The 56,945-nt window shown below is 70.2% G+C and carries 47 protein-coding genes, 2 tRNA genes and 2 rRNA genes (1 of these 51 running past the window's edge); 20 read left to right on the forward strand and 31 right to left on the reverse strand.

The genetic code is table 11. The features are described 5' to 3' along the window. A 23S ribosomal RNA gene (locus ACFU8V_RS00005) occupies positions 1-2,100 on the reverse strand; the annotation flags it as partial. Between the two features lie 408 nt (positions 2,101-2,508). Next, positions 2,509-4,033: ribosomal RNA gene (locus tag ACFU8V_RS00010) — 16S ribosomal RNA — on the reverse strand. Between the two features lie 530 nt (positions 4,034-4,563). Here ACFU8V_RS00010 and ACFU8V_RS00015 point away from each other — a divergent pair. After that, the gene (locus ACFU8V_RS00015) at positions 4,564-4,932 is read left to right on the forward strand and encodes a hypothetical protein (RefSeq protein ID WP_378868036.1); all 369 of its coding nucleotides are present in this window, start codon (positions 4,564-4,566) and stop codon (positions 4,930-4,932) included. 256 nt (positions 4,933-5,188) lie between these two features. Further along, the gene (locus ACFU8V_RS00020) at positions 5,189-6,505 is read left to right on the forward strand and encodes a hypothetical protein (RefSeq protein WP_378868039.1); all 1,317 of its coding nucleotides are present in this window, start codon (positions 5,189-5,191) and stop codon (positions 6,503-6,505) included. A 21-nt stretch (positions 6,506-6,526) separates the two neighbouring features. Here the strand turns inward: ACFU8V_RS00020 and ACFU8V_RS00025 are convergent. The 3 genes from ACFU8V_RS00025 to ACFU8V_RS00035 all read right to left on the reverse strand — a co-directional run bounded on the left by ACFU8V_RS00025 (position 6,527) and on the right by ACFU8V_RS00035 (position 7,873). Continuing rightward, positions 6,527-6,599, reverse strand: a tRNA-Ala gene (locus ACFU8V_RS00025). A gap of 91 nt (positions 6,600-6,690) precedes the next feature. Beyond that, positions 6,691-6,781: transfer RNA gene (locus ACFU8V_RS00030), tRNA-Ser, on the reverse strand. Between the two features lie 45 nt (positions 6,782-6,826). Beyond that, positions 6,827-7,873, reverse strand: coding sequence for a hypothetical protein (locus tag ACFU8V_RS00035; RefSeq protein ID WP_126894389.1), 1,047 nt, complete (start codon positions 7,871-7,873; stop codon positions 6,827-6,829). A 176-nt stretch (positions 7,874-8,049) separates the two neighbouring features. On the opposite strand from ACFU8V_RS00035, the gene ACFU8V_RS00040 reads away from it, so the two are divergent. Beyond that, a complete protein-coding gene (locus tag ACFU8V_RS00040) occupies positions 8,050-8,832 on the forward strand; it encodes a hypothetical protein (RefSeq protein WP_025105489.1) in 783 nt (260 codons plus the stop codon). A 3-nt stretch (positions 8,833-8,835) separates the two neighbouring features. Here the strand turns inward: ACFU8V_RS00040 and cydC are convergent, their stop codons facing one another. Genes cydC through ACFU8V_RS00065 form a run of 5 tightly spaced genes read right to left on the reverse strand, consistent with a single transcriptional unit; the run spans position 8,836 to position 15,274 of the window. Further along, complete coding sequence (gene cydC / locus ACFU8V_RS00045; RefSeq protein ID WP_025105488.1) at positions 8,836-10,503, reverse strand: thiol reductant ABC exporter subunit CydC; 1,668 nt, start codon at positions 10,501-10,503, stop codon at positions 8,836-8,838. Then, on the reverse strand, positions 10,500-12,158 hold the full coding sequence (cydD, locus tag ACFU8V_RS00050; protein WP_378868044.1) for a thiol reductant ABC exporter subunit CydD: 1,659 nt from the start codon (positions 12,156-12,158) through the stop codon (positions 10,500-10,502). Before cydD ends, cydC begins: the two co-directional genes overlap by 4 nt. After that, positions 12,155-13,183, reverse strand: a complete 1,029-nt coding sequence (gene cydB / locus ACFU8V_RS00055) for a cytochrome d ubiquinol oxidase subunit II (protein ID WP_025105486.1) — start codon at positions 13,181-13,183, stop codon at positions 12,155-12,157. Before cydB ends, cydD begins: the two co-directional genes overlap by 4 nt. A gap of 14 nt (positions 13,184-13,197) precedes the next feature. Next, positions 13,198-14,613, reverse strand: coding sequence for a cytochrome ubiquinol oxidase subunit I (locus ACFU8V_RS00060; RefSeq protein ID WP_025105485.1), 1,416 nt, complete (start codon positions 14,611-14,613; stop codon positions 13,198-13,200). Then, positions 14,600-15,274, reverse strand: coding sequence for a metalloregulator ArsR/SmtB family transcription factor (locus ACFU8V_RS00065; protein ID WP_085605984.1), 675 nt, complete (start codon positions 15,272-15,274; stop codon positions 14,600-14,602). The genes ACFU8V_RS00060 and ACFU8V_RS00065 overlap by 14 nt, the downstream gene beginning before the upstream one ends. 100 nt (positions 15,275-15,374) lie before the next feature. Between ACFU8V_RS00065 and radA the strand changes: the two genes are divergently transcribed. Beyond that, on the forward strand, positions 15,375-16,742 hold the full coding sequence (radA, locus tag ACFU8V_RS00070; RefSeq protein ID WP_378868050.1) for a DNA repair protein RadA: 1,368 nt from the start codon (positions 15,375-15,377) through the stop codon (positions 16,740-16,742). Positions 16,743-16,760: 18 nt separating this feature from the next. Here the strand turns inward: radA and ACFU8V_RS00075 are convergent, their stop codons facing one another. The 4 genes from ACFU8V_RS00075 to ACFU8V_RS00090 form a co-directional block, all read right to left on the reverse strand. Continuing rightward, complete coding sequence (locus tag ACFU8V_RS00075) at positions 16,761-17,180, reverse strand: hypothetical protein (protein WP_025105482.1); 420 nt, start codon at positions 17,178-17,180, stop codon at positions 16,761-16,763. Positions 17,181-17,421: 241 nt separating this feature from the next. Continuing rightward, positions 17,422-18,066 (reverse strand): hypothetical protein, encoded by a 645-nt coding sequence (locus ACFU8V_RS00080; RefSeq protein WP_126894385.1) that lies wholly within the window; start codon positions 18,064-18,066, stop codon positions 17,422-17,424. Between the two features lie 61 nt (positions 18,067-18,127). Then, positions 18,128-18,628 carry an amino-acid N-acetyltransferase gene (locus ACFU8V_RS00085; protein ID WP_025105480.1) on the reverse strand — a complete coding sequence of 167 codons (501 nt, stop codon included), beginning with the start codon at positions 18,626-18,628 and terminating at the stop codon, positions 18,128-18,130. A gap of 203 nt (positions 18,629-18,831) precedes the next feature. Beyond that, on the reverse strand, positions 18,832-21,363 hold the full coding sequence (locus ACFU8V_RS00090) for an ATP-dependent Clp protease ATP-binding subunit (protein WP_025105479.1): 2,532 nt from the start codon (positions 21,361-21,363) through the stop codon (positions 18,832-18,834). 175 nt (positions 21,364-21,538) lie between these two features. Here ACFU8V_RS00090 and ACFU8V_RS00095 point away from each other — a divergent pair, with 175 nt between their 5' ends. From ACFU8V_RS00095 to ACFU8V_RS00115, 5 genes are all read left to right on the forward strand, one after another. Beyond that, positions 21,539-22,162: a hypothetical protein gene (locus ACFU8V_RS00095; RefSeq protein WP_378868056.1), complete on the forward strand. Its 624-nt coding sequence runs from the start codon at positions 21,539-21,541 to the stop codon at positions 22,160-22,162. Next, positions 22,162-22,914: a hypothetical protein gene (locus ACFU8V_RS00100; protein ID WP_126894384.1), complete on the forward strand. Its 753-nt coding sequence runs from the start codon at positions 22,162-22,164 to the stop codon at positions 22,912-22,914. Before ACFU8V_RS00095 ends, ACFU8V_RS00100 begins: the two co-directional genes overlap by 1 nt. After that, positions 22,911-23,147, forward strand: coding sequence for a helix-turn-helix transcriptional regulator (locus ACFU8V_RS00105; protein WP_315104880.1), 237 nt, complete (start codon positions 22,911-22,913; stop codon positions 23,145-23,147). The genes ACFU8V_RS00100 and ACFU8V_RS00105 overlap by 4 nt, the downstream gene beginning before the upstream one ends. Positions 23,148-23,309: 162 nt before the next feature. Then, complete coding sequence (locus ACFU8V_RS00110; protein WP_303709839.1) at positions 23,310-23,651, forward strand: hypothetical protein; 342 nt, start codon at positions 23,310-23,312, stop codon at positions 23,649-23,651. Between the two features lie 142 nt (positions 23,652-23,793). Then, entirely contained in the window at positions 23,794-25,215 is a 1,422-nt protein-coding gene (locus ACFU8V_RS00115) for a dicarboxylate/amino acid:cation symporter (RefSeq protein WP_378868061.1), read from the forward strand. 167 nt (positions 25,216-25,382) lie between these two features. Here ACFU8V_RS00115 and ACFU8V_RS00120 read toward each other — a convergent pair whose 3' ends face one another. Both ACFU8V_RS00120 and ACFU8V_RS00125 read right to left on the reverse strand, forming a co-directional pair. Further along, positions 25,383-27,113, reverse strand: a complete 1,731-nt coding sequence (locus ACFU8V_RS00120) for a cation:proton antiporter (RefSeq protein WP_338566766.1) — start codon at positions 27,111-27,113, stop codon at positions 25,383-25,385. A 45-nt stretch (positions 27,114-27,158) separates the two neighbouring features. Then, positions 27,159-27,467, reverse strand: a complete 309-nt coding sequence (locus ACFU8V_RS00125; protein WP_085605969.1) for a MerR family transcriptional regulator — start codon at positions 27,465-27,467, stop codon at positions 27,159-27,161. A gap of 129 nt (positions 27,468-27,596) precedes the next feature. Between ACFU8V_RS00125 and ACFU8V_RS00130 the strand changes: the two genes are divergently transcribed. The 5 genes from ACFU8V_RS00130 to ACFU8V_RS00150 all read left to right on the forward strand — a co-directional run bounded on the left by ACFU8V_RS00130 (position 27,597) and on the right by ACFU8V_RS00150 (position 31,240). Continuing rightward, positions 27,597-28,019, forward strand: coding sequence for an Hsp20/alpha crystallin family protein (locus ACFU8V_RS00130; RefSeq protein ID WP_025105470.1), 423 nt, complete (start codon positions 27,597-27,599; stop codon positions 28,017-28,019). 68 nt (positions 28,020-28,087) lie between these two features. Then, positions 28,088-28,315, forward strand: a complete 228-nt coding sequence (locus ACFU8V_RS00135; RefSeq protein ID WP_378868066.1) for a DUF2795 domain-containing protein — start codon at positions 28,088-28,090, stop codon at positions 28,313-28,315. A 36-nt stretch (positions 28,316-28,351) separates the two neighbouring features. Then, positions 28,352-29,389 (forward strand): LLM class flavin-dependent oxidoreductase, encoded by a 1,038-nt coding sequence (locus ACFU8V_RS00140; protein WP_025105468.1) that lies wholly within the window; start codon positions 28,352-28,354, stop codon positions 29,387-29,389. A 1,031-nt stretch (positions 29,390-30,420) separates the two neighbouring features. Beyond that, the gene (locus ACFU8V_RS00145) at positions 30,421-30,933 is read left to right on the forward strand and encodes a hypothetical protein (RefSeq protein ID WP_378868070.1); all 513 of its coding nucleotides are present in this window, start codon (positions 30,421-30,423) and stop codon (positions 30,931-30,933) included. Between the two features lie 100 nt (positions 30,934-31,033). After that, positions 31,034-31,240 (forward strand): hypothetical protein, encoded by a 207-nt coding sequence (locus tag ACFU8V_RS00150; protein WP_025105466.1) that lies wholly within the window; start codon positions 31,034-31,036, stop codon positions 31,238-31,240. Between the two features lie 277 nt (positions 31,241-31,517). Here ACFU8V_RS00150 and pheA read toward each other — a convergent pair whose 3' ends face one another. Further along, positions 31,518-32,468, reverse strand: coding sequence for a prephenate dehydratase (pheA, locus tag ACFU8V_RS00155; protein ID WP_029990079.1), 951 nt, complete (start codon positions 32,466-32,468; stop codon positions 31,518-31,520). Between the two features lie 78 nt (positions 32,469-32,546). On the opposite strand from pheA, the gene pgm reads away from it, so the two are divergent. Beyond that, complete coding sequence (gene pgm, locus ACFU8V_RS00160; RefSeq protein WP_025105464.1) at positions 32,547-34,190, forward strand: phosphoglucomutase (alpha-D-glucose-1,6-bisphosphate-dependent); 1,644 nt, start codon at positions 32,547-32,549, stop codon at positions 34,188-34,190. A gap of 824 nt (positions 34,191-35,014) precedes the next feature. Here pgm and ACFU8V_RS00165 read toward each other — a convergent pair. The 11 genes from ACFU8V_RS00165 to ACFU8V_RS00215 all read right to left on the reverse strand — a co-directional run bounded on the left by ACFU8V_RS00165 (position 35,015) and on the right by ACFU8V_RS00215 (position 47,508). After that, the gene (locus ACFU8V_RS00165) at positions 35,015-35,833 is read right to left on the reverse strand and encodes an ABC transporter ATP-binding protein (protein ID WP_378868075.1); all 819 of its coding nucleotides are present in this window, start codon (positions 35,831-35,833) and stop codon (positions 35,015-35,017) included. Positions 35,834-35,844: 11 nt separating this feature from the next. Then, on the reverse strand, positions 35,845-36,879 hold the full coding sequence (locus ACFU8V_RS00170; RefSeq protein ID WP_025105462.1) for an ABC transporter substrate-binding protein: 1,035 nt from the start codon (positions 36,877-36,879) through the stop codon (positions 35,845-35,847). Between the two features lie 30 nt (positions 36,880-36,909). Then, positions 36,910-37,761: an ABC transporter permease gene (locus ACFU8V_RS00175; RefSeq protein WP_025105461.1), complete on the reverse strand. Its 852-nt coding sequence runs from the start codon at positions 37,759-37,761 to the stop codon at positions 36,910-36,912. 141 nt (positions 37,762-37,902) lie between these two features. After that, entirely contained in the window at positions 37,903-39,006 is a 1,104-nt protein-coding gene (locus tag ACFU8V_RS00180) for a glycerate kinase (RefSeq protein WP_338566771.1), read from the reverse strand. Then, positions 39,003-40,070 carry a LacI family DNA-binding transcriptional regulator gene (locus ACFU8V_RS00185; protein ID WP_378868080.1) on the reverse strand — a complete coding sequence of 356 codons (1,068 nt, stop codon included), beginning with the start codon at positions 40,068-40,070 and terminating at the stop codon, positions 39,003-39,005. Before ACFU8V_RS00185 ends, ACFU8V_RS00180 begins: the two co-directional genes overlap by 4 nt. 43 nt (positions 40,071-40,113) lie before the next feature. Then, positions 40,114-40,878 carry a sugar phosphate isomerase/epimerase family protein gene (locus ACFU8V_RS00190; RefSeq protein ID WP_378868083.1) on the reverse strand — a complete coding sequence of 255 codons (765 nt, stop codon included), beginning with the start codon at positions 40,876-40,878 and terminating at the stop codon, positions 40,114-40,116. 294 nt (positions 40,879-41,172) lie between these two features. Beyond that, on the reverse strand, positions 41,173-42,090 hold the full coding sequence (locus ACFU8V_RS00195) for a sugar phosphate isomerase/epimerase family protein (RefSeq protein ID WP_378868086.1): 918 nt from the start codon (positions 42,088-42,090) through the stop codon (positions 41,173-41,175). After that, the gene (locus ACFU8V_RS00200; RefSeq protein ID WP_085605950.1) at positions 42,087-43,307 is read right to left on the reverse strand and encodes a DUF993 family protein; all 1,221 of its coding nucleotides are present in this window, start codon (positions 43,305-43,307) and stop codon (positions 42,087-42,089) included. Before ACFU8V_RS00200 ends, ACFU8V_RS00195 begins: the two co-directional genes overlap by 4 nt. Then, complete coding sequence (locus ACFU8V_RS00205; RefSeq protein ID WP_085605948.1) at positions 43,304-44,473, reverse strand: Gfo/Idh/MocA family protein; 1,170 nt, start codon at positions 44,471-44,473, stop codon at positions 43,304-43,306. Before ACFU8V_RS00205 ends, ACFU8V_RS00200 begins: the two co-directional genes overlap by 4 nt. 102 nt (positions 44,474-44,575) lie before the next feature. Further along, the gene (locus ACFU8V_RS00210; RefSeq protein ID WP_315108459.1) at positions 44,576-45,676 is read right to left on the reverse strand and encodes a substrate-binding domain-containing protein; all 1,101 of its coding nucleotides are present in this window, start codon (positions 45,674-45,676) and stop codon (positions 44,576-44,578) included. Continuing rightward, entirely contained in the window at positions 45,673-47,508 is a 1,836-nt protein-coding gene (locus ACFU8V_RS00215; protein ID WP_303709896.1) for a heparinase II/III family protein, read from the reverse strand. The genes ACFU8V_RS00210 and ACFU8V_RS00215 overlap by 4 nt, the downstream gene beginning before the upstream one ends. A gap of 135 nt (positions 47,509-47,643) precedes the next feature. Between ACFU8V_RS00215 and ACFU8V_RS00220 the strand changes: the two genes are divergently transcribed. After that, on the forward strand, positions 47,644-48,657 hold the full coding sequence (locus tag ACFU8V_RS00220; RefSeq protein WP_303709897.1) for a hydroxyacid dehydrogenase: 1,014 nt from the start codon (positions 47,644-47,646) through the stop codon (positions 48,655-48,657). After that, positions 48,654-50,612, forward strand: coding sequence for a DUF2264 domain-containing protein (locus ACFU8V_RS00225; RefSeq protein ID WP_378868092.1), 1,959 nt, complete (start codon positions 48,654-48,656; stop codon positions 50,610-50,612). The genes ACFU8V_RS00220 and ACFU8V_RS00225 overlap by 4 nt, the downstream gene beginning before the upstream one ends. A 3-nt stretch (positions 50,613-50,615) precedes the next feature. On the opposite strand, the gene ACFU8V_RS00230 is transcribed toward ACFU8V_RS00225, so the two are convergent. After that, positions 50,616-51,578, reverse strand: coding sequence for a LacI family DNA-binding transcriptional regulator (locus ACFU8V_RS00230; protein WP_378871747.1), 963 nt, complete (start codon positions 51,576-51,578; stop codon positions 50,616-50,618). A 100-nt stretch (positions 51,579-51,678) separates the two neighbouring features. On the opposite strand from ACFU8V_RS00230, the gene galT reads away from it, so the two are divergent. Genes galT through galE form a run of 3 tightly spaced genes read left to right on the forward strand, consistent with a single transcriptional unit; the run spans position 51,679 to position 55,071 of the window. Continuing rightward, positions 51,679-52,866 carry a galactose-1-phosphate uridylyltransferase gene (galT, locus tag ACFU8V_RS00235; protein ID WP_025105449.1) on the forward strand — a complete coding sequence of 396 codons (1,188 nt, stop codon included), beginning with the start codon at positions 51,679-51,681 and terminating at the stop codon, positions 52,864-52,866. Then, the gene (gene galK / locus ACFU8V_RS00240) at positions 52,863-54,047 is read left to right on the forward strand and encodes a galactokinase (RefSeq protein ID WP_303709900.1); all 1,185 of its coding nucleotides are present in this window, start codon (positions 52,863-52,865) and stop codon (positions 54,045-54,047) included. Before galT ends, galK begins: the two co-directional genes overlap by 4 nt. Before the next feature lie 46 nt (positions 54,048-54,093). After that, entirely contained in the window at positions 54,094-55,071 is a 978-nt protein-coding gene (gene galE, locus ACFU8V_RS00245) for a UDP-glucose 4-epimerase GalE (protein ID WP_085605937.1), read from the forward strand. Between the two features lie 2 nt (positions 55,072-55,073). On the opposite strand, the gene ACFU8V_RS00250 is transcribed toward galE, so the two are convergent. Together ACFU8V_RS00250 and ACFU8V_RS00255 are read right to left on the reverse strand one after the other, a co-directional pair. Then, positions 55,074-56,399, reverse strand: coding sequence for an MFS transporter (locus tag ACFU8V_RS00250; RefSeq protein ID WP_378868098.1), 1,326 nt, complete (start codon positions 56,397-56,399; stop codon positions 55,074-55,076). Further along, on the reverse strand, positions 56,396-56,945 hold the 3' portion of the coding sequence (locus tag ACFU8V_RS00255; protein WP_025105445.1) for a polysaccharide deacetylase family protein. The gene runs 377 nt beyond the window's last position; only the last 550 of its 927 coding nucleotides appear in the window; its start codon lies beyond the right edge, outside the window — the gene reads right to left on this strand; it ends in the stop codon at positions 56,396-56,398. Before ACFU8V_RS00255 ends, ACFU8V_RS00250 begins: the two co-directional genes overlap by 4 nt.

Consider the following 56,945-nt stretch of genomic DNA (forward strand, 5'->3'; position numbering starts at 1 on the left):
GGGCTTAAATTCTCAGCTTCGCCTTGCGGCTAACCGGTCCTCTTAACCTTCCAGCACCGGGCAGGCGTCAGTCCGTATACATCGTCTTGCGACTTGGCACGGACCTGTGTTTTTAGTAAACAGTCGCTACCCACTAGTCTCTGCGGCCTCCAAACGCTTTCGGAGCAAGTCCTAATACGTCGAAGGCCCCCCTTCTCCCGAAGTTACGGGGGCATTTTGCCGAGTTCCTTAACCACGATTCTCTCGATCTCCTTGGTATTCTCTACCTGACCACCTGAGTCGGTTTGGGGTACGGGCAGCTAGAACCTCGCGTCGATGCTTTTCTCGGCAGCATAGGATCATCCACTTTTTATCCGCATCGTGTCTCAGCCTGTATGAGTCGCGGATTTGCCTACGACTCGGCCTACGCACTTGCACCAGGACAACCATCGCCTGGCTTGGACTACCTTCCTGCGTCACACCTGTTAATACGCTAACCGCACCAGCATGGGGTCACGTGCTCCCCTCCACGGTGTCACCCGAAGGCAACGATGTGAAGGCTCGGACGTTTAGCACCACTGGATTAGCTTGGGCGGTTCTTCGCCGGTACGGGAATATCAACCCGTTGTCCATCGACTACGCCTGTCGGCCTCGCCTTAGGTCCCGACTTACCCAGGGAAGATTAGCTTGACCCTGGAACCCTTGGTCTTTCGGAGGACGTGTTTCTCACACGTCATTCGCTACTCATGCCTGCATTCTCACTCGTGTAGCCTCCACGGCTGGTTTCCACCGCCGCTTCGCTGGCCACACGACGCTCTCCTACCCATCAACACGGCTGGACCACGAAGGCCTACCAATAATGTCAATGCCACAACTTCGGTGGCGTGCTTGAGCCCCGTTACATTGTCGGCGCGGAATCACTTGACCAGTGAGCTATTACGCACTCTTTCAAGGGTGGCTGCTTCTAAGCCAACCTCCTGGTTGTCAGAGCAACTCCACATCCTTTCCCACTTAGCACGCGCTTTGGGACCTTAGTTGGTGGTCTGGGTTGTTTCCCTCTCGACTATGAAGCTTATCCCCCACAGTCTCACTGCTGCGCTCTCACTTACCGGCATTCGGAGTTTGGCTGACGTCAGTAACCTTGTAGGGCCCATCGGCCATCCAGTAGCTCTACCTCCGGCAAGAAACACGCAACGCTGCACCTAAATGCATTTCGGAGAGAACCAGCTATCACGAAGTTTGATTGGCCTTTCACCCCTATCCACAGCTCATCCCCTCAGTTTTCAACCTAAGTGGGTTCGGTCCTCCACGACGTCTTACCGTCGCTTCAACCTGGCCATGGATAGATCACTTCGCTTCGGGTCTAGGACATGCGACTGAATCGCCCTATTCAGACTCGCTTTCGCTACGGCTACCCCACACGGGTTAACCTCGCCACATATCGCTAACTCGCAGGCTCATTCTTCAAAAGGCACGCTGTCACACCTACCAGGGGTGCTCCAACGGTTTGTAAGCAAACGGTTTCAGGTACTATTTCACTCCCCTCCCGGGGTACTTTTCACCTTTCCCTCACGGTACTTGTCCGCTATCGGTCATCTGGGAGTATTTAGGCTTATCAGGTGGTCCTGACAGATTCACACGGGATTTCACGGGCCCCGTGCTACTTGGGATACTCTCCACGCCAGAACACGCATTTCGACTACGGGGTTGGCACCCTCTATGACCGGCCTTTCAAGACCGTTCGTCTATACGCTTCTGTAACGTCGCCAGCTCGGCAGAACTGACTGGTGAGTCCCACAACCCCGAATATGCAACTCCTGCCGGATATCACACACACTCGGTTTAGCCTGATCCGGTTTCGCTCGCCACTACTAACGGAATCGCGGTTGCTTTCTCTTCCTGTGGGTACTGAGATGTTTCACTTCCCCACGTTCCCTCTACCCGCCCTATATATTCAGGCGGGAGTCACTAGGTCGGCACGCCGCCCAGCGGGGTTTCCCCATTCGGACACCCTCGGATCAAAACTTGCTTATCAGTTCCCCGAGGCTTATCGCAGATTGCTACGTCCTTCTTCGGCTCCAGATGCCAAGGCATCCACCGTTTGCTCTTAAAGACTTGAAATCACATGAGTTTGAATCAAAAACCCGACCAGTCCGAAGACTGAATCAGAAATTGACTAATGATCTTTAAGATCATCTTGCGCAACTGATCAAAGACCAGTTGCAAGATGCTCGCGTCCACTGTGTAGTTCTCAAAGTACGGGCGGTACCCCTCACCACCTCCCCAACCGGAGAGACAACAAGAGGCCCAGAGGTACAGACCAGATCCCGAAAGACCCGCATCCGGTCCCTCAGGACCCAACAGCGTGCAGGCACCGAAACCCATCCCCCCAACGTTCCTGCAGCAAGCTGCGTACTAATCAGAGAAACAATCTCGATGCCATGTCAAATGTTCCACCCATGAGCTCCCAGCGAAGAACGTACGCCTTCGATCTGGGTTCTGGACGCCGAAGCGTCAGATGCTCCTTAGAAAGGAGGTGATCCAGCCGCACCTTCCGGTACGGCTACCTTGTTACGACTTAGTCCTAATTACCGATCCCACCTTCGACGGCTCCCTCCACAAGGGTTAGGCCACCGGCTTCAGGTGTTACCGACTTTCATGACTTGACGGGCGGTGTGTACAAGACCCGGGAACGTATTCACCGCAGCGTTGCTGATCTGCGATTACTAGCGACTCCGACTTCATGAGGTCGAGTTGCAGACCTCAATCCGAACTGGGACCGGCTTTTTGGGATTCGCTCCACCTCACGGTATTGCAGCCCTTTGTACCGGCCATTGTAGCATGCGTGAAGCCCAAGACATAAGGGGCATGATGATTTGACGTCATCCCCACCTTCCTCCGAGTTGACCCCGGCAGTATCCCATGAGTTCCCACCATTACGTGCTGGCAACATAGAACGAGGGTTGCGCTCGTTGCGGGACTTAACCCAACATCTCACGACACGAGCTGACGACAACCATGCACCACCTGTTTACGAGTGTCCAAAGAGTTGACCATTTCTGGCCCGTTCTCGTATATGTCAAGCCTTGGTAAGGTTCTTCGCGTTGCATCGAATTAATCCGCATGCTCCGCCGCTTGTGCGGGTCCCCGTCAATTCCTTTGAGTTTTAGCCTTGCGGCCGTACTCCCCAGGCGGGGAACTTAATGCGTTAGCTGCGTCACGGAATCCGTGGAATGGACCCCACAACTAGTTCCCAACGTTTACGGGGTGGACTACCAGGGTATCTAAGCCTGTTTGCTCCCCACCCTTTCGCTCCTCAGCGTCAGTTACGGCCCAGAGATCTGCCTTCGCCATCGGTGTTCCTCCTGATATCTGCGCATTCCACCGCTACACCAGGAATTCCAATCTCCCCTACCGCACTCTAGTCTGCCCGTACCCACTGCAGGCCCGAGGTTGAGCCTCGGGATTTCACAGCAGACGCGACAAACCGCCTACGAGCTCTTTACGCCCAATAATTCCGGATAACGCTTGCGCCCTACGTATTACCGCGGCTGCTGGCACGTAGTTAGCCGGCGCTTTTTCTGCAGGTACCGTCACTTTCGCTTCTTCCCTGCTAAAAGAGGTTTACAACCCGAAGGCCGTCATCCCTCACGCGGCGTTGCTGCATCAGGCTTTCGCCCATTGTGCAATATTCCCCACTGCTGCCTCCCGTAGGAGTCTGGGCCGTGTCTCAGTCCCAGTGTGGCCGGTCACCCTCTCAGGCCGGCTACCCGTCGACGCCTTGGTGAGCCATTACCTCACCAACAAGCTGATAGGCCGCGAGCCCATCCCCAACCGAAAAATCTTTCCAAACGCAGACCATGCGGTCACGTCACATATCCAGTATTAGACGCCGTTTCCAGCGCTTATCCCAGAGTCAGGGGCAGGTTGCTCACGTGTTACTCACCCGTTCGCCACTGATCCACAAGAGCAAGCTCCTGCTTCACCGTTCGACTTGCATGTGTTAAGCACGCCGCCAGCGTTCATCCTGAGCCAGGATCAAACTCTCCGTAAAAAAGAAATGCATACGAACCGGGGAAAAACCGGAACGCAGCGAGTTTGATGCTGACCAAAGAGACGAATTCATTGCTGACTTCATCCGTTGCCAACCCCACAAAGAGGTTGGTCTTTGATCCAAAGGAATTCTCACCCAGCCGAAGCTAGACGAGGATAATTTGGCATTTGACAAGTGCACGCTGTTGAGTTCTCAAGGATCGGATGCTCCCACGACCCAGCCATCACAGCCAGGCCCGAAGGGCAACTTCTCTATCTTACCGATCTCGTTTCCGTTGTCAAGTCCGAGTTTCTTCGGCCTGACCGTGGGAACGGATCAGCATCCTTCATCCTGTTCACTCTGTGAGTGTGTGGGATTCGGGAGGTGTTCGATGCTTGACGGGAGCCGGTCCGAGGACCTCCGCTCAACCGTTTGGGGCGAACAGGTAATAACTTACGTGGGTTCCGGACATCGGGCAAATCACCGATGATTCCCGGGCGTGTCGGGCGCAGCGGCGGCGCTGTCTGCGATCATCGCAGCGGAGGTTAACGATGACGAATGCAGTAAGCAGCGCGGTCGAGTGGGCCCTCGCGGCGGGTGAGGAAGAGGTCTTCCGCGCACTCGGCGCCCACGTAATCGATGGGGCCGGCCAGTTCTCGGCCTCCCGGCTCGCCGCGATCGGACGCCAGTGGTACTCCGAGCACGAGGCGGTGCTTCGGGCGAAAGCGTGTGTTCCGCTCATGGCGGTCCTCGGCACCGATTCCGACAACGTGACCATCGCGTATGCGGTGTCGACGGTCGTCGATCAGGTCGTGGCGACGGAGTCGATGCTCACGCCCCTCACCGCGGCCTATGTCGTCGGTCTGATCGTTCGCAAGATGGCTGCCGGCTACTGCGATGACCTTGCCCCCGCCATCTGACGGTGCCGCCCTCCCCCGTCCCGAGCGTCTGCGCTCGCTCTTCGAGGGGTGGAAGGGGGTGCCCCACGACCCCTCCGTCGCTTACGAGAACGATTGGAAGTCCTCGGTCGATTGGGCATCGTATGCCGAGGACGAGATCGACGAACAGATAAGACTGCGTTCGGTTCCGGTCATCGAACAACGACTGCGGAGGCTGTGGAGCGCCATCGGCGAGACCGTCGCCGATGACCCGGTCGCCGCAAGGGTTCATGCTTCCGTGACGGTGAGCTCGCTCCACAACGGCATCCCGTTGGAGACGTTCTATGAGGCGCGGCACGATGGGGGGAACATCCTCGTCAACGACGCGATCGCAGACTTCACCCGTCACGTCTTCCTCGGCTACACGTCATGGACGTACTCCCGCGTCAACACCTCATCGTCGACCGAGGCTCGAGCGTGGGGAGAGGCGTTCCCCGTCGTCCGTCGCATCCTCGCCTTCGAGAACTGGTCGATCGCGTTTGGAGGGCTGGTGCAGCCGTTCGAGTTCGATCCTCCCGGCGGCATCCTCGCGCATTCGGTGCATGCCGCCGAGTGGTCCCTCGTGTTCTGGCTGGCGCACGAGTTCGGGCACGCGCTGCGTGCAGCCGTCGCCACCGGGGAACAGGTGGAGATCGCCGGTCGGGACGCCAGCGCGCTCCTGCGCGAGGCCGACGGTGAAGAAGCCGAGCATCTGTGCGACCTGATCGCCCTGCGCATCGCTCTCACCACCCCGCATCCGGAGTTCGAGGGAAGCGCGCTGACTTCACCCCTGGCTCTCGTCTTCGCCTTCCTTCCGCTCGTGATCGCCGAGCACCGTCACTTCGTGCGTCCGCCCCGCGGCGGTGCCTCGTTCCTGCGCCGCTGGTCGGCGCTGCAAGCTCTCCTCGACCGCAGCGCCCCTGATGAGGATGCCGGCGAGGCCTTCCGCGACGCGATCGAGTTCTTGGAGACGATCTGTTTCGCAGATAGCACGTGGAGCGACGGTGCTCTGCTCACACTGGTCGACGAGTGCGTATTCGCGGCGCCCACGCCGACCCAGACACCGACGGACCTGCACTGGGTGTCCGCGCGGGACGACGAAGTGCGGCTCTACCTGACGCCCAGTAGCCTCGTCTCGCGTTCAGCCGAGATCCTGCTCCAGGAAGGAGCGACACCGGACACGCGAGATGGCTGGATTCGCGCGGTGCTCGACCGATCGGCCGGAGTGGAGGTCCCCGCCTACGACGAGACCTTCCTGTCGCGTGACTATCACCTCGCCGTGGATCACTTCCGGCTGCGATTCCGCGCGGCACTGGCCGGAGCCGATGATCCGAGCGCCGTCATCAACCCGCGGGGCGACGTCACCTTTTCGGAGTGGACCGACACCTGGAGCTTTCTGGGCGATCCGGTTTTCCGGAGGATCGCGTACGAGATCGCCTCGGACCCGTGGCCGCTCATCGTCCATGACGTACGTGACGCCCGGCAGCCGCCCGCCCCGCCCTCAGCACTCCGCGCGCTGCGCGGCGCGGAAGCCGGCGATGTTACTTCCGATCGCAGGAAAGCCCCGGGCGACTGACCCGGGGCTTTCTTGTTCCTGTGGACCTAAGGGGATTCGAACCCCTGACCTCCTCGATGCGAACGAGGCGCGCTACCAACTGCGCCATAGGCCCGTGAACGACATCTACGTTATCACGCTCGCGATCCCGGACATGACGAAGGCCCCGCATCTCCATGTTTCCAGGGGAGTCGGGGCCTTCGTGGTGGCGGTGACGGTGGGATTTGAACCCACGGTAGGGGGTTACCCTACACAACTTTTCGAGAGTTGCACCTTCGGCCGCTCGGACACGTCACCGCGGATCAGTTTACGACACCGGGGCCGAGCGCGCGAATCGGCGGGTCACCAGGCGGCGGCGACCTCGGCGTGGGCGCGGAGGATGCCCTCCGTGGAGCCGGCGGGGGCGCGCCCGATGCCGCACTCCGTGGCGACGCCGAACTCCGGCGCGAACGGGACGGCGGCGGCGATCCGGCGACGCGCACCCTCCGCGCCGTCCTCCCGGTGCACGAGGCCGAGGTAGAGCTCCTCGACCGGGGTGAGCGCGGCGAGCGGGGCGAAGTAGGCCTCGTCATCGTGGCCGATCGGCACGGGAAGGTGCAGCCAGGTGAGCGGACGGTGGGCCGCGGCGATGACGGCGTTGGCGTAGCGGACGAGGGAGCCGGCGTCGGTCGGCTCGAAGAAGTGCTTCTCCCCCGCGTCGCCGTAGCAGAGGTGCACGCCCACCTCGACGTCGTCCGGGACGGCATCGACGAGGGCGGCGAGACGCGAGACGAGGCCGTCGAACGGGTCGCCGGGCCACCACCCCTCCATGACGGCGCCGTAGCCGGAGGCGCCCTCGAGGATCCCCATCTCGCTCGCGACGTCCCACTGCACCGCGAGGTCGTCGTGCGGGATCGCGGCGAGGATCTCGTCGAGCTCGCGGAGCATCGCGGCGGTGTACACGGGCTCGATCGCGGCCCGGTCGTCGCCGTGGAAGAACGAGGAGATGACGGCGAGCGGGGTGGGCAGCGAGACCTGGAACCGGGTGCCCGCGGCGACCACTCCCTCCTCCCGCAGCCGGGCGAAGAGGCCGTACGACTCGATCGCCGCGGAGGCGTACTCCAGCGGAGGCAGCGCGATCGTCGCCGGGTCCACGCCCTCGGCGATCCGGAGGCCCCGGGCGTCGATGCCGGCGGGGAACGGGATGGGCTCGTCGCCGATCCGCTCGATGCCGTCCGCCTGGCCGATGACGTCGGGCTGGAACATGATCCAGTGGAACCGTTTGCCCACCTCGCCGTCCGGGATGCGACGCAACCGGTCGCCGAGCAGCTCCGCAGCGGTGCGCATCGTCGTCTCGGCGTCGTCGAAGTTCACACTGCCCACGAGAAGGGCACCCTGGGGCTGCGTCATGGCCTCAGGATATCCCTCGCCGACCCACCCCTTTCCGGCCGAGCCACCCCTCTGCGTGCGGCCGGAAGGGGGTGGGACACACGCAAGGGGGTGGGTCGCCGAGGGGAGGTCGGGATTAGGATTGCCTAAGAACCCGCCGCCTCCGGGGGCAGAACGACGGGAAGGATGCAAGCAGCATGGGATTCATCACGTCTGCGGCGCTCGCCGAGACCGGATACGTGGTCCTCGACGACGAGACCACCCCGGTGGACCCGTCCGAGTGGCAGGACCTCGAGTACGTCGGCTGGCGCTCCTCCGGCATCACCCGCTTCGCACCCCTGACGAGCTACGCGGGCGAGATCGACTGCAACGGCTTCTGGAACCACACGCCGCCGCGCACCGACAAGGACGGCGTCTGGATTCCCTCACAGGTCGCGATCGCCCCGACCCTGCAGCGCCGTGCCCTGGCCCCTGGCGCCGGCGTCGGCCGCTGCCGGGTCATCGAGCTCCAGCCGAACGACTACGCCGACGCGATCTACAACCTGCACCAGGACGACAACAACCGCCTCAACGAGCCGGGCACGGGCTGGGTGGTCCGCGGGTACTACAACCTCACCGACGACACCGACTCGATGCTCATCCTCCGCTCCGACCGGTTCGACCCGGCCACCGAGGTCCGGCTGCCGCTGCGCGCCGGCTCCCGGATCATCGTCGACACGCAGCGCTTCTGGCATGCCGTGTGGCATCGCGGGACAGGGCCCCGGTATGCGCTCATCACCTCCTGGACCAGCGGCCCTGAGCTCGACGCATACATCGCCGCGCACCACGGCGACCCGCATCCGCCGACGGTCGACCTCGACCCGCGTGTGGTGGACGAGGCCCAGGTCGAGATGCACCGTCGGATCGAGGAGCGCCGTCGCGCGTTCGAGGCGCAGGGCATCGTGATGGAGCCGCCCGCCGACATGAACCTCGTCGGCTGAGGCTCAGACCGTCCGGCCGCCCTCGATCCGCACGACCCGGTCGACCGTCCCCGCGGGCGGCGCCACATGCGAGATGAGCAGCACCGACTGCTCCCCCGTCGCCTGCAGCAGGTCGCGCAGGAGAGCGTCCGAGGCCTCGGGGTCGACGCCCGCCGTCGGCTCGTCCAGCACGAGCACCGGGAAGCCACGGAGCAGCGCGCGAGCCAGAGCGATCCGCTGCGCCTGGCCGCCGGACACCAGCGCACCGCGGTCGCCCACCCGCGCATCGAGCCCTCCGCGCTCGCGCACCCACGCCGCGAGTCCCACACGGTCGAGCACGGCGAGGAGTTCTTCGTCGGTGGCCGTGTCCCTGGCGAAGAGGAGGTTCTGCCGCACGTCCTCGTCGAAGAGCTGCGGCTGCTGCTCGCACAGACCGACGACGCGGCGCAGCGAGGGCCCGGACAGCGCCGCCGCGTCGAGATCGCCGATCCGGTATTCGCCGTCCACGCGGAGGAAGCCCACGAGCGCAGCCGCCAGCGAGCTCTTGCCCGCCCCGCTCGCCCCGGAGACGAGCACCCGCTCACCCGGCGCGAGGTCGAGGTCCACCCCGGTCAGCGCCGCCGCCCCTCCGGGCCAGTGCGCCGTGGCTCCCCGCAGCGTGAGCGCGGGGACGCCGTCGACCGCGACGTCCTCCCCCGCGTCGGTCCGCAGCTCCGGCGGCATCTGTTCGGGCAGCACGTCCACGATGCGCTCCGCGCTCGCGCGGACGCTCCGCCACGAGGCCGCCGCGATCGGCACGGCGCCGAACACCTCGAACACGACCATCGGCACGAGCACCGCGACCGCGAGCCACGGGGCGTCGATGGCTCCCGTGGCGAGGCCCGGGGCTGCCACCGCCAGCGCCCACACCGAGGCGGCGCCGGCCATCAGCGAGACCACTCCGGCCGCGACGGCCTGCGCCAGCGACGCCCGACCGACGACCCGACGCAGGGCGGCATCCGCGACACGGATCCGCTCTCGGGCCTGCGCCTCCGCGCCGAACGCGAGCAGCACGTCGAGGCTGCCGAAGTAGTCGACGAGGGCGGCGGACACCTCGGCCCGACGCGCCGACACCGCGGCCTCCGCACGGGAGCCGAAGATCCAGCCGAGCCCGACGGCGGCGAGCGCGGCGACGAGGAGGCAGACGGCGAGCGTGAGCGCGGCCGGCGGCGAGACGAAGGCGAGGAAGCCGACGGCGCCGAGGGCGACCACGCCCGAGACGGCGAGCGGCTGCACGACCCGGAGCGGGAGGTTCTGCAGGTTCTCCACGTCGTCGACGAGAGCCGCGAGCACCTGGCCCCGGTCCGTCGCGCCGAGCCCCGCCGGCGAGAGCGGGATGAGGCGGCGCACCATGTCGGACCGGGTCGTGGCGAGCTGTCGGAGGGCGGCGTCGTGACCGCTGAGCCGCTCGAGGTACCGCGTGACGGCTCGGGTCACGGCGAAGAACCGCACCCCGACGACCGCGATGGACAGCGGCACGAGGGAGTCGACGATCGACGCGCTCACGATCAGCCAGCCGCTCACCGCGAGGAGGCTCACGGCGGCGGCCGCCGACAGCACGCCCCAGATCAGCCCGGGGAGGAAGCGGCGGAACGGCGGCTGCGCGAGCCGGAGCACCTCCCGGACCCGGTCGCTGCGGGTCGTCTCGTTCATGCGCTCACCCCCAGCGCCACGATCCGGTCGGCGATGTCCCTGGCCGAGCGGCGGTGCGAGACGAGCAGGACGGTGGCGCCGGCATCCGCTCGCGCGCGCAGCGACCGCCACAGCCGCTCCTCGGTGTCGGCGTCGAGGGCGCTGGAGGGCTCATCGAGCGCGAGCATCCGCTCCGGCATTCCGTCGTGGCGGTACAGCGCCCTGGCCACCGCGACGCGCTGCGCCTGTCCTCCCGACAGCCCTGCGCCCTGCACACCCAGCACACGGTCGGCCTCGATGCCCTCGGCGCACGCGGCGTCGAGCGCCCGGCGTACACGGGCGAGGTCGGGACCGGCATCCCCGAGTGCGACGTTCTCCGCGACCGTGCCGCGCATCAGCCCCGGCGTCTGCCCGGCCCAGGCGAGCCAGTCGGACGGTGCGAGCTCGGCGACGTCCCGTCCGCCCCAGGTCGCCGTGCCCGTGGAGTCCACCGCCCCGCGGAGGGCGGCGAGCAGACTCGACTTCCCGGAGCCGCTCGGCCCCTCGATCAGGGTCACCGACCCGGGCTCCGCGACGAAGGACACCGGCGGGAGGTCCCGCACGCGGAGTCCGTCCACCACGAGTTCCCGCCCCGCCGGCACGACGTCGACCCGGCTGCCGGACGAGTCCACGGGGTTCGGTCGTGCGTCCGTGCCGAGGTCGTGCGGGCGCATGCCGCCCCGGTCCCGGTCGCGCGCCGCATCCAGCACGTCGAACACGTCTTCCGTGGCCGCGACGCCCTCGGCCGCCGCGTGGAACTGCACGCCTACCTGACGGATGGGGAGGAAGGCCTCCGGGGCGAGCAGCAGCACGAAGAGCCCGACCTCCAGGCTCAGATCGCCCGAAAGCAGCCGGAACCCGACCGCGACCGCGATGAGCGCGACCGCGAGCGACGACAGCAGCTCCATCGCGAACCCCGACAGGAACGAGAACCGCAACACCTTCATGGTCTCGCGACGGTACTCGTCGGCGGTCACCTCGATGCGGTCGGCCGCCCGACGGTCCCGGCCGAACAGCCGCAGCGTCGACAGCCCCTGCACCGTGTCGGCGAAGCGGGCGGCGAGGTGCTGCAGCGTCTGCCACTGCTTCTTCTGCACCGTGCGGGTCGCGATGCCGATGAGGATGAGGAAGAGCGGGATGAGCGGCAGGGTGATGACGGCGGTGAGTCCGCTCGGCCAGTCCTGCCACCACATGACCGCGACGAGCACCGGCGTCGCGATGACGGTGAGCACGAGCTGCGGGATGTACCGCGCGAAGTACGCGTCCAGGGCTTCCAGGCCGTGACCGGCGGTGACGGCGATCTGCGTCTGATTCCGCTGCGCGAGCCACCCGGGGCCGAGGCGTCCGACGGCCGCGACGAGCGCGGCCCGCAGCTGCATCCCGGTCCGGTCGGCGGCCTGCGTGCCCGCGGCGTCGGAGGCGGCGATGAGCAGACCCCGAAGGAGGGCGGCCCCGAGCAGCCAGAGCAGGGTCACGGTGACGTCGCGCCCCGCGATCGCCCCCACGACCGCTTCGGTGAGGAGCCACGCGAAGGCGATCGTCACCGCGGTCTGGAAGACGCCGATCGCGGCCGACGCCAGGAGGAATCCCCGGGCGGCGGCCGCGTATCGGAGCAGCCTCGGATCGACGGGTTTCACGCGTGCGCCGGAGCCCCCTCGATCGACCGGCGGGTGACGCGCTTGCGGAACACCCAGTAGGTCCAGGTCTGGTACGCGATGACCAGCGGGAGGGCGATCAGCGCGGTCCAGCTCATGATCTGCAGCGTATACGGAGTGCTGGACGCGTTGGCGATCGTGAGACTGTACGCCGGATCGATGGTCGACGGCATCACGAACGGGAACAGGGCGGAGAACAGCATGACGACGGCGAACATGACCGTGAGCATGCCGGCGAAGAACGCCCACCCGTCGCGGCGGACGAGCGAGAAGCCGACTGCCGCGATCAGGCTGACCGCCGCGAGCGCACCGGCTCCGATGACGAGCCACAGCAGCGGAGCCTCCCGGCCCATCGCGATCGCGACCGTCCAGATCACCGTCGCGGCGGCGACGAGGATCGTCGGGATGGCGGCCTTCTTCGCGAGCTTCTGCGCGTCCTCGTGCACCTGGCCGTCCGTCTTCAGCGCGACGAACAGCACGCCGTGCAGGAAGAAGAGCAGCAGGGTCGTCACGCCGACCAGCAGCGCGTACGGGTTGAGCAGCGAGAAGAAGCCGCCGACGTAGATGTGGTTCTCATCGATCGCCACCCCCTGCACGATGTTGCCGAAGGCGACGCCCCAGAGCAGTGCCGGGACGACCGAGCCGATGACGATCATCCGGTCGAAGCCCTGCTTCCACTTCCTGCTCTCCCGCTGATGGCGGTACTCGAACGAGACGCCGCGGAGGATGAGCGCGAGCAGGATGAGCAGCAGCGGCAGGTAGAACCCGCTGAACAGCGTGGCGTACCACTCGGGGAACGAGGCGAAGAGCGAGGCCCCGGCCACGATGACCCACGTCTCGTTGAGGTCCCACACGGGACCGATCGTGTTGATGACCTGTCGGCGCGACACGTCGTTCTTGCCGAGGAACGGCAGCGACATGCCGACACCGAAGTCGAACCCGTCGAGGACGAAGTAGCCGACGAACAGGAAGGCGACCACCCAGAACCAGATCGTTGCGAGATCCATGATGCTCGTTCCTCTCAGTACACGACCGACGGCAGCTGAGCCGTCTCCTCATGGGGCTGTTCGTCGGTGTCCGGCCCCTTCTGGGCGGCCTTGACGATCAGCCGGACCTCGACCACGGCCAGCGCGGCGTAGATCGCGGTGAAGGCGATCAGCGAGATCAGGACCTCGAGTCCGCTCACGCCGGGCGAGACGCCGTCGCGGGTGGACATCAGACCGAACACGATCCAGGGCTGTCGACCCATCTCGGTGAACACCCAGCCCATGATGTTGGCGGCGAGCGCGAGCGGGAACGACCAGATCGCGACCTTCCACATCCACGGCGCGACCGGCTTGGTGGCCTTCTTGCGGGTGACCCAGAGGCCGGCGACGGCGACGAGGGCGGCGGCCATGCCGAGGCCGATCATCCAGCGGAACGACCAGTAGGTGATCCACAGGACAGGGGCGAAGTCGGTGAGACCGGTGCTCGCATACGTCTGGGCGTACTCGGCGTTCAGGTCGTTGATGCCGTGCACACAGGCGTCGAGCGTGTGGGTCGACAGCAGCGACAGCAGGTACGGCACCCGGATCGAGAACAGCTCCGAGCTTCCGTCCGGCGTGCCCAGCGTGAAGATGCTGAAGGAGGCATCGGCGCCGCAGACGGTGTTGAACGTCGCCTCGGCGGCGGCCATCTTCATCGGCTGTGCGGCGTACATCGCCAGACCGAGCTGGTCGCCCGTGAGCACGACGCCCGCGGTGGAGAAGATCATCGCCCAGAGGCCGAACTTCAGCGAGACGCGCATGGTGTCGAAGTGCTGCCCGCGGGCCAGGTGCCAGGCGGACACCGAGATGACGACACCCGCGGCGAACATGAGCGCGCCGAAGATGGTGTGCGGGAACGCGGCGAGGGCGACGGGGTTCGTCAGCAGCGCCCAGAAGTCGGTGAGCTCGGCGCGGTTGGTCACCTCGTTGTACGTGTAGCCGACCGGGTTCTGCATGAACGCATTGGCGGCGATGATGAAGTACGCCGACAGGATGCTGCCGATCGAGACGCACCAGATGGTGGCCAGGTGGATCTTCTGCGGGAGCTTGTCCCAGCCGAAGATCCAGAGGCCGATGAAGGTCGCCTCGAAGAAGAACGCCAGCAGGCCCTCGAAGGCGAGCGGGGCGCCGAAGACGTCGCCGACGAAGCGCGAGTAGTCCGACCAGTTCATGCCGAACTGGAACTCCTGCACGATGCCGGTGACGACGCCCATCGCGAAGTTGATGAGGAAGATCTTGCCGAAGAAGCGGGTGAGGTGCAGGTACTGCACCTTGCCGGTACGCACCCACGCGGTCTGGAAGATGGCGGCGACCAGCGCCATGCCGATCGTCAGCGGGACGAAGAGGTAGTGGTAGACGGTCGTCAGGCCGAACTGCCATCGGGCCAGGGCGAGCGGATCAAGCCATTCCATGAGCGACTCCCGTTCTGTTCGACGCCTGCGCGGCGGTGTCGCGCAGCTGCACGGTGCATTCGGAGGGCTGCGCGGCCTCGCGCACGCACTCGGCTTCGAGCGGACCCCCCGCTTCTGCAAGGATGCCCTGCATCAGCCCGAGATGCACCTGGCACAGCATCGGGCGGTCCTCCGGCCGGCCGGCCGCGTGCGGGCACGGACTCAGGTCGACGGTCAGACCGCGGTCGTCCACGACCGGCTCGAAGCCGCTCTCCTCCAGGTGCTCGACGAGGGCGTCGAGCTGGTAGGTGGCGTCCTTGCCGAGGGCGGTCCCGGTGCCGGGGAGGACGCTGCGGAGCAGGTCGCCGCGACGGGCGGCGGCCTTGGCCTTGTTCCGCGCGACCGGACTGGAGGCGTCCGGGGCCCCGGTGGCGGCGCGGTACAGCGTCCGAGGGCGCCCCCGGGTGGTGCGGTGCTCCACGGTCGGGATGACGTAGCCGCCCTCGATGAGCCGCTGCAGGTGCTCGCGCACGGTGTTCGGGTGGAGGCCGGTGGCCTCGCACAGGTCGCCGATCGCGAGTTCTCCGGAGGCGCCGGAGTGCCCGGCCTCGAAGAGGAGGTGCAGGATGCGCACCCGGGAGTAGCTGGAGATCGGCCCGCAGACGGACCCGCCGTTGGACATGTCTCAATTATCGGCCGGGGCCGGGGGCCGCCGGGGGAAGCGGGCCGTGAATAATCGCCTGGTCGATAGGGATGTCTGATCCCGCCGATAGCCTGGGGGCATGGCCACCCGGAAACCCGCTCCCCCCGCGTACGTCTGCACCGAGTGCGGGTGGACGACGGCCAAGTGGGTGGGCCGCTGCGGGGAGTGCCAGCAGTGGGGCACGGTCCAGGAGCAGGCCGCGCAGACCGGGATCCTCCGTCGCGTGAACGCGCTCGCACCGACCGCCGATCGCGCGGCGCGGCCGATCACGCAGATCACGACGCAGGACGCGCCGCGCCGCACGAGTGGGGTCGGCGAGTTCGACCGGGTGCTCGGCGGCGGCATCGTGCCGGGAGCCGCGATCCTCCTCAGCGGCGAGCCCGGCGTCGGCAAGTCCACCCTGCTGCTTCAGGTCGCCGCGCAGGCCGCGCGGAGCGGGCGACGGGTGCTCTACGCCAGCGCCGAGGAGTCGCCGGCCCAGGTGCGCCTGCGAGCGGAGCGGACGGGCGCCCTGCACGACGAGCTCTACCTCGCGAGCGAGACCGACCTCGCCACGATCCTCGGCCACATCGACGAGGTGCAGCCGCAGCTCGTCATCGTCGACTCCGTGCAGACCGTGTCGTCGTCGCTCACCGACGGCGCGGCCGGTCAGCCCAGCCAGGTGCGGGAGGTCGCCGCGACCCTGATCCGGGTGGCGAAGGAGCGCGATCTGCCGATCATCATCGTCGGCCATGTGACCAAGGACGGCCAGGTGGCGGGGCCCCGGGTGCTGGAGCACCTCGTCGACGTCGTGTGCCACTTCGAGGGCGACCGGCAGACCTCGCTGCGCTTCATCCGTGCCCTCAAGAACCGCTTCGGTCCCACCGACGAGGTCGGCTGCTTCGAGATGACCGGAGACGGCATCGCCGAGGTGCCCGACCCCTCCGGCCTGTTCCTGTCGCAGGGCGCCTCCGAGCCGGGGACCTGCGTGGCCATCTCCCTCGAGGGCCGTCGCGCCCTCCCCGTCGAGGTGCAGGCGCTCACCGTGCCGAGCAACGCGCCGAACCCCCGGCGCATCGTGCACGGCCTCGACTCCTCGCGGGTGGCCATGGTGCTGGCGATCCTCGAGCGCCGGGCGGGCGTGCCCACCGGCAGCCTCGACGTCTACGTGTCCACGGTCGGCGGGGTGCGCTTCACGGAGCCCGCCGCCGATCTCGCCATCGCGATCGCCGTCGCCGGGTCCATCCAGATGATCTCGGTGCCGCGCACGGTCGCCGCCGTCGGCGAGCTCAGCCTCGCGGGCGAGGTGCGGCCGGTGACGCAGGCGGCGCAGCGGCGCTCCGAGGCCGCCCGGCTCGGCTACGAGCAGGTGGTGGACGACCGCTCGAAGACCCTGCGCGCGGCGCTGGGCGACGTGAGGGCGCGGAACAGCGCCCGTCGCCCCGACCGCGACATCCCGCCGTTCTGAGTCGGAGGGGCGCCCGGGTCAGGCGTCGAGCGCCTTGAGCAGCTCCACCGGGTCGGCCTGCATCGGGTGAGGCCCGGCGATGTCGAGGAACACGGTCGTGATCGGGTGGGCGGAGAGGAACGCGCGCAGCCAGGCGGCGTCGTAGATGCCGACCCCGGGCGGCAGGTTGGCGGGCTTGTTCTTCGCGTCGCTGAAGAGCAGCAGGGCGAGGTCACCCGAGTTCGGGTCCCGATAGGTCCACACCTCGCCGCTGTCGAGCGGATTGTCGCGCGCTCCCGGCTTGATGAGCGGGACGACGGTGGTGCCGTGCCGCAGCGCGAGGGCCACCGCGGCGACGTCCTGCTTCTCGAGGGCGAGCGCCAGAGCCTCGGACCGGAAGTCCTCGGGCGCCGGCTTCTTCTTCGCGCTCTTCCCGGACTTCGCCTTCTTCGCTGCCATGCCTCCAGCTTAGGCATCGGGGCGGCGCGGCGGCGCCGGGGAAAGATTGGGGCCCTCTCGAGTCCTCCATTGGGGACTGGGGTACTCGAGAGGGCCCTCGGACTCTCGAGCGGCGGTGTCGAAGCGCTGGGGACGCTGTAGTTCGACGCCACTGGGGATGGCATGTTGCCGCATAGCGGGAGAGTCACCTCTATGGTATCCCAAAGACCGGGCCCTGTCAGCACAAGTGCCCGTCGCGCGCTCAGAACAGGAGGATCTGGGTGGTCGTGGCGCTGGGGAACCCGCCGATCGAGACGCCCACGTGATACGAGGCGCCACCGCCGGGAGCACGCTGACGGTTCTCCTGTGCGCAGGTCTCGACACTGGACCGGGTGCGGTCCCAGACGACCGGCTCCTTGCTCACCACGGTGGACCCGGCGGTGAGCGTGGCGATCATGCTGCTGGGGTTCTCCTGGCAGTCCGTCGAGCGCCACCACTCGTCCGAGCCGCTGGAGATCGTGAACACCTGGGTCGTGGAACCCACGTCGATCGTGCAGTCCTTCGTGCCCTTGTTGGTCAGGGAGATGGAGAGCTTCGGCAGAGCGCCGTCGGGATAGGACTCCGCATCCGTGACGGCCGTGACCTCGATGTCCTTCGCCTCGCAGGGGACGACGGCCGGAGTGGCATCCGCCGACGGCGAGGGGGCGGGCGAGGCCGATCCGGACGGTGTGGGCCCCGAGGAGGCGGAGGAGGTCGGTGCGGGTGCCGGCTCCTGCGCCCCCGTGGACGCCCACGGCCGGGCGATGAGGAGCCAGACGGACGCGCCGACGATCGCGAGGACGAGGATCAGCCCGAGCAGTACCGCCAGACGCCGACGACGGTACACGGCGGCGGAGTGACGGGGCATGCCTCCAGGTTAAGCGATCCCCGTCCGCGAGCCTGGGAGGCGCGAGGCGGTGGTCCGGGGCTCAGAGCACCTTGAGCATGCGCGTGTTGCCGAGCGTGTTCGGCTTCACATGCGCGAGGTCGAGGAACTCCTCGACGCCGGCGTCGCCGCTGCGCAGGAGCTGCGAGTACACGTCCGGATCGACGACCTGCTCCCCGATCGGGGTGAAGCCGCGACGCCCGAAGAAGTCGACCTCGAACGTGAGGCAGAACAGGCGGGTGAGCCCGAGCGACCGCGCGTTCTCCTCGAGCCGCTCGACGATCGCCCGACCGACGCCGTGGTGGAGCCAGTCGTCGCGGACGAGCAGGGTGCGCACCTCGCCGAGGTCTTCCCAGATCACGTGCAGAGCCCCGCAGCCGATCAGCTCCCCGTCCGCCTCGGCGACGACGAACTCCTGCACGGCGCCGTAGAGCACGGCGAGATCCTTGCCGAGCAGGATGCGCTGCTCCACCATCGGCTGGAGCAGGTTCCGGATGCTGACGATGTCGGCGCTGCGGGCCGGCCGGACGATGTACGCGCTCACCCGACCAGCCTAGGACCCGCCCCTCCCGTCGGCTCTCAGACGCGACACAGCTTCGGAGATCCCGGGCGACACCCCGGCGCCCCGGGGCGTCGCCCCGTGTGTCGCCTGTCGTCTCCGAAGTCGTGCCCGGGGCGAGGGCGAAGTGGGGACGACGAAGGGGCGGACGCTGTCGCATCCGCCCCTTCGGGTGATCGTGTCGAGGATCAGTCGTTGCCGGTGATCGCCAGGTCGGGCGTGCCGGAGATCGCGCCGCCGCCGGTGTTGACGCCGACCGCGACCTTCTCCCCGCGCGGGCCGTGCTCGAACAGGAACTCCCCGTCCTTCGCATCGACCTTCACGTGGTCGCCCGAGTCGAGCTCGCCGTGCAGGATCTTCTCCGACAGACGGTCCTCGATCTCGTGCTGCATCGCGCGACGCAGCGGACGGGCGCCCAGGGCCGGGTCGAAGCCGATCTCGATCAGGCGCTCCTTGGCGGACTGCGACAGCTCGATCGTCATGTCGCGGTCGAGCAGACGCTCGCCGAGGCGCTTCGTGAACAGGTCCACGATCTGCACCAGCTCGTCCTTGCTCAGCTGCGGGAAGACGATGATGTCGTCGACGCGGTTGAGGAACTCGGGCTTGAAGTGCCGCTTGAGCTCCTCGTTGACCTTGCCCTTCATCCGCTCGTAGCTCGTGGCGTTGTTGCCCTCGATCTGGAAGCCGACGGGGCCGCCGGCGATGTCGCGCGCACCGAGGTTCGTGGTCATGATGATGACCGTGTTCTTGAAGTCCACGATCCGACCCTGACCGTCGGTGAGGCGACCCTCTTCCAGGATCTGCAGCAGCGAGTTGAAGATGTCCGGGTGCGCCTTCTCGATCTCGTCGAAGAGGACCACGCTGAACGGCTTGCGCCGCACCTTCTCGGTGAGCTGGCCACCCTCTTCGAAGCCGACGAACCCGGGAGGGGCACCGAACAGCCGCGAGACGGTGTGCTTCTCGCCGAACTCGCTCATGTCGAGCGAGATGAGCGCGGCCTCGTCGTCGAAGAGGAACTCCGCGAGCGCCTTGGCGAGCTCGGTCTTTCCGACGCCCGTGGGGCCGGCGAAGATGAACGAGCCCGAAGGACGCTTCGGGTCCTTGAGGCCGGCACGCTGACGACGGATGGTCTTGGAGAGCGCCGCGATGGCCTCCTCCTGACCGATGACGCGCTGGTGCAGCGCCTTCTCCATGAAGACGAGTCGGCTGGACTCCTCCTCCGTCAGCTTGAACACGGGGATGCCGGTCGCCTGGGCGAGCACCTCGGCGATCAGGCCCTCGTCGACGACCGCCTGGGTCGCGACGTCGCCCGCACGCCACTGCTTCTCGAGACGCAGCCGCTCGGCGAGGAGGCTCTTCTCCTCATCGCGCAGGGAGGCGGCCTTCTCGAAGTCCTGCTCCTCGGAGGCGATCTCCTTCTGCTCGCGCACGGCGGCGATCTTCTCGTCGAACTCGCGCAGCTCGGGCGGGCTGGACAGGATCGACAGACGCAGGCGCGCGCCGGCCTCGTCGATCAGGTCGATGGCCTTGTCCGGGAGGAAGCGGTCGGAGACGTAGCGGTCGGCGAGGTTCGCCGCGGCCACGATCGCGCCGTCGGTGATCTGCACCTTGTGGTGCGCCTCGTACCGGTCGCGCAGACCCTTGAGGATGTTGATCGCGTGCGGCAGCGTCGGCTCGTTCACCTGCACCGGCTGGAAGCGGCGCTCGAGCGCGGCGTCCTTCTCGAAGTGCTTGCGGTACTCGTCGAGCGTGGTGGCACCGATCGTCTGGAGCTCACCGCGGGCGAGCAGCGGCTTGAGGATGCTGGCCGCGTCGATCGCGCCCTCGGCGGCACCCGCACCCACGAGGGTGTGGATCTCGTCGATGAAGACGATGATGTCGCCGCGCGTGCGGATCTCCTTGGTGACCTTCTTCAGACGCTCCTCGAAGTCGCCGCGGTAGCGGGAACCGGCGATGAGCGAGCCGAGGTCGAGCGAGTAGAGCTGCTTGTCCTTCAGCGTCTCGGGCACATCGCCCTTGACGATCGCCTGGGCGAGGCCCTCGACGACGGCGGTCTTGCCGACGCCGGGCTCGCCGATCAGGACGGGGTTGTTCTTGGAACGGCGGGAGAGGATCTGCATGACCCGCTCCGCCTCCTTCTCGCGCCCGATCACCGGGTCGAGCTTGTTGTCGCGCGCGGCCTGCGTGAGGTTGCGACCGAACTGGTCGAGCACCTGCGAGCCGCCCTGCGCACCCGATGGGGTGTCGTTGGACTGCGCGCCGACGGACGCGGGCTCGCGGCCCGGGGCGCCGGAGAGCAGCTGGATGACCTGCTGCCGCACCTTGTTGAGGTCGGCGCCCAGCTTGACGAGCACCTGAGCGGCCACGCCCTCACCCTCGCGGATGAGGCCGAGGAGGATGTGCTCGGTGCCGATGTAGTTGTGACCGAGCTGCAGGGCCTCGCGGAGGCTCAGCTCGAGCACCTTCTTGGCGCGCGGCGTGAACGGGATGTGGCCGGTCGGCTGCTGCTGACCCTGGCCGATGATGTCCTGCACCTGCTCGCGCACGGCGTCGAGGGAGATGCCGAGCGACTCCAGCGCCTTGGCTGCGACGCCCTCGCCCTCGTGGATGAGGCCGAGCAGGATGTGCTCGGTGCCGATGTAGTTGTGGTTGAGCATCTTCGCCTCTTCTTGGGCGAGGACGACCACTCGACGGGCTCGGTCCGTGAATCTCTCGAACATGTTGACTCCTTATTCGCACGGGGCGAAGACGCATGAAGCGCTTGTACATCGAGAGTAACGACCAGAAATGGCGGGTATGCCCGTGTTCGCCGTGGGCATAGCGAGGCCTTGACGGGTTTATCGACAGTCGTTATGTTAACGAAAGTCGATAAACCCTGACTCTCAGGAGGAGCTCATGCTCGCCACGGAAAGACGCCCTTCGCTCGCCGACGGCATCGCGCTCGGGCTCATCGCCACCGGTGCGGTCAGCGTCGGGATCGGCGCCATCGTCGCCGTCGCCCAGGCTGCCGGTGCCCTGTTCTCCCCCTCGCCCACGGTCGCGATGCCGGTGCACGACGTCGACCTCTCCGCCCTCGACGGCGTGGCCGGTGTCGAGGGCGCCACCGTCGACTCCGCCCTTGTCACGCTCACCGCGCCGCCCACGAGCGCCCGCTGGCTGCTGCTGCTCGAGACGGCGCTCCCCGCTCTCGCCACCGTGGCGCTGTGCGCGGTGGTCTGGTGGCTCGGCGTCTCCCTCATCCGCTCCCGCCCGTTCCGCGCCTCCCTCGGGTGGATGTTCGCCGTCGCCGCCTGCCTGCTGATGGCGGGCACCCTGTTCGGGCAGCTCGCCGGCGGCATCGGGCGGGCCGAGATCGTGAAGGATCTCGCCGCGACCGACCCCGCGGTCGAGGACGTGCTGTGGACGCTGCTCATGGAGTTCGATCTCGCGCCCGCGGGGTGGGCGTTCGCCCTGGCTCTCGTGGCAGGCGTCTTCACCATCGGCCGCCGTCTGCAGCGCGACACGGAGGGACTGGTCTGATGATCTCGTTCGGCTCGGAGGCCGTCTGGCCGTCTCTGCTCAACATCGGGATCGCGCTCGCGGTCTGTGCGGCCGTCGTCGCCCTCGTCGTCTGGAACAGCCGCCGCCGTGGCAGCCGCACGGTCGCCCTCGACGCGGCGCTCACGCTGTCCGGATGGTGGATCACGCTCTCCGCACTGGGCGCGGTGGTCATCGTCGTCAAAGCGTTCGCCGTGGACTGGGCGGAGCTGCACGGTGCGACGACGATCTTCCTCGACTGGCCCTCGAGCCTCCCGTGCTCGGAGTACGGCGACAGCACGACGACGATGCTCAGCTGCGGCGGCACGGAGCTCTCGGACTTCACGGTGGGCCACGCGTCGCTCGGGCTGCGCCTCCTCGCCGCGGCCGCACAGCTCAGCAGCCTCGCCCTCACGACGATCCCCGCGGTGGTCCTCGCACTCATCTGCTTCCATACCCTCCGCGGCCGCGCGTTCTCCCGCACCGTGACCCGCGCCCTCGTCGGGGGTGCGATCGCGTTCGGGGTGCTGGGCGTGCTCTCCGATCTCCTGAGCGGCATCGCCGCCACCACCGGACTGCGGGAGGCCCTGCCCGCAGACAGCACCTGGTATCCGCAGACCTACTGGCTCACCGTCACCCCGCTGCCGTTCGCCGCGGCGCTCGGCCTCCTCGCCCTCGCCGCGGTGTTCCGTCAGGGCATGCGCGTGGAGCAGGAACGGGCCGCCCTGGAACGCGAGACGGAGGGCCTGGTGTGAGCCCGGCGGAGAGCGACGACGAGTTCACGGGCATCCACTGCCGTCTCGATGAGCTGCTGACGGCCCGCGGGATGACGCTGACGGAGCTGAGCGCCGCCGTCGGCGTCAGCATCGTGAACCTGTCCGTGCTGAAGAACGACCGCGCCCGCGCGATCCGCTATTCCACGCTGCGGGCCATCTGCGAGGCGCTCGACTGCGAGGTCGGCGACCTCCTCGTCCTCGCCGATCGCTGACTTCTGTCGACCCACCCCCTTCCGCGCGCCCCGGCCCCTTACGGACGCACGCAGGGGGCCGGGACGCACGAAGAGGGGTGGGTCGGCGGGAGGGCGAGCACGGTCGCGCACCGGATTGCAAGCCCCTTCTATGAGTCGGCTGTGAGTGGATAGCGTCGTCGCATGACCAGCACCCGCATCCCCTCGCGTCGCGGCCTCCGCCTCCTGGCGATCGTCCCGGCCGCTGCCCTCGCCTTCTCCCTCGCCGCCTGCGCGGGAGAGAGCCGCCCCTCGGTCGACGAGGTCGCCGACGGCATCCAGAAGGTCTTCGAGGGCACCCCGCAGGAGGAGGCCATGACCGACGACGCCGCCACCTGCCTGGCCGAAGCCCTGGTCGACTCCGACCTCAGCGACGAGACGCTCGGCTACATCGCCGACGGCGAGGACAAGCAGCGGGACGAGGCCGACAAGGCCCTCACGACCCAGATCATCCAGGACAACCTCCAGGACTGCGTCACGCCCTGAGGGCGGCACGCAGCGAAGGGTGACGGCCTGGGAGGGCGGCCGTCATCCTTCGTCATATCCGCCCAGGGAATTCTCAGGCTCTCCTAGCGTTGAGCCTCATGGCGTGCACCCGGCGCGCCGCGATTCTGGAGTCCCCACCTCAATGAGCACCACCGCACGCGCCCAGAAGGCGCCAGACACCCGCAGGCCGGTCCGGAAGCTGCTGACCTCGTTCGGCTTCCAGATCATCGCCGCCCTCGTCCTCGGCATCGCCGCCGGTCTGATCGGCCGTCAGCTCGGCGCCACGGCCGAGAACCCGACCGCCCTGTCGGCGACCCTCGACACGATCGGCAGCTCGTACGTCACGCTGCTCCGCGCGGCTGTCGTCCCGCTGATCTTCACCGCGATCGTCGCGAGCATCTCGAACCTCCGTCGCGTGCAGAACGCCGCCCGCCTCGCCGGGCAGACGATCCTCTGGTTCGCGATCACCGCCTTCATCGCGGTCATCATCGGCATCGTCCTCGGCCTCGTGATCCAGCCGGGCAGCCGCGCCGGCGAGGGCCTGGAGCCGGGCGAGCCGTACACGGTCGGCACCTGGTGGAACTTCCTCCTCGGCCTCATCCCGCAGAACTTCCTCGGCCTGACCGTCAGCACCTCCCCCGGAGCCACCGAGGGCGCGTTCACCTCGAGCGTCGGCTTCAACATCCTCCAGGTGATCGTGGTCGCGGCCGTCGTCGGCATCGCGGCGCTCAAGGCCGGCAAGAAGGCGGAGCCGTTCCTCGTCTTCACCGAGTCCCTGCTCAAGGTCATCCAGCGCGTGCTGTGGTGGATCATCCGCATCGCTCCGCTCGGCACGTTCGGCCTCATCGGCTCCGCCGTCATCAAGTACGGCTGGGAGAAGCTCGCGTCGCTCGGCTGGTTCGCGGCCGCGGTCTACATCGGCCTCGCGCTCGTGCTGTTCGTCGTGTACCCCATCCTGGTGCGCACGCACGGCCTCTCCATCAAGCAGTACTTCTCGGGTGTGTGGCCGGCGGTGCAGCTCGCCTTCGTGAGCCGCTCCTCCATCGGCACGCTGCCCCTCACGGAGCGCGTGACCGAGCGCAACCTCGGTGTGCCCCGCTCCTACGCCTCGTTCGCCGTGCCGCTGGGCGCGACGACGAAGATGGACGGCTGCGCCGCGATCTACCCGGCCATCGCCGCGATCTTCGTCGCGCAGTTCTTCGGCATCGAGCTGAACTTCGTGCAGTACCTGCTGATCGTGATCGTCTCGGTCGTCGGTTCCGCCGCCACCGCCGGCACCACGGGCGCGGTCGTCATGCTCACGCTGACGCTGTCCACCCTGGGTCTGCCGCTCGAGGGCGTCGGCCTGCTGCTCGCGATCGACCCGATCCTCGACATGGGCCGCACGGCCGTGAACGTCGCGGGTCAGGCGCTCGTCCCCGCGATCGTTGCGAAGCGCGAGGGCATTCTCGACGAGGAGCTCTACAACGCGCCGCGCGATGGCCTGCCCTTCGCCGACGACTCCGGCGACGACGCTCCCGAGGCCGACGCCGCCTCCACCCCGGAGCCCGCCGGCGCCCGCTGACCCGGTCTCCTCACGAGCGCCCCACCTTCCTCTCGAAGGTGGGGCGCTCTTTTTATCCCCCTTCTCCCTTCCCCGCCGACCCACCCCTTTGCGTGCGTCCCGGCCCTTTACGCACGGGCGGAAAGGGGTGGGTCGACCGGAAGGGGGTGGGTGGCGGGAAGGAGGGGTCAGTTGCGGCTCAGGGGGCGGGTCGCGCCGCGGGTGTCGAGCGCGAGCTCCTCGGCGTCCATCGCGGCCAGCAGCTCCCGCATGATCTCCTCGTCCAGCTCGCCGGCGTCCCGCTCCGCGACGAGGATCTCCCGCCGCACCTGCAGCCATCCCTTGGTCAGCGCGACGAGGTCGTCATAGGAGGGGCGGGCGACGGTGTCCTCGACCTGCTGTGCGTCGTCGGTGTCCTTCTCCACCCGGGTCATGCGCTTGGTGAAGGCATCGAACATGCCGAGGTCGACCTCGCCGTGCTTCTGCTCCCACTCCCGGCGCTTCTCGGCGAGGTACGCCTTGCCGGCCTCGCGGCTCTTGGCCTTGACCATCTCCAGCGCCGCGACGTCCTCCGCGTGCTCCTCATCCCCGGCGATCTCGAGCCGCCGGATGAGCAGCGGCAGGGTGAGCCCCTGCAGCAGGAGCGTGCCGACGGTGACGATGAAGGCGACGACGACGATGGCGTGCGAGGCCTCGGTGTCGAGCCCGGCCAGATCGGCGGCGGCCACCGCGATCGCCAGGGTCACCACGCCCCGCATGCCGGCCCACGAGATGACCGCGTTGTCCTTCCACGTGAGCCGCAGTCCGGCCATGCGTTCCCGCACGATCTGCGTCCGCAGCTCATCCGTGCTCTGGTCGCGCCACCGCCGGGACCGCCGTCGCCGTTCGTCGAACTCCCCGGATGCGATGCCGCGATCCATGCGGGCGAGCCGGCGGCGGTCCTGGAAGTTCGACCACGCGCTGATCGGGTAGATGTAGAGCGGCCGCACGACGAGCACCACGAGCAGCACGGCGCCGGAGAGCAGGAGGATGTGCCCCACCGACTCGCTGCCGAGATCGCTGAGCACCCGCGGGAACTGGAGGCCGATGTAGGCGAACACGAAGCTCTCCAGCAGCAGGTCGGCCGAGAGCCACAGCGGCGCCTCCTGCTGCCGGGTCGTGTAGTCGGTGCGCGGGGCGTTGAAGCCGACGAACAGTCCCATGGCCACGACTGCCAGGACGCCGGAGCCGAGCAGGTGCTCCGCGATGTTGTACGCGCCGAACGGGGCGAGCAGACCGAAGGTGCCGATAACCACCGGGTCGCCGATGCGCATGCGCAGCTGATGCAGGACGATCCCGAAGACGAGCCCGATGCCCACCCCCACGCCGACCGCGAGGAGGAACTGCCCGATGCCTCCCCAGATCGACACCGTCGCCCCGGCGAGGATGGCCGCGAACACCCGGTAGAGCGTGAGCGAGGTCGCGTCGTTGATGAGGCTCTCCCCGGACAGCACCGTCATGATGCGGCGAGGTAGACCGAGACGACGGCCGATCGCCGCCGCCGACACCGCGTCCGGCGGGGCGACGATGGCGCCCAGCAGCAGCGCGCCGGGCAGCGTGAGCGACGGCAGGATCCACCAGGCCACGAGTCCGACGGCGAACGCGGTGAGCAGCACGAGCCAGATCCCGAGGCGCCGGATCTGCGGCAGGCTGCGCTTGAACCCGACGAACGACACGTCGAGGGCGGCGGAATACAGCAGCGGCGGCAGGACGAGCCCGAGCAGCAGGTGCCCGTCGATCTCCAGCTCCGGCACGAACGGCAGGAACGAGGCGGCGAGCGCCACGACGGTCACGAGCAGCGGGGCCGGCCACCCCCGCGATCGCGCGACGGCCGCCACGGCGACAGCTCCGACGAGGACGTAGAAGATCCCGGCTTCCATGCGGAAAGCGTAGCGGCGTCGTCGGCACCCCCTGTCCGCCGGGCGTCAGTCGCGGGGGGAGCGCTCGCGTTCCGGCGCCTCCGCATCGAGAGCCTCCCGGAGGCCCGCGTTCTCATCCTGCAGGTCGAGGACCCGCGCGATCCCGGCGATGTTGATGCCGTCGCCGCGGAGCTCGGCCGCGCGACGCAGGCGGGTGATGTCATCGTCGCTGTACCGGCGCGTGCCGCCGTCGCTCCGGGCGGGCGCGAGGAGGCCCTTGCTCTCGAAGAGCCGGATCGTCGCCTCGGGCAGGTCGACGAGCTGCGCGGCCACGGCGATGCCGTAGAGCGGGGTGCGCGAGTCGCGTGCGGTCATGAATGTCCTCGTCTCCGGATCGGGGTTGCGAAGATTCCTGCGTGTGTTCTATAACAAATCTATACCTCAGGTGCAGATAATCTGCACACCACCTCAGCCCTTGCAGGGCCGCACGAAAGGAGACACCTCATGGCACTGACCTTCGATCCCTTCAGCCAGCTCGACCGCTTCGCCGCGAGCGTCCTGGACTCCGTGCGCGCGCCCCGGTCGATGCCGGTGGACCTGTACCGCGACGGGGACCGCTACATCCTGCACGCCGACCTCCCCGGCGCCGACCCCGGCTCCATCGACGTCGACCTCGACGGCGGGCAGCTCACGATCCGCGCACAGCGCACGGCCGACACCCGCGAAGGCGTGCGCTGGCTCGCCCGCGAGCGCGGCGCCGGATCGTTCCTGCGCCAGTTCTCGCTCGGCGACGGAGTGGACCTCGACAACATCAGCGCTTCGTACGAGAGCGGTGTCCTGTCGGTCGTGATCCCCGTCAGCGAACGGGCGAAGCCACGCAAGATCGTCGTCGAGTCCGGCGAACAGCGCCAGGCGATCGACGCCTGATCACCCGGGGGCGGTGCTGCGGCACCGCCCCCACCCCTCTCCTCCTCTTCTCACGGAAAGGACGAACCATGGCACTCTCCCCGACCCTCGACCGCTTCCTCACCGAGATGGAGTACCCCGCGACCCGCGACGACCTCCTGCGCGAAGCCGCGCGGGAGGGACTGCCGAACCACGACCGCGCGGCGCTGCACGACCTGCCGGAACAGAGCTTCAGCGCCGCCTGGCTCATCCGCTATCGCCTCGCCAGGAACGCGCTCGCCGACGCGCTCACCCCCGCCTCGCGCCTCGCCGCGTAGGGAATGCCGGAGCGGCCGCCGAGGTTGCATCCGGAGATGAACGACGTCGCCCTCTCCGTCCTCGACCTCGTGCCGGTCCGCTCCGGCCAGACCAGTGCCGAGGCCATCACCGCCTCCCTCTCCCTCGCCGCGACCGCCGACCGGCTCGGCTATCGCCGGTACTGGTTCGCCGAGCACCACAACATGCCCGCGGTCGCGTCGACCACGCCGCCGGTCCTCATCGCGGCCGCCGCCACGCGCACCTCGCGCATCCGCCTCGGCTCCGGCGGCGTGATGCTGCCGAACCACGCGCCCCTGATCGTCGCCGAGCAGTTCGCCGCCCTCGAGGCCATCGCCCCCGGCCGCATCGACCTGGGCCTCGGCCGCGCGCCGGGCAGCGACCCCGTGATCACTCAGCTCCTCCGCGGGTCAGGGACCACCAGCGACGTGGAGCAGTTCCCCCGCCACGTGCAGGACATCGCGGCGCTCTTCACCGCCGACGGCGCCACGGTGCGCTTCACCTCCGGCGGGGAGTACACCGTGCGGGCGACTCCCGCCGCGACCGGGGTGCCCGAGGTGTGGCTGCTGGGGTCGAGCGACTACTCCGCGCAGCTCGCCGCCTCCCTCGGCCTGCCGTACGTGTTCGCGAACCACTTCTCCGGACAGGGCCTGGAACGCGCCCTCGACCTCTACCGCACGAACTACCGCCCGAGCGAGGAGCACCCGGAGCCGCGGACCTTCCTCACCGTGAACGCCGTCGCCGCCCCGACCGCAGAGGAGGCGGAGGCCCGTGCCCTGCCGCAGCTGCGGATGATGGCGCGACTCCGACTCAACCAGCCGCTCGTCGCGCTCGAGACCGTCGAGCAGGCCCTCGCCGCGGAGCACGACGCCGCGACCGATCAGGTGGTCGAGGCCGCGCGGTCGCGGTGGTTCGTCGGCACCGGGGAGTCCGTCGCCGCCGAGGTGCGCTCCTTCGCGTCGACCTACGGGGTGGACGAGGTCATGCTCTCCCCCGTCGCCGGCGCCTATGACGCGGAGCCGAAGGACTCGGCCGCGGGGCGGGCGCAGACGCTGGAGCTCGTCGCGGGGGCGTGAGTCGCGTCGCGGGACGGGGGAGTTCCGTCGCGGGATCGATAACGCTCCCCCACGAGGCCCGGGCGGCGCCTTTCTGATCCCGCGTCCGGTCGGTCCCGCGTCCGGTTGCTTCCGCGTCCGGTTCCTTCCGCCCTGCGGGATCGATAACGCTCCCCTGCGCGCTTCCCGCAGCACCTTTCTGATCCCGCGTCTGGTCGGTCACTTGGTGCGGGATCGATAACGCTCCCCTGCGCACTTCCCGCAGCGCCTTCCTGATCCCGCGTCCGGTCGGTCACTTGGTGCGGGATCGATAACGCTCCCTTGCGCGCTTCCCGCGGCACCTTTGTGATCCCGCGCGCCGGCCGTCGTCGTCGCACCACCCCGTGCGAGCGGGAATCGGGGCCCCGGCAGGTCCCGCAACGCGCTCTTTCGCTCCGTCCGGGAGCCTCTCGCTGTCTCGGCATGCGGGACGGGAAACGTGCCTTCAGCGGTCGCTGGAGGGACACTTCTGATCCGGCGCGAGGAAGAGACATCCGCCACAATCGCAGGTTGATTCGAATTGTCCACAGGAGTCGGGCGGAGGATGATCGACCGTCCGGACGCCGACCCTGCACGGACAGCATGGACGCATGCGACACCGGATCCCTCTCCCGCCTGACCTCGGCCCTCATTTCGCCGTCCGTGACGCAGCGGCCATCGGGGTCGGGCGGAAGAGATACTCCAGCCGAGACCTCGCGCGGCCGTTCGCCGGAGTGCGGTCGGCGAACGAACCCGCCACGTTCGACGATCGAGTCGCCGCGTACCTTCCACGCCTCCGTGAAGGCCAGGCATTCGCCGGACGCACGGCCCTCCGGCTGTGGGGGCTTCCCGCGCCCGTCCGATGGTCGCCCGATGAGCCCCTCGACGTCGCCGTGCACACCGGGACCTCACCGCCAAGGACGGTCGGTGTCCGAGGGCGCCGCATCGCCCCGGGACGGGCGGACACATGGCACATCCACGGAGTTCCGACGGTCGATCCGGTCAGCGCACTGTTCCTCTGCGCGCGGGAGTTCGTGTTCACGCCGGTCGTCGTGGCGCTCGATGCGCTGGTCACATCGTCCGACGTCTATCCGGGGCTGCGGATGGGCCGGCCGGTCGCGACCATCGAGAGCATCGATCGACAGCTGACGCGATGGGGGCGGTTTCCCGGGTGCGGTCGCATACGCGATGGGCTGGCATTCGCACGACCGGGCGTCGAGTCGCCGAAGGAGACCGAGACCCGGCTGCTCCTCACGAGCTTCGCCCTCCCGGAGCCCGCGATCCAGCACATCGTCTCCGTGGACGGACGCTTCCTCGCCCGGGTCGACCTCGCCTACCCCGAATGCCGCATCGCCATCGAGTACGAGGGCGATGGCCATCGGACGGACCGTGATCAATGGCGGATCGACATCCGGCGTCAGCGCGACCTCGAGGACCACGGATGGCTCGTGATCCGCGTGACCGAGCTCGATCTGCGCGACGGTGGCGCTGCCCTCGCCGCCCGTGTGCGTCGCGCACTCACGGTTCGCCACGGCATCCCTGGATGAGACGTGCTCATGGCTGGGCTTTCGGTCCTCTCCGCGATGAGGGGGCTGGCTCCGGCTGTCAGGGAGGCGTAGCCTCGGCGGCAGAGAGAGGGGTTCGACGATGAGCACCAAGACACTCGCACTCTGGGTCGCGTACGGGACGAACGGGGTGGTGGGGAGCATCCGCCACGATGAGAACGGCTATGTGGTGACCATGGCGGGAGCGGACGCGGCGGCCGGGACCTATCCCAGCCTCGCCTCCGCGAAGGGCGCGCTGCACGCCCGTATGCTGCCGGGCAGCGCCTGGCCGCGGTTCCAGGAACACTGACCCGCTCCTCGTCGTGCGGGATCGAAACAGCACCTCCCGAGCCGGTACGAGGTGCGATTCTGATCCCGCGATACCTGCTGCGGTCGGGGATCGCGGCGGCGGGGTGCGCCGGTTGGAGAACGGGCGCAGATCGTTCGGCGAACGTTCGTTATCGATCCCGCCAACCGGGGGCGCGGCATGCCGGATCGAAATCGGGCGCGGGCCGGTACGGGAACGTGCGTTATCGATCCCGAACGCAGGACGCACGCACGCGGGAGGCACGCGCGTGCGTGCGGCGTCAGGACTCGGGTTCGCCGGAGAGGATGCCGCGGAGCCAGTCGCGGGCCTCGATGAAGATCTCGTCGGAGTAGCGGTCGGGATACTGCACGATCTGCCGGTCAGCACGCGGGTACGACCCGAGGAACACCACACGGGGGCTGAAGCGGCGGATCCCGAGCAGGGCGTCGGCCATCCGCTCGTGCTCGATGTGACCGTCCGCGTCGATCACGAACCGGTACCGGCCGAGCTCGTCGCCGATGGGCCGGGACTCGATGAGGGAGAGGTTGATGCCGCGCGTCGAGAACTGCTCCAGCATCTCGAGGAGAGAACCAGGGTGGTCATGCGGGAGCTCGACGATCAGCGAGGTCTTGTCGGCACCGGTCGGCGCGGGCGAACGCGTGGTGCGGGTGACGAGGACGAACCGGGTCACGGCCGCCGCGTTGTCGCCGATGCCCTCGGCGAGCACATCCACGTCATAGTGCTGCACGATGCCGGGAGCGGCGATCGCGGCCTGCGCGGGCGAGGTGCCGTCGAGGACGCCGATGGCCGAGGCCACGTTGCTCGCCGCCGGCACATGCGAGTGGGTCGGGAGGTGTTCGCCGAGCCAGCCGTGACACTGCGCGTAGGCGACGGGGTGCGCGGCGATGACCTCGACCTGGTCGAGAGTGGTGCCGCGCGGCGCGACGAGGACGAAGTTCACCCGCACGAGGTACTCGCCGATGATCCGGAGCCCCGGCAGAGTCGCCAGCGCGTCCTGCGTGGTGGACACCCCGCCCTCGATGGAGTTCTCGATCGCGATCATGGCCGCGTCGCTGCGCCCTTCGAGGACGTCCGCGAGCGCCTCGCCCACGTTGTGCACCGGTCGCCAGTCCTGTCCCCTGGCCTCGGCCACCTGGTCGAGCGCTGCCTCCGTGAAGGTTCCGGCTGGTCCGAGATAGCTGTAGGTGCGGCGTGCAGTCACGGCGTTCAGCCTATCCCTCGGTGACTCATGGGGTTCCCGCGTGTCAAGGCGGATGCGCGTATCGGCTGCACGGGGCAGACTGAGAGCATGAGCAGCCGTGCCGGCCTCCCCGCGGAGGAAAGTGACCTGATCGACGTCGACGAGCTGATCGCCGCCTACTACGACCGCGTGCCGAATCCGGATGTCGCGAGCGAGCGGGTCGTGTTCGGCACCAGCGGGCACCGCGGCTCGTCGCTCACGAAGAGCTTCAACGAGAACCACATCCTCGCCACGACGCAGGCCATCGTCGACTACCGCGCCGCGCAGGGCATCACCGGTCCGCTCTTCCTGGGGCGCGACACCCACGCGCTGTCCCTCCCGGCGGAGCGCAGCGCCATCGAGGTCCTGCTCGCGAACGGCGTGGACGTGCGCGTCGACGCCCGGGACTCGTGGGTGCCGACCCCCGCGTTGAGCCACGCGATCCTCACGTACAACCGCGACCGCGCCGCCGACGACCCGGGCCGCGCGGACGGCATCGTCGTGACCCCCTCGCACAATCCGCCGCGTGACGGCGGCTTCAAGTACAACCCGCCCCACGGCGGTCCCGCCGACACCGATGCGACCGGCTGGATCGCCGACCGCGCCAATCAGCTCATCGCCGGCGGCCTGACCGAGGTCCGTCGCGAGCGCTTCGCCGACGTGGACTGGGACGCGATCACCGGGTACGACTTCCGCGACGCCTATGTGCGCGACCTCCCGTCGATCATCGACATCGAGGCGATCCGCCGCGCCGGCGTGCGCATCGGGGCGGACCCGCTGGGCGGCGCGTCGGTGGAGTACTGGTCGCTGATCGCCGAGATGCACGACATCGACCTCACGGTCGTCAATCCCGAGGTCGACCCCACGTGGCGCTTCATGACCCTCGACTGGGACGAGAAGATCCGGATGGACCCGTCGTCTCCGTCGGCCATGGCGTCGCTCGTGGCGAAGAAGGGCGACTACGACATCCTCACCGGGAACGACGCCGACGCGGACCGGCACGGCATCGTCACCCCTGACGCCGGGCTCATGAACCCGAACCACTTCCTCGCCGTCGCCATCGACTACCTCTTCTCCCACCGGGAGCACTGGCCGCGCGAGGCCGCCGTCGGAAAGACGCTCGTGTCGTCGATGATCATCGATCGCGTGGCCGAGTCGCTCGGGCGGCGTCTGCTGGAGGTTCCGGTGGGCTTCAAGTGGTTCGTGCCCGGACTGCTCGACGGCTCGGTGGCGTTCGGCGGCGAGGAGTCGGCAGGCGCCTCGTTCCTGCGCCACGACGGCTCCGTGTGGTCGACCGACAAGGACGGCATCCTCCTCTGCCTGCTCGCGGCCGAGATCCTCGCGGTGACCGGCAAGACTCCGTCGCAGCGCTACGCGGAGCTGGAGGACGCCTTCGGCGCCTCTGCCTACCAGCGCGTCGACGCCCCCGCGACCCCTGAGCAGAAGGCGACGCTCGGCAAGCTGGCCCCGGAGTCGGTGACCGCGACCACCCTCGCCGGCGAGGACATCATCGCGAAGCTCTCGCACGCCCCCGGCAACGGTGCGGCGATCGGCGGCCTCAAGGTGCAGACTCCGCACGCCTGGTTCGCCGCGCGCCCGTCCGGAACCGAAGACGTCTACAAGCTCTACGCCGAGAGCCTGCGCGGTCCCGAGCACCTCGCGGAGGTGCAGGCCGAGGCCCGCGCCGTGGTGTCCGCCGCCCTCGGCGACTGATCCTCCCTCCCCCGGCGCCGCGTCCCGCGGGTACTCCGGGATCGAAACCGCTCCCCTCGGCCACCGCCGGGGGGAGTTTTCGATCCCGCCCGGCTTGGCGCCGTCGAGGGACCTTGGTGATCCGGCCCACCCGAGGCCGGGCGGACGAGCCCGCGGCGGGATCGGAAACGGGCCCGCCACGCCTCGGGGAGGGACGTTGTTGATCCCGTCACCCCCGGGCCGGGCGGGAGCCGAGGCGCAAAGCCGGTGGCGGGATCGGAAACGGGCCTGGCACGGACTGGAGAGGGACTTTCCTGATCCCGCTAGCCGGGGCGCGGCGGGAGCCGACGCGCAGAGCCCGGGCGGGATCGAAAGCGGGCGCGGCAGGCCTCGGGGAGGGACGTGATCGATCCAGCCGCACCCGGGAGACGATCCCGCTCCGGGACTTGCTGACAATGGGACGGTCGTACGGTGCACCACCCGGTGCGGGGTCAAGAACGATCCTCATCAGCGTTTCGCAGGAGCATTTTTCATCCCGCGCGCCGGGCCGTCGGCTTCCGTGCACGCTCGGGCGATGAGGCCCCTCCTGTTGTCGCGGGTCGGGCCGTCGGCGCCGGCCCGTCCGCCGGTCCTCTTGCGGGATCGAAAACGGGCCCGTCGGGGGTCCCGGACGGTCCTTTTCGATCCCGGTCCGCCGACCGCCCCTGCCGCGGGATCGAAAACGGGCCCGGGGGACGCTGGGGAGGGGCGGTTTTGATCCCGCACACGGGCGGGGGCGAGGGGCGCGGGCGGGACGGGGGCGGAGGGCGGGGGCGGGGACGGGGGCGGGGGCGGGACGGGGCGGGTCAGTCGGCGTCGGTGGAGGAGCCGAGGAGCTCGCGGACGCGGCTCGAGACGCGGTGGAACTCCTCCCTCTCCAGAACATCGGCGTAGCCGCGGCGGGCCGGGAGGTCGACGCGGTGCTCCTCCAGGATCCGCCCGGGGCGCGGCCCCATCACGATCACCCGACTGGCGAGGTAGACGGCCTCCGCGACCGAGTGGGTCACGAGCAGCACGGTCGTGCCGGTGGCGCTCCAGATCCGGTTGAGCTCGACGTTCATACGCTCGCGCGTGAGGGCGTCGAGCGCACCGAAGGGCTCATCCATGAGCAGCACCCGCGGCTCGTGCAGCAGCGCGCGGCACAGCGACACCCGCTGCTGCATGCCGCCGGAGAGCTCGTGCGGCAGCGACTTCTCGAAGCCGGTGAGACCGGTCATCTCGATGAGCTCGTCGGCGCGGGCCTGGGCCTTGCGCATGTCCATCCCGCGCATCTCGGCCTGCAGGAGGATGTTGCCGCGGACGCTGCGCCATTCCAGAAGCGCCGCCCGCTGGAACACGTAGCCGATATCCTGCCGCGGACCGCGGACCTCGTCGCCGCGCAGGCGGATGCTGCCGCGGCTCGGAGCGGTGAGTCCGGCGACCGCCTTCAGGAGCGTCGATTTCCCGCATCCCGAGGGCCCGGCGATGGAGAGGAACTCCCCCTCCTCGACGCGGAGGTCGACGCCCTCGAGAGCCGTGACCTGGCGCCGCTTGGAGGCGAAGGTGATCGCGAGATCCGAGACCTCGAGCGCCGGAGCGGTGCTCGTGGCCGCGGGTCCGCGTTCCTGCTGCACGTGGCTATCCATGACGATCGGTCTCACTTCCCGGGGGTGAAGGCGTCGTCGAAGTAGGTCTCCACGTCGCCGTCGCCCGAGATGAGCCCGGCCTCGGACAGCACCTCCAGCGTGGACTCCCAGTCCTCGGTGGCGTTCGCGCCGGGAGCCTGGCCCTCGGTGGCGTCGGTGTGGAGCAGCTCGATGGTCTCCTCCCACTGGTGCAGCAGCACCTCCTGCGACGGCATCTGCGGGTCCTTGCCCTCCATCGCCGCCACGGCCGCCTCGGGGTCCTCCTGCGCGGCCTCGAAGGCCTCGGAGGTCGCCGCGACCAGCGCCTCGACGAGCTCCGGGTCGTTCTCGATGGTGTCGGTGGGCGCGATGAGACCGTTGCTGAAGAAGTTCAGGCCGGCGTCGGAGTAGCGCAGGTACTCGACGTCCTTGCCGCTCTTGTCGGCGATGGTCGGTCCCTGGTCGTGCGCGAAGCCGATGAGGCCGTCGACCTTGCCCGAGAGCATGGCGGCGATCTTGCCCGCGGCGTCGAGGTTCTGCTGCGTCACATCGCCCTCCTCCAGGCCCACGGCCTCGAGGTACATCGGGAAGGTCGTGGTCGGGGCGTCGCCCGCGGAGACCGCGATGGTCTTGCCCTTGAGGTCTTCCGGGCTGGAGATGCCGGAGTCGGCGAAGACCTGCACGGCCGACGGCGTGGTCTGCAGGAAGACGCCGACGCTCTTGATGCCGACGCCCTTGTCGATGTTCGCGAGGACGGCGGGGGTGTCCGCCCAGCCGAAGTCGACCTGCCCCTGCCCGACGGCCTGCGCGGTCTTCGTCGAGCCCTGGCCGGCCTTGATCGTGAGGTCGATGCCGTGCTCCTCGAAGATGCCCTGGTCGACGCCGTAGTAGAACGCGGCGTGCTCGCCGTACGGGTACCAGTTGAGCATGAGGGTGACCGGCGTGAGCTCGCCGCCGTCACCGTCGCCGGAGCTCGCCGGGGCCGTCGATCCTCCGCAGCCGGAGAGGGCGAGCACCGCGGCGGACGCGAGGGCGATCGAGCTGAGGATGGTGCCTGACTTCTTCATCAGTGCCTTCTTTCGTGGGGGCGAGGGGGGTCAGAGTCGGACGGTGGCTGCGGCGACGTCGCGCTTGGAGGCGTGCCACGGGATGAGGAAGCGCTCGGCGATCTGGATGATGCCGAAGAGGATGACGCCGAGCAGCGACATGATGATGAGCGCGGCGAAGAGCATCGCGGTGTCGAGGTTGCCGTTGGCCTGGAGGATCACGTAGCCGAGGCCCTCGTTCGCGCCGACGAACTCGCCGACGACGGCACCGGTGACCGCGAGGGTCGCGGCGACCTTGAGGCCGGAGAGGAGCTCGGGCAGAGCCGCGGGCAGCCGCACCTTGAGGAAGGTCTTGAAGCGGCTGGCTCCCATGGTCGACGCGAGCTGGAGGATCTCCGGGTCGACGGTGCGCAGACCCGCGAGGCCCGAGATGACGACAGGGAAGAACGCCATGAGCACCGCCACGAGGATCTTCGGCTCCGCCCCGAACCCGAGCCAGACGACGAACAGCGGGGCGATGGCGATCTTCGGGATGACCTGCGCGAAGAGGATGACGGGATAGAGCGTCTGCTCCAGGCCTCGCGAGTAGACCATGAGCACCGCGACGAGGACGCCGACGACGACCGCGATGACGAACCCGATCACGGTCTCGTAGGTGGTGACCCAGGTGTTCTGCGCGAGGTAGGCGGCGTTGTCGGTGAAGGCGGCCCAGGTGTCGGCCGGCGACGGGATGATGAAGGCCGGCACCCATCCGAGGCTCGTGGAGACCCACCAGAGCGCGAGCACCGCGAGCACGAAGACGAGCGGGTGCCAGTGGCGGCTCCACCAGCGGACGATGCCCGGAGGCTCGGGACGATCGGCGGCCAGCGCCAGGGTCATGGTCGCGGAGGGGGCAGACGACATGGGGTCCTCGACATCTTCGTGAAGGATTCGGGAAAGCGCATTCCCGTTCGGTGTTGCGAGTCTATGCCGACGGTTCTGCCGTGTCAACGCATGGCCGTGTCCCCGCCGTCGTCGCCCCCACGGGCGGGGCGTCCGGGCCGGTCACCGCGTCCGCGCGAGAGCCGCGCCCGCGACCCGGAGCCAGCGTGCGGGATCGGTCAGGGCGGCGGTCGTCGACCCCGCCAGCGCGGTCAACGACACCGCCTCCGCGAACAGGCTCGTGTCCGCATCCTCCGCGATCCGTCCTGCGGCGAGCAGCGGTCGCGCCCCCGCCTCCGCCGCGAGCGCGGCGAGGAACGACGGCACCTTCCCGTCGCCTGACTGTCCGTCGTAGGATCCCTCGCCGGTGATCACGACGTCGGCACCACGGACGGCTCCGACCAGATCGATGAGCGCGGCCACCTCGGCCGCCCCCGGGGCGAGGACCCCGCCCCAGCGCACGAGAGCGGCGCCCGTCCCGCCGGCGGCCCCCGTGCCCGGCAGCTCCGGGTCGACGGGCAGGAGGACGGCGAGATGGGCGAGCGCGTCGTCGACACGGGCGATGTCCTCCGGCGCCGTGAGGCCCTTCTGCGGGCCGAACACCGCTGCCGCGCCGCGCGGGCCGGTGAGCGGATTCGTGACATCGGTCAGCACGCGGACATCCGGCGCCCCACGCAGGGCCCCGAGCTCCGCCGTGACGATGTCCGCCAGACCACGCGCGCCCCGCGCCACCGGTTCGCCGTCCGCGTCGAGGAAACGTGCCCCGAGGGCGGTGAGCAGGCCGGTGCCCCCGTCGGTGGAGGCGCTGGAGCCGATGCCGAGGATCAGGCGCGAGACGCCGTGATCGAGCGCTGCAGCGATCGCCTGGCCGAAGCCGGTCGTGTCGGCATCCCCGGGGCGCAGACCGTCGAGGAGCTCGATGCCCGAGGTCGAGGCGATGTCGACGACGCCGGTGCCGCCCGGGGCGTCGGTCGTGCTCGGCAGGAGCAGCCACGACGTCTCGACGGGAGCACCCGCCGGACCGTCGACCGTGACCGGCATCCACTGTGCATCCGGTACGACCGTCGCGAACGCCGCGACGGTCCCCTCCCCGCCGTCGGCCATCGGACGGAGCACGATGTCCGCAGCCGGCTCGACCTCCCGCCAGCCGTCGGCGAGCCCCGCAGCGGCCTCCGCCGCCGTGATCGTGCCCTTAAAGCTGTCCGGCGCGATGACGACCCGGGTCATGCCCCGAGCCCCGGGGTGCTCGCGCGTACGACCACCTCGAGCGGGAGCGTCGGCTGCTGCCAGTCCTCGTCGACGATCGCGCGGAAGGCCTGATAGCCGGCGTCGCTCAGCGGCACGCAGACCGTGGTGAGGGCCGGCGTGACGTCGCGGCTCGAGGGCACGTCGTCGAAGCCGCAGACCGCGATGTCCGTGCCGACCTCACGGCCCGCTGCACGGATGGCCGCCATCGCGCCGATCGCGACGACGTCGCTGATGCCGAACACGACGGTGCCCGCGGGGACACCGGTGGCGAGGGCTTTGGTCATCGCCGCTGCCCCGGACTCCCGACGGAAGTCACCGCGGACGGTCTGCGCGACCTCTCCGCCGCCCTCCGCGAATCCGGCCCGGAATCCCGCCAGCCGGTCGTCCGAGGTGCGCACGCCCTCCGCCGCCCCGACGAGTACCGCCGAGCGGTATCCGAGTTCTGCCATGCGACGGCCGAGCGCGGCGGCCCCGGCCCGGTTGTCGATCTCCACCCGGCGGTCGCCGTCGCCGTCCGCGCCGAACGCGACGACGCGGCCGCCGAGGCGGGTGAACTCGGCGAGCTCGCGAGCGGTCTCGGCCTGCCCCTCCTCCTGCGTCCGCGAGGCGGCGAGGATGAGGCCCTGCGGACGCTGTCCGCGCAGCGCCCGGACGATGCGCGCCTCCCGCGCCGGGTCGCGCTCGGTGATGGCCACGGTCACGACGAGCCCCTGTTCGTCGGCACCCCGGGCGACGCCCGAGGCGATGAGGCCGAAGTAGGGGTCGGCGATGTCCGCGACGAGGAGCGCGATCACCGGTGAGCGTCCGCGGGCGGTCGCCTGCGCGGAGACGTTGGCCGTGTAGCCGAGGGCTTCGGCGGCGGCCTCCACCCGCTCCCGGAAGGGCGCCGCGACCTTGCGTTCGGAACCGTTGAGCACGCGGGAGGCGGTCGCCAGGGACACTCCGGCCTCGAGTGCGACGTCGTGCAGCGTGGGTGCCGGTCCCCGGGCGTGACGGGGGCGACGCGCGGCCGGCGGCTCTGCCGGTGTGGCGGACGGGGTCATGCTCCGAGCCTACCGACGGGAACGGAAGCGCTTCGAGGGGCGCTCACGGCTGCCGCCCGAGAAACCCGAGGAGGGCGGCGGCTTCCCCGGCGAGGAGCTCCGGGGCGTCGTCGGGCACGAACTCCAGCAGCGCGTCGCGCGGCGGGTGCGCGGAGGCGGCGGCGTCCGCGAAGAACCGAGTCCACAGTGCGGACCGCGAGCGGAGCGGGTGGCGCTCGGTGCGCGGCCACCAGGAGAAGACATGAGCGGCGGAGACACGGGGGCCGAGCCGGCGGAGCTCCTCGAGCGCCACGGGGACGGTGGCACCGACCGTGGGCTGCCAGTACGTCGACAGCATCGGGTGATCGACCTCGTGCAGCAGCTCGAGGGTGGCCGGCGCGGTGTCGGCGAGCGTGCCGCCGTGGAACTCCAGGGCGAGCCCGATGCCCCGGGAGGCCGCCTCGACCGCCGCCGCGCGGAGCCGGGTCACGACGCGGGCACGCTCGTGCGCGGAGACCTCCGCCGAGCCGTGTTCACCGGCCCACACCCGTACCCGATCAGCACCCAGGGCCGCAGCACTGTCGAGGACCGCGGTGAGCGACTCCTCCCGACCGGCGCGGAAGTACGACCCGTAGGACGCGACGGCGAGTCCGGCATCCGTGGTCATCCGCGCGACCTCCGCCGCGCGATCGACATCCCCCGGCGGCACATGCACGTCTCCGCCCCACTCGATCACGTCGAGACCCGCGGCGGCCGCGAGCGCGACGATCCTCTCCGGCGGCAGCGCCCGGAACGTCACCGAGCACAGCCCCGCACGGATCCCCGTCATCCCGTCATCCTCTCAGTCCTCCCGCTTTCCTGGGTCGGACGTCCCGGCCCCTTCCATCCCCCGTGTCGAGTCCCACGTGCACGACCTCGCCCCGCCTGCACGACGGAAACCCGTGTCTGACCGTGCCCACGCACCCTAGTCGTGCAAGTGTCCCCCCGCGGGTCCGATACACGACGACCGAGACCGGGACGGATGCACGACCTGAGGACGACGGGACGACCGACACCCGGGAACAGGGCGTGCATCCGTGGCGGGGTCGTGCATCCGGAACCTCGGTGGGGACGGGGCCGGGACTCACAGGTGGGGGGCGACCGCCGTCGCGAAGGCCTCGGCCGTACGGCGGACCACACGGGCCGGGTCGTCGGCCCACACGTCGGCGTGGAAGATCTCCACCTCGATGTCACGGTCGTAGCCGGTGTCCTGCACGGCCCGGGTGAGGGGTGCGAAGTCGATCACACCGTCCCCCGGATAGTGCCGGGAGAGGAGGGGGTCTGCGGCGAGCGGGGTCTTCCAGTCGCACACCTGATATGTGGCGATGCGGCCCTCGCGTCCGGCCCTGGCGATCTGGTCGAGCACCTGCGGATCCCACCAGATGTGGAACGTGTCGACGGCGGCACCGACCACGGCAGGGTCGAAGTCCTCGGCGATGTCGAGCGCCTGACCGAGGGTGGAGACCACCGCACGGTCCGAGGCGTACATCGGATGCAGCGGCTCGATCGCGAGGGTGACCCCTGCGGCTCGAGCGTCGTCCGCGAGGGCGCCGATGGCGTCGCGGACACGCTCGCGCGCCCCGATGAGGTCGCGCGACCCGTCGGGCAGGCCCCCGGCGACGAGGACCAGCACCGCGGTCGAGCCCTCCGCACCGGCCGCCGCGAGGGTGGCCGCCTCCTCGATCGCCCGCCGGTTGTCGTCGAGCGCGGCTTCGCGCTCCGGACCGACGGGCAGCGTGAAGAAGCCCCCGCGGCAGTGCGTCGTGAAGCGCAGGCCGGAATCGGTCAGCATGCGGGCGGCGACATCGAGGCCCACCTCCTGCACGGGTTCCCGCCACAGGCCGATGGCCTCGACCCCCGCGGCCGCCGTGACGCGCAGGGCCGTCGCGAGATCCGCGTGCTTCACGGTGGCCTGGTTGATCGAGAGCCGCGGGTGCGGCACGGTCCCGACGCCGGCCGCCCGGGACTCACTCTCCGCCGCCAGGCTCCGCGAGGCGGTCATGCGTCCACCCCGTTCAGCCGGAGCAGGCCGTGCCAGCGCTCCCGCGCGAGCTCCGGCCGCTCCAGGGCGAGCGCTCCGTTGGCCAGCTCGACGATGCGGCTGAGGTGCGGCAGGCTCCGCGCGGAGTGCAGCCCCCCGACCATCTGGAACGCCGGCTGATGACCGTTGAGCCACGACAGGAAGGCGACCCCGGTCTTGTAATAGAAGGTCGGTGCCGCGAACACCTGTCGGCTCAGCTCCTCCGTCGGTCCGAGGAGGGCGAGGTACCGCTCGGGGTCTTCCGCGTCGAGCGCCTGGATCGCGGCGGAGGCCACCGGGGCGAGAGCGGCGAACGCGCCGAGCAGCGCATCCGAGTGGCCGCGTGACGCGGACCCCTCGGGCGCGGCCGCATCGGTCAGACTGTCCCCGCCGATGAGGCCGACGTAGTGGAAGTCGTCGCCGGTGAACATGCGCACGCCCTCCGGCAGCCGCTCGCGGACCCAGACCTCGGACTCCGCGTCGAGCAGACTCATCTTCACGCCGGCGACCGCGGCGCGGTTCTCGCCGATGATGTCGAGCAGCACCTCGGCGGCCTCCTGCCACGCGGGACCGCCGCTCCCCCCGGAGGACGAGGGCGCGAAGTACCCCGCCAGCTCCGGATCGAACGCGGTGCCGAGCCAGTGGAGCACGACGGGGACCGATGCGCGGGAGAGCACCTCCCGGTACACGCGGCGGTAGTCGTCCGCGCTCTCCGCGACCCTGGCCAGGTGCCGCGAGGCCATGAGCACCGGCCCCGCCCCCTGCTCCTCGGCGAAGTGCAGCTGCTCGAGATAGGCGGCGATCACCTGATCGAGCGGGATGCGCGCCTCCTCGATGTGGTCGGTGTTGACCCCGACCACGACCGCGCCGCCCTCCTCGCGGGCGACCTCCGCACTGCGGGTGATGAGCTCGCGCACCGCCGTCGCATCCAGACCCATGTTGCGCTGCGCGGTGTCCATCGCGTCGGCCACGCCGAGTCCCCACGAGTACACGTTGCGGCGGAACGCGAGCGTCGCGTCCCAGTCGATGTCGGCCGGCTGCCCCGGGGTGTTGTCCGCGTACGCCTTCGGAACGACGTGCGCGGCGGCGTAGGCCACCCGGCTGCGGAGCGGGCCCTGCGGCCGCGTGACGGCGTCGGCCTCCCGGAGCTCCGTGTCGGCGGTGCGGCCGTCGGCGGCGAGCAGGCGGAGCGTGGTCATGCCCGGTCCAGGGTCAGCGGCTCGAGCACGATCTTGCGCCCCTCGGCACTGGACGCGAGTCCGGCCTCGGCGAACTGGACCCCGCGCGCGCCGGCGAGCAGGTCGAACGGATAGTCCGTGCCGAGGACGAAAGAGGTGAGGTACTCCTCCCACTGCTGCCGGAAGCCGTTCTGGAACACGTCGTTCGTCGGCACCTGCTGCCAGTCGGCGTCGTAGTCGTGGCTGTCCTCCAGGTCGGGGTTCCACACGGGCTTGGGCGTGGCGTTGCGCGGCTGGATCTTGGCGCCGAACAGCCCCACGACGGCGGAGCCGTGCGTGCCGTCGACCTGGAACTCCACGAGCTCGTCACGGTTCACCCGCACGGTCCACGAGGAGTTGATCTCGGCGATCGCCCCGCCGTCGAGCTCGAAGATGCCGTAGGCGGCATCCTCGGCCGTGGCCGTGTAGTGCTCGCCCTTCTCGTCCCAGCGGTCGGCGATGTGCACGGCGGCCTGGGCGTAGACGCTCTTGACCTCGCCGAAGAGGTTCTCCAGCACGTAGTTCCAGTGCGGGAACATGTCGGTGATGATGCCACCGCCGTCCTCCGTGCGGTAGTTCCAGCTCGGACGCTGCGCGGGCTGCCAGTCACCCTCGAACACCCAGTAGCCGAACTCGCCGCGGACGGAGAGGATGCGGCCGAAGAAGCCGGAGTCGATGAGGCGCTTGAGCTTCTGCAGCCCCGGGAGGTAGAGCTTGTCGTGGACGACGCCGGTCTTCACACCGGCGTCGCGCGCCAGCCGCGCGAGCTCCAGGGCCTCGTCCAGCGACTCGGCGGTGGGCTTCTCGGTGTAGATCGCCTTGCCGGCGGCGATGGCCTTGCGGATCGCGGACGCCCGGGCCTTCGTGACGAGGAAGTCGGCGTAGATCTCCCATCGCGGGTCGGCGAGGGCGGCGTCGAGGTCGGTCGTCCAGTCCTCGATGCCGTGCTTCGCGGCCAGTTCGGCGAGTTTGGCCTCGCTGCGTCCGACGAGGATCGGCCGCACGGTCACGCGCGTGCCGTCCGGGAGCTCGATCCCGCCCTCGTCGCGGATCGCGAGGATCGACCGCACCAGGTGCTGCCGGTATCCCATGCGCCCGGAGACGCCGTTCATGATGATCCCGATCTCGCGGGTGGGGGCCTGTGCCATCTCGGTCCGTTCCTCTCGGTGGAAGCTGTCGGCGCTGACAGGAGAATCTTGGTAAGCGCTTTCCGAGATCATGGCATGAGACGCACGACCTCGCAACCGCCCCTAGCGCGGAGGGGCCGTGCTGGCGCGCACGTGCAGCGCCGGAGCCACCTCCACGCGCTCCGCGGGCCGGTTCGGGCCCTCGCGCAGGCGGTCGCGGATGAGCTCGACCGCACGGCGCCCGACATGCTGCTTGGGCGGCCGCAGCGCGGTGAGCGGCGGAGACCCGTGCTCGGCGACCTCATCGTCGTAGGCGATGAGCGAGAGGTCGTCGGGCAGCCGCCAGCCCGCGTCCTGCAGATGCTGCTGGAGCAGGAGCGCCTGCGGGTCGGAGTGCACGAGCAGCGCCGTCGCCCCCGTCTCACGGATCTCGGCGAGCAGCGCCGAGACCACCTCCGCCTGCGCCGATCCCTCCATCCGGTCCAGGGCCGTGTCGCGGTCCACCGACACCGTGAGCCCGAGCTCGGCGACGGCCCGCGACCAGCCCTGCCGCAGCCCGGCGGAGGTCGGTGACTGCGGAGAGGTGAGGATCCCGACCCGCCGGTGTCCGAGTGCGGCGAGGTGCCCGGCGGCGAGCGCGCCCCCGAACGCGTGGTCGGTCGCCACGGTCTGCATCCGGGTGAGGGCGAGAGCGGGCGGGGTCCGGCGCTCCACGAGCACGACCGGCACCGGGAGCGTGTCCAGCCAGGAGAGCAGCGCGTGCCCGTCGGCACCCTGCGTCTCGGGGGCCACGATGAGCCCGTGCACCGTCCCGGAGTCCAGGAGCGCCGCGATCTGGCGGCGTTGGTCCTGCGCGGCGTAGCTGGCCCCGCGGAGCACGAGCTGCACCCCCGCCTCCGCCCCGGCACTCCGGGCGCCGACGACGACCTGCGGCCAGTAGTAGCTCAGCGACGGCACCACCATCCCGATGCGGAACTGCGGCCCGGGGAGGGCGGCCCGCGCGACGGTCGTGTCCAGCGCGCTCCGCAGCACCGCTCCGCCGTGCACCCTGGTCAGCAGCCCGCGGTCCGCCAGCATCGTGATGTCGCGGCGGATGGTGAGCTCCGCCACCCCGAAGTCGCGGGCGAGATCGGCCACGCGCACCGCCCCCGTGCGGCGCAGTTCGTCGAGGATCCGTTCCCGGCGGGAGAGGCCGAAACGCGGGGTCGGGCGCTCCTCGCTCATGCCGCCCTCCCCTGCAGCTCCCAGCGCTCTGGACGGTTGAGCGGTGCGAAGAGGACGCGCGAGACCACCGGCCCCCACGAACGCTCGAGGAGCGCATCGTCCACGGCCCTGCTCTCGACGACGACGTCCGCCGGATCGTGGGCGATGCGCAGTCCCCGCTTCCCATCCGGACCCGGGAGGAGGACGCCGGCACCGTGCACCTCGGGCGTCCCCGCGCACACGAGCACGAGACGGGTCGTCGGGTCGGCGAGCGCCGGACTCTCGTCGCGCACGGTCACCGCGCCGCCGCGCAGCAGCACCGTCCGCAACCACGGGTCGCCGCCGGGGAACGCCGTACCGAGGTCGAGGGTCCAGCCGTCGCTCCGTGCCTGCACCGCGGCCCGCCAGGCGCCGCCGGGCTGTTGCTCGCGCCCGCGGACCAGTGGCGTGGAGTGCCAGCCGCTGGTGACGTGCCACAGGCGGTAACGGGCATCCGAGAAGGTCGCCGCGGTGTACGTCGCCCGACCGACGTCGATCACGACCGGGACGCCGTCGACCGCGATCGCGACTGCGCCGAGGTCGTTGTGGTTGTGGTTCTCGTCGTTGCGACCGCCCTTGACGACGACCGCGAGCCCCCGCGGATCGCCGCTCCGCTCGCGGCGCAGACCCACGCCGAGGGAGGTGAACTCGACGCGTCCGGGCAGGGGCGCAGGCCCCGGACGTGCCGCATGCCAGTCGTCGTCGAACAGCTCGGCCAGCGTCCGGCCGAGGCCGGCGACGACATCGGCCTCGTCTCCGATGACGCGCCCCGGACGGCGGTGCCGCGCGGCGAACGCAGCCGTCGCCTCCAGACCGCACAGGACGGCGGCCCGGTGGAGCACGGACCACGGGAGGGCCTCCCCCGTGCGCGCCTCTGCATCCGAGAAGCTCGCCACCCACCCCTCCCCGAGCTGCACGCGCTCCGGGAAGAGGGCGAGCTCGCGCAGCCCGGAAAGGCGTCCGTCCTGGATCGCGGCGGCCACCGCACCGGCGGTGAGCGCGTCGAGGAGGCCGAGCGCATCGAACGCCCGCCCCGCTCCCTGCCACCAGTAGGCGAAGCCCTCGTCGATGCCGCCGTCGGCGGGAAGCTGGGCGAGATAGCGATCGAGGCCGTCGATACTGAGGGCGAGTACCCGCGCGCGCAGCGGCTCGTCCGCGAAGGCGAGTGCTGCCGGCAGCAGGTTGCCGTGGATCCACGGCGCCCAGTTGTGCACGCGTTCCTCCGACCCCTCCCATGCCCACTCGCGGCGGTCGACGAACGGGCGCAGCACCCGGCGGACCGTCTCGTCCCGTACCCGTGCGACCAGACCGGGGGCGTGCGCGTCGAGATCCTCGCCGAGCACCAGCACCGCCCACCCCGCCAGCGCCGCCGCCTCCCCCGCGCCAAGGTCGACGACGGGGCGCTCGATGTCGGGCACACGGCGCCCGCGGGCGAACGCGTCGTCGTGAGCAGGCCAGCACCAGGTCGACTGCTCGGCCAGGAGCCACAGGCCGTCCGCGACCTCGTCCAGCCGCTCGGCCACCGGGTCGACGGCAGCGGCCAGGACGGCGCGGCGGAGCCGGAGGTCGCGGCGGAAGACCGCCCCCTCCCAGCCGGCGCGGTCACCGGTGCGGGCGTAGGCGGCCCACCGCGAGAGGAGCGGCTGCGCCCAGGCGGTGCGACGCTCGCCGTCCGCCGCCGCCAGGATCGTCGCGCGGAGTTCGGGCGCCACGGACGTCCATGCCTCCCGGTCGGTGCTCGGCGGCACGACGGGCCGATCGACGGCGCCGTGCTCGCGCCACAGATCGCTCAGGGTGCCGCGGGGGATCAGCATCCGGTTCTCGCCTTCGTTGTTCGAGTGTGTTCGATCAGCAGGGTTTCGGTTCGATCACGTTGCCTGCACTCGAACGCACAGTCTTCACTGGAACCGCGCGCTTCGGCAAGCGCATACCCGAGATCCCGGAGACCCATGACCCCTCGACCAGTCGTCCTCGCCGCCCTCTCGACGGAGGCGTGGGACCTCGTGTTCGACGACGGTCGGCGCGCCCGCCTGCAGACCCTCGCCGCGCCCGGCGGTCCGCTGCACGCCCCCGCTCTCGACGCCCCGACGCTGGACGACCGCCTCGCCGCCGTGGAGGTGCTGGTGACGGGCTGGGGCGCTCCGGTCCTGGACGCGCCCCTGCTCGACCGTCTCCCCCGGCTGCGCGCCGTCTTCCACGCGGCAGGGAGCGTGCGCGGCCTCGTGTCCGACGCGTTCTGGGAACGCGACATCCTGCTCACCTCGGCCGCCGAGGCCAACGCGGCTCCCGTCGCGGAGTACACGCTCGCGATGATCCTGCTCTCCGGCAAGCGCGCCCTCTTCCCGCTCCGTACCGCCGACGCACAGCACGACCTGCGCGTCGGCCCCCGCGCCGGGGGCCGCATCGGCAACCTCGACCGCACGGTCGGCATCGTCGGGTTCTCCCGCATCGGGCGCCGCGTCGTCGACCTGCTGCGGCCCTTCCCCGGGCTGCAGGTGCTCGTGGCCGACCCGTACGCGGACCCCGAGGAGGTGGCCGCGGCCGGCGCCCGGCTCGTCCCGCTCGACGCCCTGCTCCCCGCCGTCGATCTGCTCTCCCTGCACGCCCCCGCCCTGCCCGCGACCCGGCGGATGATCGGCCGCGCGCAGCTCGCTACCCTGCGTGACGGCGCCACCGTGCTCAACACCGCCCGCGGAGCCCTCCTCGACCACGACGCCCTGCGCGTGGAGTGCGCCTCCGGTCGCCTCGATGCGATCCTCGACGTCACCGACCCGGAGCCGCTTCCGCCCGACCACCCGCTGCTGCACCTGCCGAACGTCGCGGTCACCCCGCACCTCGCCGGCTCCCTCGGCACCGAGGCACACCGGCTGGCCGACGCCGCCCTCGACGAGCTGGAAGCGTGGGTGGCCGGTCGTCCGCCTCGACACCCCGTGCACCGCGCCGACCTCGCGCACAGCGCATGACACTCCTCGCGCTGCCTTCGGAGGACCGCGCGCTCTCCCCGCACACGGGATGGACGCGCGCACACCTGACGACGGTCGCCGATGCCATCCTCGACGGGGCCGCCCGTCACGCGAGTCCGGCGGGCGCGGGCATCCGCTACCCCGGCGCTCCTGGCGGCTTCGGCGCCGCGGTCGATGCGCTCGAGGGATTCAGCCGCACGTTCCTGTTGGCCGCGTTCCGCATCGCCGGCGACCCGCTCGGCACGGAGTCGCTGGCCGACCGCTACGCCCGCGGCCTCGCTGCGGGTGTCGACCCCGACGGTGCCGAGCGGTGGCCGCGCCCCGACGAGGTCGACCAGGCGAAGGTCGAGGCCGCGGCGCTCGCGCTGGGCCTGCACTTCACGCGTGACACGGTGTGGGCACGCCTCGACGACACGGCGCGGACCCACACCGTGGACTACCTCGCGACGTTCGTCGGCGGCAGCTACCCGCCGAACAACTGGGCGTGGTTCCGGGCGCTCGTCGAGCAGTTCCTGGAGAGCGTCGGCGGGCCGATCTCCGCCGCGGACCGCGCCGCCGATCTCGCACTCCTCGACGGCTTCGAACGCGCGGGCGGCTGGAGCGCCGACGGCGCCGCCCGGTCGTTCGACCACTACGCCGGCTGGGCGCTGTCGTTCTATCCCCTGCTCTGGGCGGACATGGTCGGCGCGGAGCCGCGGCACACGGACCGAGTCGCCCGGTACCGCCGCCGGCTCGACGCGTTCCTCGACGACGCGCTGCACCTCGTCGGCGCCGACGGCGGACCGCTCATCCAGGGACGCAGCCTCACCTACCGCTTCGCGACGGCCGCCGGGGCCGGGGTCGCGGCGTTCTCCGGCACCTCGCGGCATGACCCCGGCCTCCTGCGCCGGGCGGTGAGCGGTCAGGTCCGGCACTTCACCGCCCGCGGTGCGCCGGATGCGACCGGAGTGCTGCCCCTCGGCTGGTACGGCGCCTGGCGCCCGCTCGCCCAGGACTACTCCGGCCCCGGCTCCCCGTACTGGGCGGCGAAGGGTCTCCTGCCGCTCGCCCTCCCCGCCGCGCATCCGTTCTGGACCGCCGTCGAACAGCCCCTGCCGATCGATCGGGGCCCGTTCACCCGCGTCCTCCTCGCCCCGGGGTGGCTGGCGACGGGCACCGCGGACGGCATCGTGCGCGTGGTCAACCACGGCACCGACCACCGCACCCCCGGTGCGTTCCAGCCCGATGCTCCCCTGTACGCGAAGCTCGGGTACAGCACCGCGACCGCCCCCGTTCTCGCCGGCCCGGCGGCACGCGACCCGCTCGACGGCACGGTCGCCGTGGTGCGCGGGGGCCGAGCGAGCCACCGCTCGGGCTTCCTGACGGGAATGCTGAGGGAGACGGACGGCACGGCGCTCGGCGGCTCCTGCGGCCCCGTGCACTGGCACGACGGCGTCCGCATGGAATTCGACGTCGGCGGAGGCGGCACGGCCGTCGAGACCACGGTCGGCCCGGTGGTCGATGTGGTGTCGGTGGTGCGCGGACCGTGGGAGGTGCGGCTCGTGCGGGTCCGGGCGGGCGCAGGGCCGGACGGAGCGATCCACGACGGCGACGTCCTCCGCATCGGCGGATGGGCCCTGTCCGCCGCCACCGTGGTCGGGACCGGCCCCGCCGCCGTCACCGCCGCCCTCACCCCCGGCGGGGAGACGCAGAGTCGGGTGGTCGGCCTCCACGGCCTCGACGACGCGACCGCGGGGGTCCGGCGGGAGCGGGACGTGACCCCGCTCGGCCCGGAGACCGTCAGCCCGTGGCTCTACGCGCCGGTGCGACCCGACACCTGGATCGCGGTCGGCGTGCTGCTCGGGGGCTCGCCCCTTCCACCGGAACTCGAGCTGCAGGAAGGGGACGCGACGGTGTCGTGGCCGGACGGCGCCGCGACGACCTTTCGCCCCGACGAGCAGCTGCCCCGCGGATGAGCGTCAGCGGTGTGCCGTGCTCGCCCGCTCCACGAGCCGCGTCGGCACCACCACGCGCGCGGCGCGGTGTGTCGCCGTCCCGTCGCCCTCCACAGCCGCGATGAGCGCTGTCACCGCCCGCTGCGCGAGCGCCGCGAAATCCTGCCGGACGGTCGTGAGCGGCGGGAGGAAGTTCGCCGCCTCCGGGATGTCGTCGAAGCCGACCACGCTGACGTCCGCCGGAACCGCGCGCCCGGACTCCGCCACCGCCCGCAGCAGCCCGAGCGCCATCTGATCGTTGGCGCAGAACACCGCGGTCGCGCCTAGAGCCGCGCCCGCGGCGAAGCCCGACTCCGCGCTCCAGTCGCCGCGCACGACCGGCGGTGGCACGGCGCCGGCATCCGCCAGGGCCTCGCGCCAGCCCCGCTCGCGCTCGGCCGCGGCGAACGAGCCCGCCGGTCCCGCGAGGTGGTGGACGGTCTCGTGCCCGAGATCGAGCAGGTGGCGGGTGGCGGCCTGCGCTCCCGCGGCATGATCGCTGTGCACCACGGCCGCTCCGGCGCCGGCGGGGGCATCCACGACGACGAGGTGCAGCTCCGGCGGCAGGGTCGCGGCAGGGACGAGCGCGGAGGCCTCGTTCAGCACGAGAGCCCCGTCCACGCCCTGATCGGCGAGCCGGGTGAACGCGGCCTCCACGCCGTCCGCGGCCGTGACGACGGTGAGCGCGTATCCACGATCCGCCGCCGCTTCGGCCGTGGCCTGCAGCATCCGGGAGTTGCCGACCGTGGCCAGAGTGGTCACGACGAGGCCGAGGGTATGGCTGCGCCCGGTGCGCAGCGCCCGCGCCGCCCGATGCGGTCGGTAGCCGAGCTCGGCCATGGCGGCTTCGACCCGCGCCCGGGTCTGCGGGTCGACGCGGGGGCTGCCGTTGACGACGCGGGAGACGGTCTGCCCCGAGACGCCGGCGCGCGCCGCGACGGTGGCCATGGACACGCGCGCGGCCGTCGTGGGCTTCTCGGCCACGGGAACCTCCGTTCACAACTCCGTCGTGTTGACGTTAGCACGCGGCCGTGCCTACCATGTTGACGTGAACACGCCCGCATCCCCGGAGGTCCCCACGGAGCGTCTCGGCGCCGGTGTCGTCAAGCGCCCGACCACCCTCGCCGACGGCCGCGACCTCATCTACTACGACGACCCGGACACCACTCTCGGTGCCGAGCGGTCGGTCGACGCCCGCACCCTGGCCCCGCGGCCGGACACCGCGACCATGCGGCTCGACGTGCTCACGGGCGACTGGATCACCGTCGCCGCCAACCGCCAGAACCGCGTCATGATGCCGGGAGCCGACGCCGACCCGCTCGCGCCGCAGACGCCGGGGAATCCGTCCGAGGTGCCGTCCCGGTACGACGTGGCCGTGTTCGAGAACCGCTCCCCCGCGTTCGGCCCCGCCCTCGCCGAGCCGGTCGGCACCGCCCCCGGAGCGACGAACCCCCCGCGCGGCCTCGACGACCTCGCGGCCCTCGGACTCGGGCGCACCCGTACCGCCGTCGGCCGCTGCGAGGTCGTGTGCTTCAGCCCCGAGCACTCCGGCTCCTTCGGGACGCAGACCGTGACCCGTGCCCGCACCGTGATCGAGGCCTGGGCCGACCGCACCGCCGCCCTGTCCGCCCTCCCCGGCATCCAGCAGGTCTTCCCGTTCGAGAACCGCGGCGAGGCGATCGGCGTCACGCTCCCCCACCCGCACGGCCAGATCTACGCGTACCCCTACGTGACCCCGCGCACCGCCCGGGTGCTGGACGCGGTCGACCGCACCGCGCCCGACCTCTTCGCCCGCATCCTCGCCGAGGAGCAGGCGTCCGAGCGGGTGGTGTTCCGCGGCGAGCACTGGACGGCGTTCGTGCCCTTCGCGGCGCGGTGGCCGCTCGAGGTGCACCTCATGCCGCATCGGCACGTGCCGGACCTCGCCGAGACCACGGCGGAGGAGCGCGACGAGCTCGCCCCGCTCTACCTCCGCCTCCTCCGCGGTGTCGACGCGCTCTACGACAGCCCGACGCCGTACATCGCCGCCTGGCACCAGGCTCCGGTCCACGTCGGCCGCGACACCGTGCGCCTGCACCTGCAGCTCACGAGCCCGCGCCGCGCCGCCGACAAGCTCAAGTTCCTCGCGGGTTCCGAGGCCGCTATGTGGGCGTGGGCCGCCGAGGTCGCGCCCGAGCAGGGCGCCGCCCGACTCCGCGAAGCGATCGCCCGCACCGACCAGGAAGCCTCCGCATGACCTCCGCACACGACGACGCCGCCGAGCTCTTCGCCGCCCTCGCCGGGCGCACCCCGGACGGCGTCTGGTCGGCACCGGGACGCGTGAACCTCATCGGCGAGCACACCGACTACAACGACGGCTTCGTGCTCCCGTTCGCCATCCCGCAGCGGACGGTCGCCGCGGTCGGTCGCCGCGCCGACGGCCGGCTCCGCGTCGCCTCGACCTTCGCGGACGAGCCGGTCGAAGTGGCCCTCGACGAGCTGGACCGCCTCTTCCCCACCCCACCCGGGACGGAGCCCGCGGTGCCGGAGTGGGCCGCCTACCCGCTGGGCGTCGCCTGGGCGCTCCGTGCAGCGGCCGGCATGACCGCGGTCTCCGGCCTGGACATCGCGATCGCCTCCGACGTCCCGGTCGGTGCCGGTCTCTCGTCGTCCGCCGCGATCGAGGGCGCGACGGCCGCGGCACTGAACGAGCTCTGGGGCACCGATCTCGACGCCGTGGCCCTCGCCCGCGTCGGGCGGACGGCGGAGAACGAGGCCGTGGGCGCGCCCACCGGGATCATGGACCAGATGGCCTCGATGCTCGGCGAGCCCGACGCCGCGATCTTCCTCGACTGCCGCTCCCTCGCCGCCGAGGTCGTGCCGCTGGGCATGGCCGATGCCGGACTCGCGGTGCTCGTGATGGACACCCGTGTCACGCACGCGCACTCCACCGGCGGCTACCGGGAGCGCCGCGCCGCGTGCGAGCGCGGGGCCGCGATCCTCGGCGTGCCGGCGCTGCGCGACGTCGCGGTGGCCGACCTCGCCCGTGCCGAGAGCCTGATGGACGACGTGACCTTCCGCCGCGTGCGGCACATCGTCACGGAGAACCAGCGCGTGCAGGACACCGTCGCGACCCTGCGCACCGCGGGCGCGCGCGGCATCGGCGACCTCCTCGTCGCCTCCCACGCGTCCATGCGCGACGACTTCGAGATCTCGACGCCCGAGCTCGACGCCGCCGTGGAGACCGCCCTCACGTCGGGCGCGGTGGGTGCACGCATGACCGGCGGCGGGTTCGGGGGCGCCGCGATCGCCCTCGTCGACCGCGACGCCGTGCCCCACCTCGCCGACGCGGTGCGGGGGCGGTTCGCTGCCGAGGGCTTCGTCGCCCCGCACCTGTTCGAGGTCAGCCCGTCCGCAGGTCCGCGCCGCGACGCCTGACACAATGAAGGGTCGAGCCGCCACCGCCGCGGCAGGAGAGGAACGCATGTCCTGGATCGTCACCGGCGGCGCCGGCTACATCGGTGCCCACGTCGTCCGCGCCCTCGCGGAGGCCGGCCTCTCCCCCGTCGTGCTGGACGACCTCTCCAGCGGTCTGGCCTCCTTCGTGCCGGAGGGCGTGCCGTTCGTGCAGGGCAGCATCCTCGACCGCGCCCTCGTCGAGGAGACGCTGCGCACGCACGAGGCGGAGGGCGTGATCCACGTGGCGGGCTACAAGTACGCCGGCGTCTCGGTCCAGCGCCCGTTGCACACCTACGCCCAGAACGTCGAGGGCACGCGGATCATCCTGGAGGCGATGGCGGCGGCGGGCGTCGCGAACATCGTCTTCTCCTCGTCGGCCGCCGTGTTCGGCACCCCGGACGTGTCGCTCGTCGTCGAGGACACCGCCAAGAAGCCCGCGAGCCCGTACGGCGAGTCCAAGCTCATCGGCGAATGGCTGCTCCGTGACCAGGCGATCGCCACCGCCGACTCCGACCGCCCGCTGCGCCACACCTCGCTGCGGTACTTCAACGTCGTGGGCTCGGCCGACCCGACGGTCTACGACGTCAGCCCGCACAACCTCTTCCCCATCGTCTTCGAGGCGCTGATCGAGGGCCGCACCCCCAAGATCTTCGGCGACGACTACGACACCCCTGACGGCACGAACGTCCGCGACTACGTGCATGTCGGCGACATCGCCGCCGCCCACGTCGCCGCAGCGCAGCGCCTGGCCTCGGGCGCTCCGATCGAGCCCGCGTACAACCTCGGCTCCGGCGACGGCCTCAGCGTGAAGCAGATCATGGATGCGGTCGCCCGTGTCACCGGCATCGACTTCACCCCGGAGATCGGCCCGCGCCGCCCCGGCGACCCGGATCGGATCGTGGCGACCGGCGAACTCGCGGCCCGCGACCTCGACTGGACCATGCGCTACACGGTCGACGAGATGGTGCGCACGGGCTGGGAGGCCCGCCGCGCCGCCGGCTGACCTCAGACGTCGCGCGTGCGCAGAGGGTAGAGCCAGAAGCACAGCCACCCGACGGCGGTGAACGCCAGCGGGATGACCGCCAGCATGAGCCGGATGCCGCCGTCGACGGCCTCCGGCTGCGCGTCGCCGAGCTCGGCGTCGAAGCCGGTCGCGGTCAACACGGCCGCGGCGACGATCGCCTGGAGGACGACGGAGCCGCGGACGACGAAGCCGTTCACGCCGAAGTAGGCGCCCTCGCGGCGGTGGCCCGTGCGATGCGCATCGTCGTCGATGATCTGGGCGAGCACGACCTCGAGGAGCTGCAGCAGCCCGCCGACGCCGACGCCGACCGCGATGCCGACGAGAGCCGCCGCCCCCACGGACGTCGGGATGAGGTAGCCGAGCACCACGACCCCGAACACCCCGACGCTCCACAGCAGGGCCGTGCGCGGGGAGGTGCGCCGGACCACCGCGCTCCACAGCACGATCGACGGGATGGCCGTGAGGAAGATGGCGCCGAGCAGGAGGCTGCCCTCGCCCTCGGCCGCCCCCAGCGAGTAGCGGACGTAGAACGGCACGGCGGCGAGGATCACGGCGATCGAGGTCTGCACGCAGAGCGAGCCCAGCACGTACGGCACGAAGGCGCGGTTGCGGAACGTGTAGATGAGCTGGTCCCGCCAGCGCATCGCCTCGGAGGCGGCCTCCGGTACCCGGCGCTCGATCATCCCGCCGAGGAACGACCAGGCGAGCAGCACGAGACAGACGCCGGACAGCACGAGCGCCATCCCCGGCCAGCCGATCGCGTCGTAGAGCGCGGGAGCTCCGGCCGTGCCGAGCACCATGCCGAGGATCGCGAAGATCTGCCGCGGCACGTTCCCGCGGGCGCGCTCCTCCGTGGTCCGGAAGATCTCCGGGAACAGCGCGGAGATGTTCAGCACCACCACGACGAAGGCGATGTCGTAGACCGCGACGACCACGAGGAACCAGACGATGAGCCCGGCCGCCGGGAGCGCGGGCGGCATCCAGACGAGGGCGAAGGCCACGACGAGCGGCACGATGCCGAGCCCGATCCACGGGATGCGGCGGCCCCACGGCGTGCGGATCCGGTCGGAGAGCGCCCCGACGACCGGGTTGAGCGCCGCGTTGAGGATGCCGTGCGCGATCATCGCCGCCGCCACCCACCCCGCGGGGACGGCGAGGTGCGAGACGTAGAAGTACACGACGAATGCCGAGAACGTCTGCGTCATCAGCTGCGTCGGGAACCCTGAGGCCCCGAAGGCGATGGTCTGGGCGCGGGACGGAGCGGCGTCGAGACGGCGGTCGCGCAGCCGTTCGCCGAGCGCCGTCACCGGGCGTCTCCCCGCTGCAGGTCCCGCAGCGCGCGCCAGCCGACGCGGACCAGGCCCTCCTCGGCGATCGTCTGCTGCACGAGCGGATCGTCGAGCAGCCGCAGCTCGTAGCCGCGCTTGGCCGCCGCGAAGTCCACCGCGGCGCGCAGCTCCTCGCCGTCGGCCATCGGATGCAGGTAGATCTCGGTGACCCCGGGCGGGACGGCGCGCAGCACCGCGAGGAAGCCGTCTCGGACCTGCTCGTACGACTCCTCGTCGGCGGTGCCCTCGCCGCGCAGCTCGAACGGGTGCGTCCACAGCCGGTCGACGATCTCGACGCCGAACGCATCGGCCACCGCCGCGGCCTCGGTGAGCTTCGCCTGCAGCATCGGATCGGCGTCCGCCCCCTCCATCTCGCGGGGCAGGCGGAAGGGGAGGCCGTGCCGGGCGGCGAGCTCGAAGACGGCGCGCAGGAAGTCACGGCCGGTCAGCAGCCCGTAGACGGATCCCATGTGGTTGTCGAGGTGGGTCACGTCGACGCCGGCGTCGAGCGCGGTCTGCAGCTGG

It is taken from the genome of Microbacterium sp. NPDC057658 (genome assembly GCF_042799975.1).
Lineage (GTDB): Bacteria > Actinomycetota > Actinomycetes > Actinomycetales > Microbacteriaceae > Microbacterium.

Bases quoted from the DNA above. Each gene is read 5' to 3' on its own strand.
- ACFU8V_RS00015 (WP_378868036.1), top strand. From the start codon at position 4,564: ATGACGAATGCAGTAAGCAGCGCGGTCGAGTGGGCCCTCGCGGCGGGT.
- ACFU8V_RS00035 (WP_126894389.1), bottom strand. From the start codon at position 7,873: ATGACGCAGCCCCAGGGTGCCCTTCTCGTGGGCAGTGTGAACTTCGAC.
- ACFU8V_RS00040 (WP_025105489.1), top strand. From the start codon at position 8,050: ATGGGATTCATCACGTCTGCGGCGCTCGCCGAGACCGGATACGTGGTC.
- cydC (WP_025105488.1), bottom strand. From the start codon at position 10,503: ATGAACGAGACGACCCGCAGCGACCGGGTCCGGGAGGTGCTCCGGCTC.
- cydB (WP_025105486.1), bottom strand. From the start codon at position 13,183: ATGGATCTCGCAACGATCTGGTTCTGGGTGGTCGCCTTCCTGTTCGTC.
- ACFU8V_RS00060 (WP_025105485.1), bottom strand. From the start codon at position 14,613: ATGGAATGGCTTGATCCGCTCGCCCTGGCCCGATGGCAGTTCGGCCTG.
- ACFU8V_RS00065 (WP_085605984.1), bottom strand. From the start codon at position 15,274: ATGTCCAACGGCGGGTCCGTCTGCGGGCCGATCTCCAGCTACTCCCGG.
- radA (WP_378868050.1), top strand. From the start codon at position 15,375: ATGGCCACCCGGAAACCCGCTCCCCCCGCGTACGTCTGCACCGAGTGC.
- ACFU8V_RS00075 (WP_025105482.1), bottom strand. From the start codon at position 17,180: ATGGCAGCGAAGAAGGCGAAGTCCGGGAAGAGCGCGAAGAAGAAGCCG.
- ACFU8V_RS00080 (WP_126894385.1), bottom strand. From the start codon at position 18,066: ATGCCCCGTCACTCCGCCGCCGTGTACCGTCGTCGGCGTCTGGCGGTA.
- ACFU8V_RS00090 (WP_025105479.1), bottom strand. From the start codon at position 21,363: ATGTTCGAGAGATTCACGGACCGAGCCCGTCGAGTGGTCGTCCTCGCC.
- ACFU8V_RS00095 (WP_378868056.1), top strand. From the start codon at position 21,539: ATGCTCGCCACGGAAAGACGCCCTTCGCTCGCCGACGGCATCGCGCTC.
- ACFU8V_RS00100 (WP_126894384.1), top strand. From the start codon at position 22,162: ATGATCTCGTTCGGCTCGGAGGCCGTCTGGCCGTCTCTGCTCAACATC.
- ACFU8V_RS00110 (WP_303709839.1), top strand. From the start codon at position 23,310: ATGACCAGCACCCGCATCCCCTCGCGTCGCGGCCTCCGCCTCCTGGCG.
- ACFU8V_RS00115 (WP_378868061.1), top strand. From the start codon at position 23,794: ATGAGCACCACCGCACGCGCCCAGAAGGCGCCAGACACCCGCAGGCCG.
- ACFU8V_RS00120 (WP_338566766.1), bottom strand. From the start codon at position 27,113: ATGGAAGCCGGGATCTTCTACGTCCTCGTCGGAGCTGTCGCCGTGGCG.
- ACFU8V_RS00125 (WP_085605969.1), bottom strand. From the start codon at position 27,467: ATGACCGCACGCGACTCGCGCACCCCGCTCTACGGCATCGCCGTGGCC.
- ACFU8V_RS00130 (WP_025105470.1), top strand. From the start codon at position 27,597: ATGGCACTGACCTTCGATCCCTTCAGCCAGCTCGACCGCTTCGCCGCG.
- ACFU8V_RS00135 (WP_378868066.1), top strand. From the start codon at position 28,088: ATGGCACTCTCCCCGACCCTCGACCGCTTCCTCACCGAGATGGAGTAC.
- ACFU8V_RS00140 (WP_025105468.1), top strand. From the start codon at position 28,352: ATGAACGACGTCGCCCTCTCCGTCCTCGACCTCGTGCCGGTCCGCTCC.
- ACFU8V_RS00150 (WP_025105466.1), top strand. From the start codon at position 31,034: ATGAGCACCAAGACACTCGCACTCTGGGTCGCGTACGGGACGAACGGG.
- pgm (WP_025105464.1), top strand. From the start codon at position 32,547: ATGAGCAGCCGTGCCGGCCTCCCCGCGGAGGAAAGTGACCTGATCGAC.
- ACFU8V_RS00165 (WP_378868075.1), bottom strand. From the start codon at position 35,833: ATGGATAGCCACGTGCAGCAGGAACGCGGACCCGCGGCCACGAGCACC.
- ACFU8V_RS00170 (WP_025105462.1), bottom strand. From the start codon at position 36,879: ATGAAGAAGTCAGGCACCATCCTCAGCTCGATCGCCCTCGCGTCCGCC.
- ACFU8V_RS00175 (WP_025105461.1), bottom strand. From the start codon at position 37,761: ATGTCGTCTGCCCCCTCCGCGACCATGACCCTGGCGCTGGCCGCCGAT.
- ACFU8V_RS00180 (WP_338566771.1), bottom strand. From the start codon at position 39,006: ATGACCCGGGTCGTCATCGCGCCGGACAGCTTTAAGGGCACGATCACG.
- ACFU8V_RS00185 (WP_378868080.1), bottom strand. From the start codon at position 40,070: ATGACCCCGTCCGCCACACCGGCAGAGCCGCCGGCCGCGCGTCGCCCC.
- ACFU8V_RS00190 (WP_378868083.1), bottom strand. From the start codon at position 40,878: ATGACGGGGATCCGTGCGGGGCTGTGCTCGGTGACGTTCCGGGCGCTG.
- ACFU8V_RS00195 (WP_378868086.1), bottom strand. From the start codon at position 42,090: ATGACCGCCTCGCGGAGCCTGGCGGCGGAGAGTGAGTCCCGGGCGGCC.
- ACFU8V_RS00200 (WP_085605950.1), bottom strand. From the start codon at position 43,307: ATGACCACGCTCCGCCTGCTCGCCGCCGACGGCCGCACCGCCGACACG.
- ACFU8V_RS00205 (WP_085605948.1), bottom strand. From the start codon at position 44,473: ATGGCACAGGCCCCCACCCGCGAGATCGGGATCATCATGAACGGCGTC.
- ACFU8V_RS00210 (WP_315108459.1), bottom strand. From the start codon at position 45,676: ATGAGCGAGGAGCGCCCGACCCCGCGTTTCGGCCTCTCCCGCCGGGAA.
- ACFU8V_RS00215 (WP_303709896.1), bottom strand. From the start codon at position 47,508: ATGCTGATCCCCCGCGGCACCCTGAGCGATCTGTGGCGCGAGCACGGC.
- ACFU8V_RS00220 (WP_303709897.1), top strand. From the start codon at position 47,644: ATGACCCCTCGACCAGTCGTCCTCGCCGCCCTCTCGACGGAGGCGTGG.
- ACFU8V_RS00225 (WP_378868092.1), top strand. From the start codon at position 48,654: ATGACACTCCTCGCGCTGCCTTCGGAGGACCGCGCGCTCTCCCCGCAC.
- ACFU8V_RS00230 (WP_378871747.1), bottom strand. From the start codon at position 51,578: ATGGCCACCGTCGCGGCGCGCGCCGGCGTCTCGGGGCAGACCGTCTCC.
- galK (WP_303709900.1), top strand. From the start codon at position 52,863: ATGACCTCCGCACACGACGACGCCGCCGAGCTCTTCGCCGCCCTCGCC.
- galE (WP_085605937.1), top strand. From the start codon at position 54,094: ATGTCCTGGATCGTCACCGGCGGCGCCGGCTACATCGGTGCCCACGTC.